This is a genomic window from Nocardia sp. NPDC058114, from assembly GCF_042884695.1.
Lineage (GTDB): Bacteria > Actinomycetota > Actinomycetes > Mycobacteriales > Mycobacteriaceae > Nocardia.
In genome coordinates, this window is sequence record NZ_JBHVTK010000001.1 from 746,621 (window position 1) to 802,167 (window position 55,547).

Annotated in this window: 58 protein-coding genes (2 of these 58 running past the window's edge); 38 read left to right on the forward strand and 20 right to left on the reverse strand. The window is 68.7% G+C overall.

Features of this window, described 5'->3' with window-relative positions; translation table 11 throughout:
- The 5 genes from ACFVVI_RS03345 to ACFVVI_RS03365 all read right to left on the reverse strand — a co-directional run.
- Window positions 1-30: the 5' end (the start) of a hypothetical protein gene (locus ACFVVI_RS03345; RefSeq protein WP_387442853.1), read on the reverse strand. It extends 423 nt beyond the left edge of the window; 30 of the gene's 453 nt are visible here — the first part of the coding sequence; the start codon lies at window positions 28-30; its stop codon lies beyond the left edge, outside the window.
- 43 nt (window positions 31-73) lie between these two features.
- Window positions 74-697: an alpha-ketoglutarate-dependent dioxygenase AlkB gene (locus ACFVVI_RS03350; RefSeq protein ID WP_378989037.1), complete on the reverse strand. Its 624-nt coding sequence runs from the start codon at window positions 695-697 to the stop codon at window positions 74-76.
- Window positions 698-760: 63 nt separating this feature from the next.
- Window positions 761-1,198 carry a VOC family protein gene (locus tag ACFVVI_RS03355; protein ID WP_387442855.1) on the reverse strand — a complete coding sequence of 146 codons (438 nt, stop codon included), beginning with the start codon at window positions 1,196-1,198 and terminating at the stop codon, window positions 761-763.
- A gap of 132 nt (window positions 1,199-1,330) precedes the next feature.
- Entirely contained in the window at window positions 1,331-2,002 is a 672-nt protein-coding gene (locus ACFVVI_RS03360) for an HD domain-containing protein (protein ID WP_387442857.1), read from the reverse strand.
- 94 nt (window positions 2,003-2,096) lie between these two features.
- Complete coding sequence (locus tag ACFVVI_RS03365; protein ID WP_387442859.1) at window positions 2,097-3,062, reverse strand: zinc-binding alcohol dehydrogenase family protein; 966 nt, start codon at window positions 3,060-3,062, stop codon at window positions 2,097-2,099.
- A gap of 99 nt (window positions 3,063-3,161) precedes the next feature.
- On the opposite strand from ACFVVI_RS03365, the gene ACFVVI_RS03370 reads away from it, so the two are divergent.
- Window positions 3,162-3,737 carry a TetR/AcrR family transcriptional regulator gene (locus tag ACFVVI_RS03370; protein ID WP_387442861.1) on the forward strand — a complete coding sequence of 192 codons (576 nt, stop codon included), beginning with the start codon at window positions 3,162-3,164 and terminating at the stop codon, window positions 3,735-3,737.
- An 18-nt stretch (window positions 3,738-3,755) separates the two neighbouring features.
- On the opposite strand, the gene ACFVVI_RS03375 is transcribed toward ACFVVI_RS03370, so the two are convergent.
- Complete coding sequence (locus ACFVVI_RS03375) at window positions 3,756-4,841, reverse strand: sensor histidine kinase (RefSeq protein ID WP_387442864.1); 1,086 nt, start codon at window positions 4,839-4,841, stop codon at window positions 3,756-3,758.
- 10 nt (window positions 4,842-4,851) lie between these two features.
- Window positions 4,852-5,526: a response regulator transcription factor gene (locus tag ACFVVI_RS03380; RefSeq protein WP_387442866.1), complete on the reverse strand. Its 675-nt coding sequence runs from the start codon at window positions 5,524-5,526 to the stop codon at window positions 4,852-4,854.
- Between the two features lie 90 nt (window positions 5,527-5,616).
- Between ACFVVI_RS03380 and ACFVVI_RS03385 the strand changes: the two genes are divergently transcribed.
- From ACFVVI_RS03385 to ACFVVI_RS03405, 5 genes are all read left to right on the forward strand, one after another.
- Complete coding sequence (locus ACFVVI_RS03385; protein ID WP_387442868.1) at window positions 5,617-6,210, forward strand: M15 family metallopeptidase; 594 nt, start codon at window positions 5,617-5,619, stop codon at window positions 6,208-6,210.
- Entirely contained in the window at window positions 6,207-7,544 is a 1,338-nt protein-coding gene (locus ACFVVI_RS03390; protein ID WP_387442870.1) for a DoxX family protein, read from the forward strand. The genes ACFVVI_RS03385 and ACFVVI_RS03390 overlap by 4 nt, the downstream gene beginning before the upstream one ends.
- Before the next feature lie 135 nt (window positions 7,545-7,679).
- On the forward strand, window positions 7,680-9,212 hold the full coding sequence (locus tag ACFVVI_RS03395) for an FAD-dependent monooxygenase (RefSeq protein ID WP_387442872.1): 1,533 nt from the start codon (window positions 7,680-7,682) through the stop codon (window positions 9,210-9,212).
- 150 nt (window positions 9,213-9,362) lie between these two features.
- On the forward strand, window positions 9,363-10,274 hold the full coding sequence (locus ACFVVI_RS03400) for a DMT family transporter (RefSeq protein WP_387442874.1): 912 nt from the start codon (window positions 9,363-9,365) through the stop codon (window positions 10,272-10,274).
- A 127-nt stretch (window positions 10,275-10,401) separates the two neighbouring features.
- Window positions 10,402-11,337, forward strand: a complete 936-nt coding sequence (locus tag ACFVVI_RS03405) for a MerR family transcriptional regulator (RefSeq protein ID WP_387442876.1) — start codon at window positions 10,402-10,404, stop codon at window positions 11,335-11,337.
- Between the two features lie 81 nt (window positions 11,338-11,418).
- On the opposite strand, the gene ACFVVI_RS03410 is transcribed toward ACFVVI_RS03405, so the two are convergent.
- The 3 genes from ACFVVI_RS03410 to ACFVVI_RS03420 all read right to left on the reverse strand — a co-directional run bounded on the left by ACFVVI_RS03410 (window position 11,419) and on the right by ACFVVI_RS03420 (window position 13,111).
- A complete protein-coding gene (locus ACFVVI_RS03410) occupies window positions 11,419-11,709 on the reverse strand; it encodes a hypothetical protein (RefSeq protein ID WP_378989054.1) in 291 nt (96 codons plus the stop codon).
- Between the two features lie 157 nt (window positions 11,710-11,866).
- Window positions 11,867-12,490, reverse strand: coding sequence for a GNAT family N-acetyltransferase (locus ACFVVI_RS03415; protein WP_387442880.1), 624 nt, complete (start codon window positions 12,488-12,490; stop codon window positions 11,867-11,869).
- Window positions 12,491-12,553: 63 nt separating this feature from the next.
- Window positions 12,554-13,111 (reverse strand): TetR/AcrR family transcriptional regulator, encoded by a 558-nt coding sequence (locus ACFVVI_RS03420; RefSeq protein WP_387442882.1) that lies wholly within the window; start codon window positions 13,109-13,111, stop codon window positions 12,554-12,556.
- A gap of 99 nt (window positions 13,112-13,210) precedes the next feature.
- On the opposite strand from ACFVVI_RS03420, the gene ACFVVI_RS03425 reads away from it, so the two are divergent.
- The 8 genes from ACFVVI_RS03425 to pyrF all read left to right on the forward strand — a co-directional run bounded on the left by ACFVVI_RS03425 (window position 13,211) and on the right by pyrF (window position 23,058).
- On the forward strand, window positions 13,211-14,059 hold the full coding sequence (locus ACFVVI_RS03425; RefSeq protein ID WP_387442884.1) for an SAM-dependent methyltransferase: 849 nt from the start codon (window positions 13,211-13,213) through the stop codon (window positions 14,057-14,059).
- 308 nt (window positions 14,060-14,367) lie between these two features.
- Window positions 14,368-15,000: a bifunctional pyr operon transcriptional regulator/uracil phosphoribosyltransferase PyrR gene (gene pyrR, locus ACFVVI_RS03430; RefSeq protein ID WP_378989058.1), complete on the forward strand. Its 633-nt coding sequence runs from the start codon at window positions 14,368-14,370 to the stop codon at window positions 14,998-15,000.
- Window positions 14,997-15,950, forward strand: a complete 954-nt coding sequence (locus ACFVVI_RS03435) for an aspartate carbamoyltransferase catalytic subunit (RefSeq protein WP_266290507.1) — start codon at window positions 14,997-14,999, stop codon at window positions 15,948-15,950. Before pyrR ends, ACFVVI_RS03435 begins: the two co-directional genes overlap by 4 nt.
- Window positions 15,947-17,245, forward strand: coding sequence for a dihydroorotase (locus tag ACFVVI_RS03440; protein ID WP_379314659.1), 1,299 nt, complete (start codon window positions 15,947-15,949; stop codon window positions 17,243-17,245). Before ACFVVI_RS03435 ends, ACFVVI_RS03440 begins: the two co-directional genes overlap by 4 nt.
- 12 nt (window positions 17,246-17,257) lie before the next feature.
- Entirely contained in the window at window positions 17,258-17,761 is a 504-nt protein-coding gene (locus ACFVVI_RS03445) for a transporter (protein WP_358062764.1), read from the forward strand.
- On the forward strand, window positions 17,758-18,873 hold the full coding sequence (carA, locus tag ACFVVI_RS03450) for a glutamine-hydrolyzing carbamoyl-phosphate synthase small subunit (RefSeq protein WP_378989060.1): 1,116 nt from the start codon (window positions 17,758-17,760) through the stop codon (window positions 18,871-18,873). The genes ACFVVI_RS03445 and carA overlap by 4 nt, the downstream gene beginning before the upstream one ends.
- On the forward strand, window positions 18,873-22,235 hold the full coding sequence (carB, locus tag ACFVVI_RS03455) for a carbamoyl-phosphate synthase large subunit (RefSeq protein ID WP_387442891.1): 3,363 nt from the start codon (window positions 18,873-18,875) through the stop codon (window positions 22,233-22,235). Before carA ends, carB begins: the two co-directional genes overlap by 1 nt.
- A gap of 1 nt (window position 22,236) precedes the next feature.
- On the forward strand, window positions 22,237-23,058 hold the full coding sequence (pyrF, locus tag ACFVVI_RS03460; protein ID WP_378989062.1) for an orotidine-5'-phosphate decarboxylase: 822 nt from the start codon (window positions 22,237-22,239) through the stop codon (window positions 23,056-23,058).
- Between the two features lie 82 nt (window positions 23,059-23,140).
- Here the strand turns inward: pyrF and ACFVVI_RS03465 are convergent, their stop codons facing one another.
- Window positions 23,141-24,244 carry a serine hydrolase domain-containing protein gene (locus tag ACFVVI_RS03465; protein WP_387442893.1) on the reverse strand — a complete coding sequence of 368 codons (1,104 nt, stop codon included), beginning with the start codon at window positions 24,242-24,244 and terminating at the stop codon, window positions 23,141-23,143.
- 156 nt (window positions 24,245-24,400) lie between these two features.
- On the opposite strand from ACFVVI_RS03465, the gene ACFVVI_RS03470 reads away from it, so the two are divergent.
- From ACFVVI_RS03470 to ACFVVI_RS03480, 3 genes are all read left to right on the forward strand, one after another.
- Window positions 24,401-25,051, forward strand: coding sequence for a DedA family protein (locus tag ACFVVI_RS03470; protein WP_378989064.1), 651 nt, complete (start codon window positions 24,401-24,403; stop codon window positions 25,049-25,051).
- Window positions 25,052-25,157: 106 nt separating this feature from the next.
- Window positions 25,158-26,282, forward strand: a complete 1,125-nt coding sequence (locus tag ACFVVI_RS03475) for a sensor histidine kinase (RefSeq protein ID WP_387442895.1) — start codon at window positions 25,158-25,160, stop codon at window positions 26,280-26,282.
- Window positions 26,273-26,929: a response regulator gene (locus ACFVVI_RS03480; RefSeq protein ID WP_387442897.1), complete on the forward strand. Its 657-nt coding sequence runs from the start codon at window positions 26,273-26,275 to the stop codon at window positions 26,927-26,929. Before ACFVVI_RS03475 ends, ACFVVI_RS03480 begins: the two co-directional genes overlap by 10 nt.
- Window positions 26,930-26,933: 4 nt before the next feature.
- Here ACFVVI_RS03480 and ACFVVI_RS03485 read toward each other — a convergent pair whose 3' ends face one another.
- A complete protein-coding gene (locus ACFVVI_RS03485) occupies window positions 26,934-27,278 on the reverse strand; it encodes a DUF6463 family protein (RefSeq protein ID WP_387442899.1) in 345 nt (114 codons plus the stop codon).
- A 30-nt stretch (window positions 27,279-27,308) separates the two neighbouring features.
- On the opposite strand from ACFVVI_RS03485, the gene ACFVVI_RS03490 reads away from it, so the two are divergent.
- From ACFVVI_RS03490 to ACFVVI_RS03520, 7 genes are all read left to right on the forward strand, one after another.
- On the forward strand, window positions 27,309-27,899 hold the full coding sequence (locus tag ACFVVI_RS03490; protein WP_387442901.1) for a TetR/AcrR family transcriptional regulator: 591 nt from the start codon (window positions 27,309-27,311) through the stop codon (window positions 27,897-27,899).
- Window positions 27,900-28,247: 348 nt separating this feature from the next.
- Window positions 28,248-28,568, forward strand: a complete 321-nt coding sequence (gene mihF, locus ACFVVI_RS03495; RefSeq protein WP_056815410.1) for an integration host factor, actinobacterial type — start codon at window positions 28,248-28,250, stop codon at window positions 28,566-28,568.
- A gap of 6 nt (window positions 28,569-28,574) precedes the next feature.
- The gene (gene gmk, locus ACFVVI_RS03500) at window positions 28,575-29,159 is read left to right on the forward strand and encodes a guanylate kinase (RefSeq protein ID WP_378989069.1); all 585 of its coding nucleotides are present in this window, start codon (window positions 28,575-28,577) and stop codon (window positions 29,157-29,159) included.
- 27 nt (window positions 29,160-29,186) lie between these two features.
- Window positions 29,187-29,465 carry a DNA-directed RNA polymerase subunit omega gene (gene rpoZ, locus ACFVVI_RS03505; RefSeq protein WP_056810542.1) on the forward strand — a complete coding sequence of 93 codons (279 nt, stop codon included), beginning with the start codon at window positions 29,187-29,189 and terminating at the stop codon, window positions 29,463-29,465.
- A 28-nt stretch (window positions 29,466-29,493) separates the two neighbouring features.
- A complete protein-coding gene (gene coaBC / locus ACFVVI_RS03510; RefSeq protein ID WP_378627030.1) occupies window positions 29,494-30,711 on the forward strand; it encodes a bifunctional phosphopantothenoylcysteine decarboxylase/phosphopantothenate--cysteine ligase CoaBC in 1,218 nt (405 codons plus the stop codon).
- Between the two features lie 215 nt (window positions 30,712-30,926).
- On the forward strand, window positions 30,927-32,138 hold the full coding sequence (metK, locus tag ACFVVI_RS03515; RefSeq protein WP_101467096.1) for a methionine adenosyltransferase: 1,212 nt from the start codon (window positions 30,927-30,929) through the stop codon (window positions 32,136-32,138).
- Window positions 32,139-32,200: 62 nt separating this feature from the next.
- Window positions 32,201-34,471: a primosomal protein N' gene (locus ACFVVI_RS03520; RefSeq protein ID WP_387442904.1), complete on the forward strand. Its 2,271-nt coding sequence runs from the start codon at window positions 32,201-32,203 to the stop codon at window positions 34,469-34,471.
- Between the two features lie 20 nt (window positions 34,472-34,491).
- Here ACFVVI_RS03520 and ACFVVI_RS03525 read toward each other — a convergent pair whose 3' ends face one another.
- Window positions 34,492-35,337, reverse strand: coding sequence for an SDR family oxidoreductase (locus ACFVVI_RS03525; protein ID WP_387442907.1), 846 nt, complete (start codon window positions 35,335-35,337; stop codon window positions 34,492-34,494).
- Between the two features lie 81 nt (window positions 35,338-35,418).
- Here ACFVVI_RS03525 and ACFVVI_RS03530 point away from each other — a divergent pair, with 81 nt between their 5' ends.
- The gene (locus ACFVVI_RS03530; protein WP_387442910.1) at window positions 35,419-36,012 is read left to right on the forward strand and encodes a TetR/AcrR family transcriptional regulator; all 594 of its coding nucleotides are present in this window, start codon (window positions 35,419-35,421) and stop codon (window positions 36,010-36,012) included.
- Between the two features lie 54 nt (window positions 36,013-36,066).
- Here ACFVVI_RS03530 and ACFVVI_RS03535 read toward each other — a convergent pair whose 3' ends face one another.
- A complete protein-coding gene (locus ACFVVI_RS03535) occupies window positions 36,067-36,459 on the reverse strand; it encodes a nuclear transport factor 2 family protein (protein ID WP_387442913.1) in 393 nt (130 codons plus the stop codon).
- 42 nt (window positions 36,460-36,501) lie between these two features.
- The gene (locus ACFVVI_RS03540; protein ID WP_387442916.1) at window positions 36,502-38,076 is read right to left on the reverse strand and encodes an HD domain-containing phosphohydrolase; all 1,575 of its coding nucleotides are present in this window, start codon (window positions 38,074-38,076) and stop codon (window positions 36,502-36,504) included.
- An 86-nt stretch (window positions 38,077-38,162) separates the two neighbouring features.
- On the opposite strand from ACFVVI_RS03540, the gene ACFVVI_RS03545 reads away from it, so the two are divergent.
- The 6 genes from ACFVVI_RS03545 (at window position 38,163) to ACFVVI_RS03570 (ending at window position 43,965) form a co-directional block, all read left to right on the forward strand.
- Complete coding sequence (locus ACFVVI_RS03545; protein ID WP_387442919.1) at window positions 38,163-38,828, forward strand: PadR family transcriptional regulator; 666 nt, start codon at window positions 38,163-38,165, stop codon at window positions 38,826-38,828.
- A 62-nt stretch (window positions 38,829-38,890) separates the two neighbouring features.
- Window positions 38,891-39,910, forward strand: coding sequence for an esterase/lipase family protein (locus ACFVVI_RS03550; RefSeq protein ID WP_387442922.1), 1,020 nt, complete (start codon window positions 38,891-38,893; stop codon window positions 39,908-39,910).
- A gap of 76 nt (window positions 39,911-39,986) precedes the next feature.
- Window positions 39,987-40,526, forward strand: a complete 540-nt coding sequence (gene def / locus ACFVVI_RS03555) for a peptide deformylase (RefSeq protein WP_387442925.1) — start codon at window positions 39,987-39,989, stop codon at window positions 40,524-40,526.
- Window positions 40,526-41,449, forward strand: a complete 924-nt coding sequence (gene fmt / locus ACFVVI_RS03560) for a methionyl-tRNA formyltransferase (RefSeq protein ID WP_378662499.1) — start codon at window positions 40,526-40,528, stop codon at window positions 41,447-41,449. The genes def and fmt overlap by 1 nt, the downstream gene beginning before the upstream one ends.
- Before the next feature lie 722 nt (window positions 41,450-42,171).
- Window positions 42,172-43,530, forward strand: coding sequence for an RsmB/NOP family class I SAM-dependent RNA methyltransferase (locus ACFVVI_RS03565; protein ID WP_387444445.1), 1,359 nt, complete (start codon window positions 42,172-42,174; stop codon window positions 43,528-43,530).
- Between the two features lie 93 nt (window positions 43,531-43,623).
- The gene (locus ACFVVI_RS03570; protein WP_387442929.1) at window positions 43,624-43,965 is read left to right on the forward strand and encodes an MmcQ/YjbR family DNA-binding protein; all 342 of its coding nucleotides are present in this window, start codon (window positions 43,624-43,626) and stop codon (window positions 43,963-43,965) included.
- Window positions 43,966-43,993: 28 nt separating this feature from the next.
- Here ACFVVI_RS03570 and ACFVVI_RS03575 read toward each other — a convergent pair whose 3' ends face one another.
- Window positions 43,994-44,902, reverse strand: a complete 909-nt coding sequence (locus ACFVVI_RS03575; protein WP_378989079.1) for an RNA polymerase sigma factor SigF — start codon at window positions 44,900-44,902, stop codon at window positions 43,994-43,996.
- Entirely contained in the window at window positions 44,902-45,270 is a 369-nt protein-coding gene (locus tag ACFVVI_RS03580; RefSeq protein WP_387442932.1) for an anti-sigma factor, read from the reverse strand. The genes ACFVVI_RS03575 and ACFVVI_RS03580 overlap by 1 nt, the downstream gene beginning before the upstream one ends.
- A 153-nt stretch (window positions 45,271-45,423) precedes the next feature.
- Between ACFVVI_RS03580 and rpe the strand changes: the two genes are divergently transcribed.
- Window positions 45,424-46,080: a ribulose-phosphate 3-epimerase gene (rpe, locus tag ACFVVI_RS03585; RefSeq protein WP_378628313.1), complete on the forward strand. Its 657-nt coding sequence runs from the start codon at window positions 45,424-45,426 to the stop codon at window positions 46,078-46,080.
- On the opposite strand, the gene ACFVVI_RS03590 is transcribed toward rpe, so the two are convergent.
- A complete protein-coding gene (locus ACFVVI_RS03590) occupies window positions 46,081-46,551 on the reverse strand; it encodes a hypothetical protein (RefSeq protein WP_378655995.1) in 471 nt (156 codons plus the stop codon).
- 549 nt (window positions 46,552-47,100) lie between these two features.
- Here ACFVVI_RS03590 and ACFVVI_RS03595 point away from each other — a divergent pair.
- The 4 genes from ACFVVI_RS03595 (at window position 47,101) to ACFVVI_RS03610 (ending at window position 50,167) form a co-directional block, all read left to right on the forward strand.
- Entirely contained in the window at window positions 47,101-47,724 is a 624-nt protein-coding gene (locus ACFVVI_RS03595) for a riboflavin synthase (protein ID WP_387442935.1), read from the forward strand.
- 208 nt (window positions 47,725-47,932) lie between these two features.
- Window positions 47,933-49,177 carry a bifunctional 3,4-dihydroxy-2-butanone-4-phosphate synthase/GTP cyclohydrolase II gene (locus ACFVVI_RS03600; RefSeq protein ID WP_378627050.1) on the forward strand — a complete coding sequence of 415 codons (1,245 nt, stop codon included), beginning with the start codon at window positions 47,933-47,935 and terminating at the stop codon, window positions 49,175-49,177.
- Window positions 49,178-49,202: 25 nt separating this feature from the next.
- A complete protein-coding gene (ribH, locus tag ACFVVI_RS03605; protein WP_378627052.1) occupies window positions 49,203-49,679 on the forward strand; it encodes a 6,7-dimethyl-8-ribityllumazine synthase in 477 nt (158 codons plus the stop codon).
- Window positions 49,676-50,167, forward strand: coding sequence for a PH domain-containing protein (locus tag ACFVVI_RS03610; RefSeq protein ID WP_378989082.1), 492 nt, complete (start codon window positions 49,676-49,678; stop codon window positions 50,165-50,167). The genes ribH and ACFVVI_RS03610 overlap by 4 nt, the downstream gene beginning before the upstream one ends.
- A 90-nt stretch (window positions 50,168-50,257) precedes the next feature.
- Here ACFVVI_RS03610 and ggt read toward each other — a convergent pair whose 3' ends face one another.
- Complete coding sequence (gene ggt / locus ACFVVI_RS03615) at window positions 50,258-52,210, reverse strand: gamma-glutamyltransferase (protein WP_387442939.1); 1,953 nt, start codon at window positions 52,208-52,210, stop codon at window positions 50,258-50,260.
- 166 nt (window positions 52,211-52,376) lie between these two features.
- Here ggt and ACFVVI_RS03620 point away from each other — a divergent pair, with 166 nt between their 5' ends.
- The gene (locus ACFVVI_RS03620; protein WP_379314852.1) at window positions 52,377-53,069 is read left to right on the forward strand and encodes an HAD family hydrolase; all 693 of its coding nucleotides are present in this window, start codon (window positions 52,377-52,379) and stop codon (window positions 53,067-53,069) included.
- Window positions 53,070-53,152: 83 nt separating this feature from the next.
- Here the strand turns inward: ACFVVI_RS03620 and ACFVVI_RS03625 are convergent, their stop codons facing one another.
- Window positions 53,153-53,566, reverse strand: a complete 414-nt coding sequence (locus tag ACFVVI_RS03625; protein WP_387442941.1) for a hypothetical protein — start codon at window positions 53,564-53,566, stop codon at window positions 53,153-53,155.
- Window positions 53,567-53,719: 153 nt separating this feature from the next.
- Between ACFVVI_RS03625 and uvrC the strand changes: the two genes are divergently transcribed.
- Window positions 53,720-55,547 carry the 5' portion of an excinuclease ABC subunit UvrC gene (uvrC, locus tag ACFVVI_RS03630; protein ID WP_387442943.1) on the forward strand. The gene runs 158 nt beyond the window's last position, so 1,828 of the gene's 1,986 nt are visible here — the first part of the coding sequence; it begins with the start codon at window positions 53,720-53,722; its stop codon lies beyond the right edge, outside the window.

Genomic DNA, 55,547 nt, shown 5'->3' on the forward strand with positions numbered 1-55,547 from the left:
CCGGTGACGATCGCAAACCGGCCATCGCAACGGAAAGTGTTTCGACGGAATCAGTCCGACGGACGTGGTCGGGTCACCGGACCCCGCGGGGGCGGAACTGGATGCTGATGCGGGGTCCGACGGGGCGTGCGGTCTTGGGGACCGCGTGTTCCCAGGTGCGCTGACATGCCCCGCCCATCACCAGGAGATCCCCGTGCCCGGCCGTGAACCGGACGCTCGCGCCACCGCCGCGCGGGCGCAGCAGCAGAGCGCGCGGCGCTCCGACCGAGACGATCGCGACCATCGTGTCGTGGGTGGCGCCGCGGCCGATCGTGTCGCCGTGCCAGGCGACGCTGTCCCGACCGTCGCGGTAGAAACACAGCCCGGCCGTGCGGAACGGTTCACCGAGTTCCGCCGCGTAATGCGCGGTCAAGGCCGCCCGCGCATCGACCAGGATGTGATCGGGGAGCGGGTCGTTCTCCCCGAAGAACGACACCAGCCGCGGCACGTCCACGACCCGGTCGTACATCGGCCTGCGTTCGGCGTGCCAGGGAACGCGTTCGGCCAGTCGATCGAACAGCCGGCTCGCGCCGCTCAGCCAGCCGGGCAGCACATCGACCCAGCTGGTCGCGTCGAGTGGGGTGCGCCGGATCGCCTCGATCGAACCCAGGGCAATCGCATCACCGTCGAACAGTGAACCTTGCAGGGGCAGCGACATGAGCCCCAGTCTACAACGTGTTCGAATGTATGTTCGATAGACGGCCTGTGGTGCGAGTGTCGCTCAGCGGAGTTCCTCGACCAGCCCGAGGACGACGCCGTCGGGACCGCGCACGTAGGCGTAGCGGCAGATGTCTTCGTAGCGGGCGAGCGTGCCCACGAGTTCGGCGCCGTGGGCGCGCAGGCGGTCGAGGACGTTCTCGACATCGTCGACGACGAATGTCAGGCGCGGGATGCCGGGGATGTTCACCGGCGCGTTCGGCGCGGCAAGGGTGGTCGTCGGCGAGCGGAACGTCGAGAGCTCGACCCGGCTGTGGCCATCGGGTGTCCGAACGACGGCCATGTCGGCTCGGACGCCCGTCAATCCGAGCAGGTCGTCTGCCCATTGGCCCCCGACTGTGGCTTCGCCCTCCAGCTCCAGGCCCAGTTCGACGAAGAACGCGACAGCAGCCGCGAGATCGTCGACCACGATGCCGACATGATCCATCCGGTGGACCGTCATGATGTTCTCCTCGGGTTCGTCCGGCTCGTTCTGGCCGGGTCGATCGATTTCGGACGCGCTGACGCTCGTCGTCTCGAGGCCCGTTCGGCTCTCGTAACCCTGGGACGGAGCCGCCCGGGCGCTCTCGACATCTCAGTCCTGCCAGCCGCTCGTGTCGAGAACCGTGTCCCACGTGTACGGCACCAATTCCGGATGCCGCAGCCGGAGGATCTCGCCCGGCAGCGAGCCCGGCGGTGCCTTGCGCGGATCGGCGACGGCTTGACGTTCGATGATGTCGGTGAGAGCTCGCGTGCCGCCGAGACGTGGATAGGAGGCGTGGACCAGGTCTGCGAATCCCGGGGGCAGATCGTCGGGGCCGCCGCCGACGTCGAGACCGATGCCGGTGACCGCGATCCAGATGGCGGCGGGTCGGCGACGGCGGTATACGGGTGAGTCGCTGAGGCCTGTCGTGTGTGCGGCGATGGCGTCCCAGATGATGTCGACGCGTTCGTCGTCGATGCCCTGCGCTTCGAGGAACTCGGCCGCGAAATCCGCGCCGTCGATCTCGAATCGCTGTGTGCCGACGGCACGTTCGGACAGGCCGATGTCGTGCAGCGCGCAGATGAGGTACATGAGCTCCTCGTCGTAGTCCGCGCCGGGCCGCAGGCCCTGCTCGGCGGCGTGGGCGCGCCCGAACAAGAACCCGCGAACGCTGTGATGGCATACCGATGTTTCGAGGGCCTCGTTGATCAGCCGGTGGGTCTCGATCGCGAGTGGGGTGGACGGTAGTGCCAGCGAGTCGACGCCGAATGTGGCCTGTGACATGAGGCTTGCTCCTATCGGTGTGCCCGGGTTGCGTGACGTCCACCAACCTTCAGGCTGGTTGAAGCATACCTCGAGTTTCAAGGAGGCTGAAGGTTCATGGCCGCAGGAGCACCGTGCCGAAAGCGGTCCTGTCCTCCAGCATTCGGTGTGCCCGCGCGGCGTCGGCGAGGGGGAGGATCGAGTCGATCGCGGGTGTCAGCAGGCCCTGTGCTGTTGCCGTGAGTGCCGCCGATCGCTGCCGGGCGACTTCGCCGAGCCAGGCGGTGCCCGCGCAGCCGGTGAGCGTGAGCCCGCGCAGGATCAGTTCGGTGACGCCCAGCTGTGCGGGAGCGCCGTCGAGCCAGCCGTAGCTGAGGATTCGGCCACGCAGGGGCGTGATCAGGTCGAGCAGCGGCGTCAGTGATGCGCCCCCGATGGAATCGAACACGACATCGACCGTGCCGTCCGTGAGGAGATCGGCCAGCTGATCCGCCCAGTCGGGCGCGGTGTGATCGAGCACCTCGTGCGCGCCGCGCTCGCGCGCGAGCCGAGCCTTCTGTTCCCCGCCCGCGGTGCCGATGACGTGCACGCCCGCGGCGGCGCACAGCTGGGTGAGGCAGCTGCCGACACCGGTAGCCGCCGCTTCGACCAGGACGGTCTCGCCCGCCGCGACACCCGCGGTCCGCATCAGCGCCAGTGCTACCGATCCCGGCATCAGTATCGCGGCGGCGTGCTCGACGGTCAGGTCGGCCGGGATCGTGGTCACCGAATCGGTCTCGGCGACAACAAGTTCGGCGTAGGCGCCGAAGCCGCGGGTCGACGCGACCACCCGGGCGCCCAGCAATGCCCGATCGACGCCCGTGCCGATATCGATCACCGTGCCCGCCGCCTGGAACCCGAAGACCTCGGGCAGCGGCGCGGGAAACGGAAACGCGCCGGCCCGAACCTTGGTCTCGGGGTAGAGCACCGGCACCACTTCGGCCCGGAGGACGACCTGTCCCTCGCCGGGGCGAGGTTCGCCGATCTCGCGCGCTACCAGAACGTCGGGTGCGCCGGTCTGGGTCATTACGATTGCCTGCATCAGAACTCCATAAGTTGACTGTCGGTCCAGATATCTCGAACGATATGGACCGTCGGTCAACTTGTCAACGGATCGGCGGGTGCCGAGAAAGCGGGTGCGATGACCGACCGACGTCCCACCGAACGCGCCGATGCCGCGCGCAACCGTCGAGCGATCCTCGATGCCACCGCCGCGCTGCTGGCCGAACACGGCGCGGCCGGGGTGACGATGGATCGGGTGGCCGCGGTGGCAGGTGTCGGAAAGGGGACCATCTTCCACCGGTTCGGCAGCCGCGCGGGCCTGCTCTACGAGCTCGTCGCCGAGGGCGCCGTCGCGTTGATGGCGGCGGTGTCGAGCGGCCCACCGCCGCTGGGACCGGGCGCGCCGGCGACCGACCGGCTACTCGCCTTCTTCGATGCGATGACGCGCATGGTCACCGACGACGTGGAGCTGATCGCGGCCTATCAGGCGATGCCGCCACATCCGCGCAGCGCCGAATTCCACACGTTCTGGGTGCAGCACATCGGCACGCTCCTGCACGAAGTCCGTCCCGATATCGACGCCGACACTGTGGGCGCGCTGTTGTTGTCGACAGTCGGCGGGGAACTCGCACAGCAACTGGCCAGGGCGGGCGAGGTCGACCGATTGCGATCGGCGGTAGCGGAAGTGGTGCGTTCGGTGCTGCGCGCTCCCTGAACGCCCGGGGCGGAGCCGTTACCGCCGTGCTGTCGGCGGAAGTGGCCGACGCGGAAGCCGCACGGTGACGCGGAGTCCGCCGGCCGGACGGGGATCGAGTGCGAGGGTTCCACCGTGTGCCGCGGTGATGCTGTCGACGATCGCCAGGCCGAGGCCGATGCCCGCGTGGTCGGTGCGAACGCGTTCGGTGCCGCGCTGAAACGGCTCGACCAGTGTGGAAACCACCAGGGGGTCGAGGACCGGGCCGGTGTTCTCGACGGTGAGCACCACGGTCTCGGGGCACAGTCCGGTCGTGACCCACACGATGCCGCGTGCGGGCAGGTTGTGCACGATCGCGTTGTGCACGAGGTTCGTCGTCAGCTGCAACAGCAGGGCGTGCGAACCGATGGTGGGCGTCACCTCGCCGGAGGTCTCCAGGCTCACGCCGTGTTCTTCGGCGAGGGCGAGCAGCGTTTCGGCGGCTTCTTCCGCGAGCAGGGAGAGGTCGACGTGTTCTCGGGTGAACGACCCTTGATCGGCGCGGCTGAGCAGGAGCAATGCCTCGGTGAGAGCGATCGCTCGGGTGTTGACGGCGTGCAGGCGGTCGACCAGTTCGCCGGTGTCGTGGGTGCGGTCGTCGCGGGCCACGTCGAGCAGGGTCTGGGTGATCGCCAGCGGCGTGCGCAGTTCGTGGGAGGCGTTGGCGGCGAATCGACGTTGTTCGGTGACGTGTGCTTCCAGCCGGGCGAGCATGATGTCGAAGGCGTCGGCGAGTTCGCGGAACTCGTCGCTGCGGCCCGGCAGCCGGATTCGGTGGGCGAGTGAGCCGTTCGCGGCGGTCCGGGTAGCGGCGGTGATACGGGTCAGCGGGGTGAGCATCCAACCGGCGAGGAACCATCCGCCCACCAGACCGATCGCCAGCAGGAAAGCCATCACAATGGTCACGAACGGCGCGAAGGACCGTAGCAGCATGCCGCGATCGATCCAGAAATCGCCGCCGCTGGTGTAGATCCACCCCTCGGGCAGGTACCACAGGTAGTAGACACCCACAGCGGCGATGAGCAGAGAACCCACGACCATGATGAAGCCTGCGTAGCTGAGGGTGAGTTTGAGGCGAACACTCAATCCGGGTGCCCTACCCACGCGCTCGCCCGTCGCTGATGCGATACCCGACACCGGCCACGGTGGTGATGACCCAGGGCTCGCCGAGCCGTTTGCGTAGCGCCGAGACGGTGATACGCACCGCGTTGGTGAACGGGTCCGCGTTCTCGTCCCACGCCCGCTCCAGGAGTTCCTCGGCGCTCACGACCCCGCCTTCGGCGGCGATGAGCACTTCGAGCACCGCGAACTGCTTGCGGGTCAGAGCGATGTAGCGGCCGTCGCGGTAGACCTCCCGGCGGAACGCGTCCAGCCGCAACCCGGCGATCTCGCGCACCGGTGGCCGGTTGTGCGCGCGCCTGCGATCGAGCGCTCTGAGCCGGAGGACCAGTTCGCGGAGTTCGAACGGCTTGGTGAGATAGTCGTCGGCACCGAGCCCGAAACCACTCGCCTTGTCGTCGAGCCGATCGGCGGCGGTGAGCATCAGGATCGGCAGACCGCTACCGGAGGCGACGATGTATTCGGCGATCTCGTCGCCGGAGGGACCCGGGATGTCGCGGTCCAGGACCGCGATGTCGTAGGTGTTGACACTCAGCAGTTCCAGTGCGGTGTCGCCGTCACCCGCGATGTCGCCGGCGATCGCGTCCAGGCGCAGGCCATCGCGGATGGCCTCCGCCAGATAGGGTTCGTCCTCGACGATCAGTACACGCATAGACGCTCGATTCTCCCAGCCCGGGGATATCGTCGGCGTATCCGAAACCGCATACGCGTCGGCAACACCATGCTGCCTTGACTGAGGGGCATGAACTACCGTGAACCGGCGATTCGCCGTCTCCGATCGACCGCCCTCGGCGCCGTTGTCATCGTCAGCGCGGCATCTGTCGGTGTCCTCGTTTACCAGTCGCTGCCGACCATGTCCTCGGTCGCACGATCCATCGACGCCTTTGTCGGCGGCCACGCCGGTCCGCCCGGCGCGACGCTCTTCGATGACGGGAATCCGTCCGTGGGCAACCTCGACTCCGATCTGCTCGCCGCCCTGCGCGCCGCCGCCGCCGACGCCGCGGACGACGGAGTCGAGCTCGTCGTCAACAGTGGCTGGCGGTCGCCGGAATACCAGGAACAACTGCTGCGCGAGGCAGTCTCGAAATACGGCTCGGAAACCGAAGCCGCTCGGTGGGTGGCAACCCCCTACACCTCCGCTCACGTAGCCGGCGAGGCGGTTGATATCGGGCCGACCGACGGCGCGGCATGGTTGGCCGCGCACGGCGCCGCCTATGGGTTGTGCCAGATCTACGCGAACGAACCCTGGCATTACGAACTTCGCTCCGACGCGGGGGAACTCGGCTGCCCGCCCCTGTACGCCGACCCGACCCACGACCCGAGGATGCAGCAGTGACCACGACAGTGTCTGCCCCCGTCGCCGCACGGGCCGGTCGGCCTGTGCTGACCCAGATCGTCCTCCGATTCTCCATCATCTACTTCGGCCTGCTCTGCCTGCTTCTCACCTATATCCCGTTCGCGCTGCTCGGCATCCTCGGCCGGTGGATTCGCGAATACCCGGGGCCGTGGAACATGCCCATCACCGATCCCGTCACCGGGCCGGTGGGTCGAGCGGTCTTCGGGGTCGACGCTCAGTTACACCAGGATTCCGGAGCGGGCGACCAGACCGCCGTCTGGGTACTGGTGTTCTGTCTGCTGGTCGTCGCGGCGACCGGCGCCGCGGTGTGGACAGCCGTCGACCGTCGTCCCGTACCCGCCCGCGCGCTCGCCTGGTTCTCGCTGTTCCTGCGGCTGGCTCTGGGCGGGCAGATGATCGGGTTCGGGTTCGCGAAACTGATCCCCACCCAGATGCCGGCCCCCGGACTGGCGCAGCTGTTGCGACCGTACGGCGAGATGAGCCCCGCCTCGGTGTTGTGGTTGCAGGTCGGCAGCTCGTATCCGTACGAGATGGCTCTCGGTGGGGTGGAAGTGGTGGCGGGGCTGCTGCTGTTCGTGTCCAGGACCGCAGTGCTCGGCGCCGCGTTGACGCTGGCGAGTACAGCGCAAATTCTGCTGCTGAACATGACGTTCGACATACCGGAGAAGCTGCTCGCCGCGCATCTGCTGCTGATCAGCGTGTTCCTGCTCGCGCCGTACCTGCGCCGGCTGACCGATGTCTTCGCGCGCGAACGCGCGTGCGCGCCGCTGACCCAGCCCGCGCTGTTCACCGACGCCAGGAAGAACCGCGTGGCGATCTGGGTGGTGGCGGCGCTGGGCCTGTGGGTCGCGTTGGGGAGCGGCTATGACCGCTGGGTGGTCTGGCACGAACAATCCGGTGCCGCGAGCCCCAAGTCCGCGCTGTACGGAATCTGGGAGGTGCGGGATTTCACCATCGACGGGCAGCCGATCCCGCCGCTGACCACCGACGAAACACGGTGGCAGCGACTGGTTTTCGATGACCCGCAGGAAGCCGCCTACCAGCGGATGAACGGCGAACTGGTACCCGCGCACGCCCACTTCCGCCCCGATGGACAAGTGGAGCTCACCTCGATGAACGCCATCGGCGCGGTCGACGCCGGACCACCGTTCGCGACACTGTCCTCCGAAAAACCCACCCCGGACCGACTGCTGCTGCGCGGAACACTGCACGACCGCCCGATCACGATCACCCTGGAACGCAAGGACCCCGACACCTTCACCTTGCGCAGCCGCGGATTCCACTGGGTCCAGGACTATGTGTACTTCCGCTGACAACCACCTGACGGTGACCCGCTGACTCGTTGCCCCTTCTAACTTATAGCTCACCCCGGGGCTTGCGGCAAGGCCCCGGTGGTGCTGCAGAATCGCTGGGCAATGCAGGGACCAGCCGTATTCGGGAGTGACGAGATGCAAGAGATGACCACCGACGTGATCGTTGTCGGCGCTGGGCCTGCCGGATTGATGCTCGCCGGGGAACTGGGCCGGGCCGGGGTGCGGCCGTTGGTGCTCGAACGTCGTGAACGGCCGGGCACCGCGCAGAAGGCCAGCGGTCTCGGTGGGCGAATTCTGGATGTGCTGCGCTATCGGGGCCTGCTCGACCGAATGACGGCGGTCAGCGGTGACGCGAGTCCGAAGCCGATCTTCCCCTTCGGCGGGGTGTACCTGGACTTCACCGGTCTCGACGAAACTCCGTTGCACGCCATGGCGATTCCGCAGGCGCGGGTCGAGGAACTGCTCGCCGAGGACGCTGTCGACCTCGGCGCCGAGATCCGGCGCGGACACGAAGTGGTCGCGGTGACCCAGGACGACGAGGCGGTGATCGCGGAAGTGAACGGGCCGGACGGACCGTACCGGGTGCGGGCCCGCTACCTGGTCGGCTGCGACGGCGGCCGCAGTCGGATTCGCGAACTGGCCGGAATCGGGTTCCCCGGCAGCACCTATCCGGAGGTCAACCGGCTGGCCGTGGTCGCGGTGCACGAGTCGGTGACCGTGCTCGACGACGGCGGCCTCGAGGTGCCCGGTGTCGGACGGATCGATCCGGGATTCACCCGCACCGACACCGGGGTGTTCGCGCTGGGACGGGTCAGCTCCGAGGACCGCGTGATGTTCTTCCAGACCACCGAGAACGACGACGCCGAATACGACAACGACGAACCACTGACCATGGCCGAACTCGGCCACAGCGTCCGGCGTGTGCTGGGCGCGGAGGTTGCGCTCGGTGTGCCGACTCGCTTGTCGCGCTACCAGTTCCAGGACCGACAGGCCGAGAACTACCGTGTGGGCCGGGTTTTCCTGGCGGGGGACGCGGCCCACCTGCTGCCCGCGACCGGCGCCGCGATGAATCTCGGCATGACCGATTCGGTGAACCTGGCCTGGAAGCTGGCCGCGGACATCCACGGTTGGGCACCGGCCGACCTGCTCGACACCTACCACGACGAACGTCACTTCGCCGGTGGTCGCGCGCTGCTGCAGACCCGCGCCCAGGCGGCACTTCGCCAGGGTCAGGACCCTGCCGCCGAGGCGCTGCGCGCGGTATTCCAGGAACTGCTCTCCGACGAACCCGCGTTGCGCCGTATGGGAGCCCTCGTCGCGGGCACCGATCTGCGCTACCCGACGCCCGGAGCCCCTTCGCTCACCGGAACTTTCGCTCCTGATCTGAGCCTGCACACCGACCAGGGCACCACCACCGTCGCCGAGATCATGCGCGGCGCGCGACCGGTCTTCCTCGACCTGGCCGACCGTGCCGACCTGCGTGAGATCGCCGGGGAGTGGGCGCCGCGCGTCGACATCCACGCGGCCAAGACCGGCGATCGTCTCGCCGACGCACTCCTGATCCGCCCCGACGGTCACATCGCCTGGGTGGCAACGATCGACGAGTCGTCGGACACCGCCGCAGCTGATCTGCGCGCGGCACTGACCAGGTGGTTCGGCGTCCGGTAACCGCGCGAACGCGAGACTCCGCAGCTGCCGGCGTCGACGTTCCGGCAGCCACGGGACGCACTGTCACCGGTAGTGCGAACCGGTCCTCGATCATTCGATCCCGGGCCGGTTCGCGTTGAAATCCGTGCCCTTGTGTGGATTACTCCTGGGATGAATGCGATCTCGACAACCGACCGGGCGGCGACGCGCGCGCTACCCGGCTGGTCGGTGCCGATGGTGTTCATCATCGCGGCGACCTCGCAATATGTGGGTGCGGCACTCGGCGTCTTCCTGTTCGACACCACCGAGCCGTCCACTGTCGCCTGGTTGCGGGCCGCGGCGGCGGGGGTCGCGTTGCTGGCCTGGCGGCGGCCGTGGCGGACCCGCTGGACACGGCGGGGCATCGCGACGGCGGCGGGCTTCGGCATCGTCACCGTGTCGATGAACATCGTGTTCTACGAGGCCATCGCGCGTATCCCGCTCGGCACCGCCGTGGCCATCGAATTCCTCGGTCCGGTCGCCGTCGCGACGCTCGGGTCGCGGCGGGCGCGCGACCTGCTCGCCGTGGCGCTAGTGGCGGTCGGTGTGGTGTTGCTGGCCGGCGTGCAGTTCGACGTCGAGCCGGTCGGGGTGGGGTTCGCTCTCGCCTCGGCGGTCCTGGGGGCGGCGTACATCCTGGTCGGCAAGCGCGTCGCCGACACCGGTGAAGGCCAGGATTCTCTCGCTGTCGGGATGGCGGCCGCGGCGGTGCTACTGGCGCCGTTCGTGCTGATTCCGCAGCTGATGATCGATGCCGCGGTATTCGCCGACCCGCGGACCTGGCTGCTCGGTCTCGGTGTCGGCGTGCTGTCGAGTGCGGTGCCCTACGCGCTGGACCAGGTGGTGCTGACCGCGGTGGGACGCGCCCGATTCGCCTTGCTGCTCGCGTTGCTCCCGGCGACCGCGACCGTCGTGGGCGCGATCGCCCTCGCGCAACGCCCCACCCTGCTCGAACTCGCGGGCATCGCACTGGTCATGCTGGCATTGACGATCAGCGCCCTGCCCGCCCGCCAGACCACGCCGGAACCGCCCGCACCGCTGTGACCGTCCGTCCGGATCATGCGCGAGACGCCCGCTCCGGCGATGGCGCTGTGAGAGGCCGAGCGGCGCCGCTGATTCCGCGCAGGGAGGATTTGCCTCTCCCCCGAGGGGAGACGGCACGCTGAGATCCATGGACGACGACACGCTCCGCACGATCGGTGAAGTGGCCGCGCGTACCGCGCTCACGGTCAAGACCATCCGCTTCTACGCCGACCGCGACATCGTGGCGCCGACCGTACTCAGCCCGGCCGGCCACCGCCTCTACGACTCCGCCGCGATCGCGCGACTGGAACTCGTGCGCACCCTTCGCGCACTCGGCATGGATCTGAGCACCGTGCGCGCTGTGCTCGATCGCGAATCCTCTATGGCAGAGGTCGCCGCCACTCACGCGGACGCGCTCGACGTCGAGATCCGGACCCTGCGGGTGCGCCGGGCCGTGTTGCGAGCGGTGGCCGTCCGGGACTCCAGCCAACGAGAGATGGACCTCATGCACCGACTCGCCGCCCTGTCCGCTGCCGAAAGGCACCGCCTCATCGAGGATTTCGTCGACGACACCTTCGGCCGCTACGCCGCCAACCCCGCCATGGCGGAGCTGGTCCGGGCAAGCGTGCCCGACCTCCCCGACGACCCGACCCCCGATCAGCTGGCAGCCTGGATGGAACTGGCGGAACTGGTGCAGGACACCGACTTCCGTGACGCCGTCCGCCGGATGGCCGACTACCAGGCCCGCGAACGCGCCGCAGGCGACACCACCGGCCTGCACCACGACCTCACCGAAGCCGTCCGCACACTCGTCGGTGGCGCCATCGCCGCGGGCATGCCCCCACAACCCCCGGCCGCGACCCCCATCCTCGATGCCCTCACCGCCCGCTACGCCACCACCTTCGACCGCTCTGACGACACCGCACTCCGCCGGTGGATCCTCGAACGACTCGATGTAGCCGACGACCCACGCGTACAACGCTATTGGCGGCTACTCGGCACCGTGAACGCCTGGCCCGACCAACCCGACCTGGCCCCGATCTTCACCTGGTTCGCCCAAGCCCTGCGCGCCCACATGGCCTGAGCCGCAGGTCCTGACCTGGAACGAGGCACAGGCACCGGCTCGAGCGGCGTGGTTCGGCGACTACTCGCCCCGTGTGGCGTGTCAGTTTCCCTGAGCCAGGTAGTTGTAGATTTCGTGGACTTCGATGGTGGGCTGGTTGGGCATGCCGACTTCCATGCCGATGGGGCCGAGGGTGGATTCGGCGAAGCTCTGGAATTGCTCGGGGGTTTCCCACACGTCGGTGACGTGGAATCCGGTGTCGGTCTTCCTGACCAGATGGAACAGGAGGCCGGGGCCGCCGGAGCCGCCGTGCACGAAGCCCATCTTCCCGAGGGCCTGGTCGTACTGTTCGAGTGTCGCGCCGGTGAATTCGAGTTCGACGGCAACCGCCATGACGGTCATCTCCTTGCGCGGTCGAGCGGGGTTGGAGTGACTTCGGGCCCGGTCCGACGAGCGGGGGGCCACGATCGAACACCGCGATCCGGCGCTCCGATCGGATCACGATCGCGCTGGACGGCGGTGTGCACCCGCCGTCGCGATGTGGTGCGCGTCACAGTCTAGTCCGGGGGTCGTCGAGCGACAAGCGATCTCCTCGGCCCGCCCGAGGACCCTCGATGGTCGACCAGACCATGCCGATGCCGGAGTCGGCGGGCGCTGTGCGCGGGCGTGGGGCAGTGCTGACCAGCTCGTATCCGAGCCGTCGGGGAACAGCCGCACTGCGGACATTGGCCGCGTCGCAATGGATTTCGACGCGACCGATGTGGGGGAGGGCGAGCGCGGCGGTGGTCAGAGCATGGGCGGCGCGCGTGATGATTCCCCGTCCGGTGTGGGCGGTATGGCACCAGTAACCGATCTCCAGTGCGGCTGGGTCGATCCTGTCGTGGAGTCCGATGCCACCGGCCACCTCGCCGCTCGCGGTGAAGATTCCGTAGAGGTAGCCGCCGTCGGGTGTCGGCCAGTGTGCGGACGAGATCTGCAGGGAACGGCGTTGCCCGGCGAGCGTCGGCGGCTCCCCGGCCCACGACATCCACGGGCGCAGGTGTGCGTGCGAGGCGCTCAGCGCGGTGAACTGGCGGGTCAGGTCACTGGGGCGCCACCGGCGCAGCAGCAGATCGCCCAGATCGATCCGCTGCGGGGGAGTCGATCCGGGCTGAGCGCTGGTGCTGATGGTCATGATCGATGATCGCGGACGCAGGTGCTCGCGGGCAACGCGTTTCCGGCGCTCGACGATGTGCGTTCAGTGGATCCTGGCGAGGATGTCGATCGCGATATCTGTTGCCGCGGTGTGCATCTGGTCGTCGGTCAGATCGAGATCGCCCATCATCGACAGGCTCCAGCTGATGGCGAGCAGCGCTTGCCGTGCGTGGTAGATGTCCAGCGCAGCACCGTCGGGCGCGGTCATGAGGTCGGCGAGCACGCGGAACTGGTAGCGCAGGCCCGCGCCGAAACCGAGGTCGCGGAACGCGGGCTGGTTCTCGTGCCAGAACCGCACCATGTCACGGCCGAGACTGTGCAGCAGCGCGCTGTAGCGGCGCAGGATCTGCTCGGCCCGCTCGGAACCCGGCGGTGCCTGTTCGGCCCAGGTGACGATGTCGTCGATGCCACGGCGCAGATCGTCGGAGAGGCTGACGACGATGTCTTCCTTGGTCCGGAAGTGGTAGTACAGCGCGGCTTTGGTGACGCCGAGCCGCTCGGCGATCTCGCGCAGCGAGGTCTTCTCGTACCCGCGCTCGGAGAACAGTTCCATCGCCACCGCGCGAATGCGTTCCCTGGTGTCGCTACGACGTCCGTCCACGGGGCTTTCCTTTGCTTGACGACCGGCTAGGGGGAGCCTACCGTCGGATCATGACCGAGATTACTAGCCGGTCGGCAAGTTAGTTTGAAGGAGGGGCAGATGACACACGTGAACGCACCTACCGCGGGGGTGGCGCTGACAGCGATCGGCGTCGCGCTGATCCGCGAGCAGGAGTCGCGCAGGCCGGATCGGCTCTACGCCGACCCGCTCGCTACGGCGTTCGTCGACGCGGCGCGACGTGACTTCACCCGCACCGGGGCAGGCGCCGCGAAATGGGAGCGAGTCGAGGCCGTGGCCGAACAGTTCTTCGCGGGAAGATCCGTCGGGGTTCGCCTGGTCGACGACCGGGTGGCCGAGGCCGTCGCCGCCGGATGCAGGCAGATCGTTCTGCTCGGCGCCGGTCTGGACACCCGCGCGTTCCGGATGGGTCTGCCCGCCGACGTCACCGTCTACGAACTGGACCTGCCCGAGTTGTTCGCCTTCAAGGAGCCGGTACTGCGCGCACTGCACGCCACGCCGACCACGCAACGACACGTCCTACCGATCGACCTGCGCACCGACTGGGCTGTTCCGCTGCGCGAGCGGGGATTTCGGCCCGAGCTGCCGACTCACTGGATCGACGAGGGCGCGCTCCCGTACCTCCCACCCGGGGATCATCTCCGCACGGTGGCGACGCTGACGACACTGTCCGCGCCCGGCAGCCACTTCGGTCTCAGCCGGTTCGCGGTCGACCCCGAGGCTGCGCCCTATGCCGAATTGCGTCGCCTCGTCGCCGGTGACGACGCCGGTATGCCACCGCCGGACGCCGGGCGCCCGGGGGAGCAGTGGCTGCTCGAGCACGGCTGGCACACGCGGTTCCGCGCTTGGGACGACATGATCGTTCCCCTCGGCAGAGACGTGGCGGTGAACGACCCGGAGGTCGGCGTCGTGCTCGCCGAGCGGGTGTGACGGAAGGCAAACCATGTCGCGTCGAGGCGGCGGCGGTTGCCGAGGTCGTTCCGGCGACGTGAACGCGATCACCGACCGCTCGCCTCGGGGCGGTCGCCCCAGGTCTGCGTGGGGGTGAAACATGCGCGCTCGCTGCACTTTCGGCGTGCCTGTGAGCACCGACACGGCAGCGGTCACCCTCTTGTGCTCCGTGGTCGCGCTCACAGGTGGGCCTACCTGGTCAAAGGCACCTCGCGGCGCTGATAGGCTGACGGGCGAGTTAGGCATCCTTTAACGGACCGTCCGGTGAGGCGGGGAAGGAGGTCGGCATGGCTGTGCCCGAACGGGCGGCCAAAACCGGCGCGGGCGAAACATCGCAGCGGCACACCCCGGAGTGGGTGGCGGCCGGACGCGAGCTGTTGTCGCCATCGGACGTCACCAGGACCGTAGCGCGCATCGCGCATCAGATCATCGAGAAGACCGCCTTGGATTCCGGCGACGCCGACGCACCGCGGGTGGTTCTCATGGGAATCCCGACGCGCGGCACCACCCTGGCCAATCGGCTGGCGGACAAGATCGAGGAATTCTCCGGTGTGCGCCCCGCCCTCGGCTCCCTCGACATCACGCTGTACCGCGACGACCTGCGCAGTCGCCCGCACCGCCCGCTCGAACGCACCTCGGTGCCCGACGGCGGCATCGAGAACTCCCTGGTCGTCCTCGTCGACGACGTGCTGTTCTCCGGCCGCACGGTCCGCTCCGCCCTCGACGGCCTGCGCGACCTCGGCCGCCCCCGCGCCGTGCAACTGGCCGTGCTCATCGACCGCGGCCACCGCGAACTGCCGATCCGCGCCGACTACGTGGGCAAGAACGTGCCGACCTCGCGCGCCGAGGACATCTCGGTGCTGATGGTCGAGCACGACGGTCGTGACGGTGTGTATCTGCATCAGGAAGGTCAAGAGTGAAGCATTTGCTGACGGTCGCCGACCTGGATCGCGGCGCCGCCACCGAACTCCTCGACGAAGCTGAGCGCTTCGAACAGGCGCTGCTGGGCCGCGAGGTGAAGAAGCTGCCGACCCTGCGCGGACGCACCGTGATGACGGTGTTCTACGAGAACTCCACCCGCACCCGCGTGTCCTTCGAGGTCGCGGGCAAGTGGATGAGCGCCGACGTGATCAATGTGAGTGCGTCGAGTTCCTCTGTCTCCAAAGGTGAATCGCTGCGCGACACCGCCCTCACCCTGCACGCGGCGGGCGCCGACGCGCTGATCGTGCGGCACCCGGCGTCGGGTGCCGCGCACCAGATCGCGCGCTGGATGGAGCAGTGGGCGCGCGAGGAGAACCGCGCCGCCCCGTCGATCATCAACGCGGGCGACGGCACCCACCAGCACCCCACTCAGGCCCTGCTCGACGCACTCACCCTGCGCCAGCGCCTCGGCGACATCGAGGGCAAGCGGATCGTGCTGGTCGGCGACATCCTGCACAGCCGGGTCGCCCGCTCGAACGTCTCCCTGCTCAACACCCTCGGTGCCGAAGTGGTCCTGGTGGCGCCGCGCACGCTGCTGCCGGTCGGCGTGGAGGCCTGGCCCTGCCGGGTCTCGTCCTCGCTGGACGCGGAACTGCCCGGCGCCGACGCGGTGATGATGCTGCGGGTGCAGGCGGAGCGGATGAACGGCGGGTTCTTCCCGTCGGCCCGCGAATATTCGATCAACTACGGACTGTCCGAGCGCAGGCTCGCGCTGCTCGGCGACGACGCGGTGGTACTGCATCCCGGCCCGATGCTGCGCGGCATGGAAATCGCTTCGGCGGTCGCGGATTCGCCGAAATCTGCTGTGCTGCAGCAGGTCTCGAACGGAGTGCACATGCGGATGGCCGTGTTGTTCCGGCTGCTCGTGGGTCAGGAGGAAACGGTATGAGTGAGCTGCTGATCAAGAACGTCAAGCCCTACGGCGAAGGCGACCCCGTCGACGTCCTGGTGCGCGGCACCCTCATCGCCGACATCGGCACGGGCCTCACGGCGTCCGACGGCGCCGAGGTGATCGAGGGCAACGGCCAGATCCTGCTGCCCGGCTTCGTCGACCTGCACACGCACCTGCGCGAACCCGGCCGCGAAGACACCGAGACCATCGAAACCGGTTCCGCCGCCGCCGCACTGGGCGGTTACACCGCGGTGTTCGCGATGGCCAACACCAGCCCGGTCGCCGACTCGGTGGTCATCACCGACCACGTGTGGCGTCGCGGCCAGGAAGTCGGTCTCGTCGACGTGTTCCCGGTCGGTGCCGTGACGGTCGGCCTGCAGGGTAAGCAGCTGGCCGAGATGGGTACCATGGCCGCCGGTATCGGCCAGGTCCGGATGTTCTCCGACGACGGCCACTGCGTCGACGACCCGCTGATCATGCGCCGTGCCCTCGAATACGCGAACTCGCTGGGCGTGCTCATCGCCCAGCATGCCGAGGAACCGCGCCTGACCAAGAACGCCATCGCGCACGAAGGCCCCAACGCCGCGCGCCTCGGACTGCACGGCTGGCCGCGCGCCGCCGAGGAGTCGATCGTCGCACGTGACGCACTGCTGGCCCGCGACGCGAACGCCCGCGTGCACATCTGCCACGCCTCCACCGCGGGCACCGTCGAACTGGTGAAATGGGCCAAGTCCCAGGGCATCTCGATCACTGCGGAGGTCACCCCGCACCACCTGCTGCTCGACGACTCGCGCCTGGAAACCTATGACGCGGTCAACAAGGTGAACCCGCCGCTGCGCGAATCCACCGACGTGGCGGCCCTGCGCCAGGCACTGGCCGACGGCATCATCGACTGCGTCGCCACCGACCACGCCCCGCACGCCGAGCAGGACAAGTGCTGCGAATTCGCGGCCGCCCGCCCCGGCATGCTCGGGCTGGAGACGGCGCTGTCGATCATCGTGCAGACGATGGTCGAGCCCGGCCTGCTCGACTGGCGCGGCGTCGCGAAGGTGATGAGCGAGAAGCCCGCCGCGATCGTCGGCCTCGACGACCACGGCCGCCCGATCGCGGTCGGCGAGCCCGCCAACCTCACGCTGATCGACCCCGACGCCGAGTGGACGGTGCGCGGCGCCGAGCTGGCGAGTATCTCGAACAACACACCGTTCGAGGACATGACGTTCCCGGCCGAGGTCACAGCCACTGTGCTGCGCGGCCGGGTAACTGCCCGCGAGGGCAAGGCGGTCGGGATCTAGGGAGGCCAGGACGTGGAAAGAACGCTGTGGGTAGTCGGGCTGCTGGCATTTTTCATTGTGTGCCTGTGGCTGATGTACCGGGCTTGGCAGAAGAAGGCCACGCGACAGCAGGCACGCATCGGCGAACTGCCGACGGTGCCGGCCGAACTGGGCGCACAACTACTGGAACCGACCACCGGCATGTACCTGGGCAGCACCATCGCGCCCAGCTGGCAGGACCGGATCGCGGTCGGTGACCTGGGATTCCGGGCGACCGCCGAACTGACGCGGTTCGAACGCGGGATTCTGCTCGAACGCGACGGCGCCACGGTGATCTGGATTCCGCAGGAATCGGTGACAGCCGTGCGTACCGAGCGCGGACACGCGGGCAAAGTGATGACGGAGAATGGTGTGCTGGTAATTCGCTGGACACTGCCGACCGGAACCGAGATCGATACCGGATTCCGGGGCGACGACAAGACGGTGTACCCGGCATGGACTGCGGATACCAGGGTGACGACGGGAGACGATGAATGAGCACAGTGAAGGCAGCCTTGGTGCTCGAGGACGGCCGCGTATTCCGCGGTACCGCCTTCGGCGCCGAGGGACAGACACTCGGTGAGGCCGTGTTCTGCACGGCGATGACCGGGTACCAGGAAACCCTGACCGATCCCAGCTACGCCCGCCAGATCGTGGTGGCCACGGCCCCGCAGATCGGCAACACCGGCTGGAACGACGAGGACGACGAGTCCGCCAAGATCTGGGTCGCCGGCTACGCCGTGCGCGACCCCTCGCGGGTCTCCTCCAACTGGCGCGCCACCGGCACGCTGACCGACGAGCTCGACCGCCAGGACGTGGTCGGCATCGCGGGCATCGACACCCGCGCGGTGGTCCGCCACCTGCGCAGCCGCGGTTCGATGAAGGCGGGCATCTTCTCCGGCGCGGCACTGGCCAACGACGAGGAACTTCTCGCCCGGGTGAACGGCCAGGCCTCGATGCTGGGCGCCGATCTCGCCGAAGAGGTCAGCACCGACGCGATGTACACGATCGAACCGATCGGTGACCACAAGTTCACCGTCGTCGCGGTCGACCTGGGCATCAAGACCAACACCCCGCGCATGTTCGCCGAGCGCGGCGTGCGCACCCACGTGGTGCCGTCGAACACCTCTCTCGACGACATTCTCGCGCTGAACCCCAACGGTGTCTTCCTGTCGAACGGCCCCGGCGACCCGGCCACCCAGGTCGGCGCGATCGCGCTCACCCAGGGTGTCCTGGAACGCGGGATCCCGCTGTTCGGCATCTGCTTCGGCAACCAGATCCTGGGCCGGGCACTGGGCCGCAGCACCTACAAGATGAAGTTCGGCCACCGTGGCATCAACATCCCGGTGATCGAAGAGGGCACGGGCCGCGTGTCCATCACCGCCCAGAACCACGGCTTCGCCCTCGAGGGCGAGCGCGGCGAGGTGTTCGACACCCCGTTCGGCAAGGCCGAGGTCTCCCACATCTGCGCCAACGACGGCACCGTCGAAGGGGTCCGGCTGATCGACGGCCGCGCCTTCTCGGTGCAGTACCACCCCGAGGCCGCCGCAGGCCCGCACGACGCCGCATACCTGTTCGACCGTTTCGCCGGTCTCATGGAAGGAGCCTGATGCCTCGCCGCGAGGATCTGAAGCACATCCTGGTGATCGGCTCTGGCCCGATCGTGATCGGCCAGGCGTGCGAATTCGACTACTCCGGTACCCAGGCGTGCCGGGTGCTGCGGTCCGAGGGACTGCGCGTGTCGCTGGTGAACTCCAACCCGGCGACCATCATGACCGACCCGGAATTCGCCGACGCCACCTACGTCGAGCCGATCACCCCGGAGTTCGTCGAGAAGGTCATCGAGAAGGAACGCCCCGACGCCATCCTGGCCACCCTCGGTGGGCAGACCGCGCTCAACACTGCGGTCGCGCTGCACGAGAACGGTGTGCTGCAGAAGTACAACGTCGAGCTGATCGGCGCCGACTTCGACGCCATCCAGCGCGGTGAGGACCGGCAGAAGTTCAAGGACATTGTCGCCAAGGTCGGCGGCGAGAGTGCCCGCAGCGCCGTCTGTTACACCATGGACGAAGTCCGCGAGACCGTCGCCGATCTCGGTTACCCCGTGGTCGTGCGTCCCTCGTTCACCATGGGTGGGCTCGGCTCGGGCATGGCCTACAACGAGGAAGACCTCGACCGCATCGCCGGTGGCGGCCTGTCCGCCTCGCCGACCGCGAACGTCCTGATCGAGGAGTCCATCCTCGGCTGGAAGGAGTTCGAACTCGAGCTCATGCGTGACCGCAACGACAATGTGGTCATCGTCTGCTCGATCGAGAACGTCGACCCGATGGGCGTGCACACCGGTGACTCGGTCACCGTCGCCCCCGCGATGACCCTCACCGACCGCGAGTACCAGAAGATGCGCGATCTCGGCATCGCGATCCTGCGCGAGGTCGGCGTCGACACCGGCGGCTGCAACATCCAGTTCGCGGTGGATCCCGCAGACGGTCGCCTGATCGTCATCGAGATGAACCCCCGCGTCTCGCGCTCCTCGGCGCTGGCGTCGAAGGCCACCGGCTTCCCGATCGCCAAGATCGCCGCCAAGCTGGCCATCGGCTACACCCTCGACGAGATCGTCAACGACATCACCGGCGAGACCCCGGCCTCTTTCGAGCCGACCCTGGACTACGTCGTCGTGAAGGCGCCGCGGTTCGCGTTCGAGAAGTTCCCCGGCGCCGACGCCACGCTGACCACCACCATGAAGTCGGTGGGCGAGGCGATGTCGATGGGCCGCAACTTCTCCGAGGCCCTCGGCAAGGTGCTGCGCTCGCTCGAGACCAAAGCCGCCAGCTTCTGGACCACCGACGACGGCCAGTGGGCCCCGGCCGATCCCAGCGATCCGGCCTCGGTGCGCGAGGCGATCGAAGCCATCCTCGCCGACCTCCGTGTGCCGACCGAAGGTCGCATCTACCAGGTCGAACGCGCACTGCGCTACGGCGCGAGCGTCGCGGAGGTCGCGCTGGCCTCCGGTGTGGACCCGTGGTTCGTCGCCGAGGTGCTCGGCCTGGTCGAGCTGCGGACCGAAGTCCTCGACGCGCCCGTCCTCGACGAGGATCTGCTGCGCCGCGCCAAGCACTACGGCCTGTCCGACCGTCAGCTCGCCGCCCTGCGGCCCGAGCTGGCCGGTGAGTCGGGTGTGCGCTCGCTGCGGCATCGTCTGGCGGTGCGCCCGGTCTACAAGACCGTCGACACCTGCGCCGCGGAGTTCGAGGCCAAGACCCCGTACCACTACAGCACCTACGAGCTGGATCCCGGTGCGGAGTCCGAGGTGGCGCCGCAGCGTGAGCGCGAGAAGGTCATCATCCTGGGCTCGGGCCCGAACCGCATCGGTCAGGGCATCGAGTTCGACTACTCGTGTGTGCACGCGGCACAGACCTTGTCGGCCGCCGGGTACGAGACCGTGATGGTCAACTGCAACCCCGAGACCGTCTCCACCGACTACGACACCGCCGATCGCCTCTACTTCGAGCCGCTCACCTTCGAGGACGTCCTCGAGGTGTACAACGCCGAAGCCGAGTCGGGCACCGTCGCCGGTGTGATCGTGCAGCTCGGCGGCCAGACTCCGCTGGGTCTGGCGCAGCGGCTCACCGACGCCGGTGTGCCGGTGGTCGGTACCTCCGCGGCCGCGATCGACCTGGCCGAGGACCGTGGCGAATTCGGTGACGTGCTCGTCGCCGCCGGACTGCCCGCGCCCAAGTACGGCACCGCCACCACGGTGGCCCAGGCCAAGAAGATCGCAGGCGAGATCGGCTACCCGGTGCTGGTCCGCCCGTCCTACGTGCTGGGCGGGCGCGGCATGGAGATCGTCTACGACGAGCAGTCCCTCGAGGGCTACATCTCCCGCGCCACCGAGCTCAACCCGGATCACCCGGTGCTGGTCGACCGCTTCCTCGAAGACGCCATCGAGATCGACGTCGACGCGCTGTGCGACGGCGACGAGGTCTACCTCGGCGGCGTGATGGAACACATCGAGGAAGCCGGTATCCACTCCGGTGACTCCGCCTGCGCGCTGCCCCCGATCACCTTGGGCCGCAGCGACATCGAGGCCGTGCGCCGCTCCACCATCGCGCTGGCCAAGGGCATCGGCGTCAAGGGCCTGCTCAATGTGCAGTACGCCCTCAAGGACGACGTGCTCTACGTCCTGGAAGCCAATCCCCGGGCGAGCCGCACGGTTCCGTTCGTCTCCAAGGCCACCGCGGTTCCGCTGGCCAAGGCGTGCGCGCGCGTGATGCTCGGCGCCACCATCGCCGACCTGCGCAAGGAAGGCATGCTGCCGCCCGAGGGCGACGGCGGTCACGTGCCCCTGGACGCGCCGGTCGCGGTGAAGGAAGCCGTGCTGCCCTTCCACCGGTTCCGTCGCGCCGACGGCTCCGGCATCGACTCGCTGCTCTCGCCGGAGATGAAGTCCACCGGTGAGGTCATGGGCATCGACGCCGACTTCGGCACCGCCTTCGCCAAGAGCCAGGCCGCCGCCTACGGCTCGCTGCCGACCGAGGGCACCGTGTTCGTCTCGATCGCCAACCGCGACAAGCGCGCCATGGTGTTCCCGATCAAGCGCCTGCACGACCTGGGCTTCCGCATCCTCGCCACCGAGGGCACCGCGGAAACCCTGCGCCGCAACGGCATTCCGTGCGAACAGGCACGCAAGCACTCGGATCCGGAATCCACCGATCCGGCCACCGGCATGCCGGAGGCCTCGATCGTGGAGCAGATCCGCGACGGCGAGATCGACGTCGTGTTCAACACCCCCTACGGCAACTCGGGCCCCCGCGTGGACGGCTACGAGATCCGCACCGCCGCGGTGGGCGCGAACATCCCGTGCATCACCACCGTGCAGGGCGCTGCCGCGGCGGTGCAGGGCATCGAGGCCGGTATCAACGGTGGCATCGGGGTGCGCTCGCTGCAGGAACTGCACTCGAAACTGCGTGGCTGACATGAGCTTCGGTCACCGGTTGCAGCACGCCATGCGGCAGTTCGGACCCGTGTGCGTCGGCATCGACCCCCACCCCGCGCTGCTGCGGGCGTGGGGGCTCACCGAAGACGTCGACGGGCTCGAGGCGTTCGCCGAGATCTGTGTCGAGGCATTCGACGGGCGCGTCGCCCTGGTGAAGCCACAGGTCGCGTTCTTCGAAACCTACGGTTCCGGCGGCATCGCGGTGCTCGAGCGCACCATCTCGGTGCTGCGGGCGTCGGGCACCTTGGTGCTGGCCGATGCCAAGCGCGGCGACATCGGCTCCACCATGGACGCCTACGCCCATGCCTGGCTCGGCGACGGCCCGCTGGGTTCGGACGCCGTGACGGTCTCGCCCTACCTCGGGTTCGGCTCCCTCGATCCGGCGCTGAGCCTGGCGAAGGACAATCACCGTGGGGTCTTCGTGCTCTCGGCGACCTCGAATCCCGAAGGGGCGCAACTGCAGCGGATCACCGCCGCGGACGGGCGCACCATCGCGCAGACGATGGTCGACGAGGCCGCGGCTCGCAATGCCGGGTCCGGTTTCGGTTCCGTCGGCGTGGTCGTGGGTGCGACGCTCACCGAGGCGCCCGACCTGTCGGCCCTCAACGGCCCGATCCTGATGCCCGGTGTCGGCGCGCAGGGCGGGGGAGCGGACTCCATCCGCGCCCTGGTCACCGAGGCGAACTTCGCCGCCGCCGTCCCCGCGGTGTCGCGCGAGGTGCTCAACGCGGGCCCGTCGGTGACGGCGCTGTGCGACAAGACGGCACAGCTGCAAGAGGAGTTCGCCTTCCTGCAGCGCTGATGAACGCCATGGCGGGCCGGGGTAGCGACACGCTGCCCCGGCCTCGTCGTTGTCGCGCCCCACTGCCCAGGGGAGAACTCCGTCAGGCGAGGCAGTAGGTGGCGGTGACCGTGGTGAACAGCGACAGCGCGTCCGACGACGCCGCCGAGCCGAGAACCATCGTCAGCGACCGGCCGCCGGTCGAGCGGAACGCGTACGAGACGTAGCCGAGCAGTTCACCGCCGTGTCCCCACAGGTCGGCGCCACACGGAGGCTCGAAACGCTGCAGGCCGAGGCCGTAGTGGAAACCCATGCCCATCGGGACCGTCTCCCGCATCCGGTCCCACGACGCGGGGCTCAGCAGGCGCCCACCGAGCAGTGCGGCGAAGAACGCGTCGAGATCGGCTGTGGTGGAGATCATTTCACCCGCGGCCCAGTCCAGCGAGGGGTTCATCTCGGTCACATCCACGCGCCCGACACTGTCGATGTCGCGGTGCGCGGTGAGGGCGGGCGAGGGGACGCGCGGGTCGTCGCCGGGCACGGTGGTGGCGGTCAACCGCAGCGGCGTGAGGACACGGTCGCGGATCTCGTCGCCGTAGCGGTGCCCGGTCACGTGCTCGATCAGCAGGCCGAGCGCGATGTAGTTGGTGTTCGAGTACCGGAAGCGGGCGCCCGGTGCGAAATACGGGTCGTGACGCATCGCGGTGGCGAGCAGATCGCGCGGCGCGTGCGCGCGGAAGCGGTCGTCACCGCGCCACCGGTTCGTCGACAGGCCCGATTCCTTCATGTAGTCGTAGAGCCCGCTGGTGTGATTCATCAACTGCCGCACCGTGATCCGGTCACCGCCCGGAATCGGCTCCGGCAGCTGCCCGGCGATCGGGCCGTCGAGCTCGACTCTGCCCTCGTCGACCAGTTGCAGCACCACGGTGGCGACGAAGGTCTTGGTGATGCTGCCGATCCGGAACCTGCTGTGCGGTCCCGGCGTACTCGTCTGCCCGGCGGCGCTGCCCTCGTGGTGCCATTCGCGCTGCCGCTCGCCGTCGGAAACCCGCACCACCACGTCGGTGTCGTTCCAGCGCGCCGTGGCCTCGACCATATCCCCGACGACCCGCCACCGTGCCGTCACGAGGACGAGAGCGGCCACCAACGTGGCCGTCACAACGGTGCCCACAACGACCACGGTGGCCCGAAAGAGTTTCTGTCGCATAGCTTTCGACGCTAAGTGGCTACTCGGACCGTATCGATGGTGCAGGCCCCGCGACGACGGGTGCGGAAAACCCCACCCGGCGACTGCGGTCGTACCGCGTCGACCGGGTGGTTGACGCTACTGATCACCGCGCCGGGGCTCCCTAGCGTCGAAAACATGGATACGACAGGGAATTCGACCGAACTGACCGGCATCGCGGGCTGGGCCGTCCAGCTGATGGAACAGCTCGGCGGCTTCGGCGCCGGCCTCGCGATCGCACTCGAGAACCTCTTCCCCCCGCTGCCCAGCGAGGTGATCCTGCCGCTGGCCGGCTTCACCGCCAGTCGCGGCCGGTTCAGCATCGCTGAGGTCTTGCTGTGGACCACCCTCGGCTCGGTCGTCGGCGCGCTCGCCCTCTACGGCCTCGGCGCCGCCCTCGGCCGCGACCGCCTGCGCCGCATCGTCGACCGGCTACCCCTGGTCCGCCTGTCCGACCTGGACCGCACCGAGGACTGGTTCGCCCGACACGGCGACAAGGCGGTCTTCTGCGGCCGGATGATCCCGATCTTCCGCAGCCTGATCTCGATACCCGCCGGTGTCGAACGCATGCCGCTCGGTCGCTTCACGCTGCTGACCACGGCGGGCAGCCTGCTGTGGAACGCGGTCTTCGTGTTCGCGGGCTACTTCCTCGGCGAGAACTGGCACGTCGTCGAGACCTACGCCGGCATCGTGCAGAAGGCCGTGATCGCCGCCGTGCTCGTGGCCGCGGCCGTCTTCGTCGTCCGGCGCGTGCGGCAGCGGCAGGTACAGCCGAGCACCGGCCGATGAGCGTCACGGCGTGGGCTGACCGCGCGTCCGGAGTGGTTGCCGGTCGGACATCGACGGGGGCGGGGCCCGGATGGCCGGAGTGGGCGCGGCACGCGAGAATTGGCCGATGAGCACCTCTGCGGCGCGATCCGCACGCGTCGCCGCCGCGGTCGCGGGATATCTGCTCGGCGTGCTCACCGTGCCTCTCGATCTGCTCGGCGTGCTTGCCGCGCCGATCTCGCCGGGCCTCACCGACCGGATCGCTCAGGTCGAGCAGCGGCGCCTCACCCGGTTGCTCGACGTGCGGTCGAGTGGTGTTCCGAGCGGGACGCGGGCGGCGGGGTATCTGGCGGTCCGCGCGCTCGTCGGGGTGCTCGGCGCGCTGGTGCTGGCGCTGTCGGTGCTGGGCGTCGTGGTCGCGGTGGCCGTGGTCTACGGCGCTGCCACCGGCGCCGCGGTACCGATCATCGACGCGACCGAACCGGGACAGGTCACCTGGGCGACGGTCACCGTGCTGGTTCTTCCCGGCGCGGTGCTCTGCTTCCTCGCCGTCCAGGGTCTGCTCGGGGTGGTGCGCGCCGAGGCCTGGTGCCTGCGCCGGAGCACGCGCCCGGGACAGCACGAACTGACCCAGCGGGTCGCCCAGCTCACCACCACTCGCGCCGAGATGGTCGAAGTGATCGACGACGAACGGCGCCGGATCGAGCGCGATCTGCACGACGGTGTGCAGCAGCGGGTGGTCGCGTTGTCGATCCTGCTCGGCCGGATGGACCGGGCGGCCGACGAGGACGGGCGCGCCGACCTGCGCCGGCGTGCGATCGCCGAAACCGGGCACATCCTCGACGAACTGCGCGAGGTCTCCTGGCGGATCTACCCGGCCATGCTCGCCCGCGACGGCCTGCGCGCCGCCCTCGAAGCCCTCGCCGACCGCACCCCGATTCCGACTCGCCTGACCGTCGACCTCGACGAACGCGCACCCCGCCCGGTCGAGTCGGCCTGCTACTTCACCGCCAGTGAGGCGATCACCAACGCCATCAAGCATTCCGGCGCCACGGCCGTCGAGGTCGGCGTACAGCGGGTGGGATCGATCGTGCGCCTGCGGGTACACGACGACGGACAGGGCGGCGCCGACCCCACCGGACACGGCCTGACCGGCATCGCCACCCGAGTCACCGCGCTGGACGGCACCATGACGGTGGCCAGCCCGCCCGGCGGCCCGACGATCATCACCGTGGAGGTTCCGTGCGGATAACCCTGGCCGAGGACTCCGCGCTGCTGCGCGAGAGCATGGCCCAGCTGCTCACCGCGGAGGGACACGAGATCGTGGACTCCGTCGGCACCGGGACCGAACTGCTCGCCGCCGTGCGAGTGCGCCCGCCCGATCTGGTCATCGCCGACGTGCGGATGCCGCCCGACCACGTCGACGAGGGGATCAGAGCGGCCCTGGAAATCCGTCGCGACCAGCCGGGCGTCGCCGTCCTGGTGCTGTCGCAGTACGTCGAGCGCAGGCACGCGGCGGAGTTCCTCACCGGCACCGGCGGCATCGGCTACCTGCTCAAGGACCGGGTCGCCGCGATCGGTTCGTTCCTCGACGCCGTCGAGCGGGTGGGTGCGGGCGGCACAGCCTTCGACCCGGAGGTGGTGCGTCAGCTCCTGCTGCACAATCGTGCCGACTCGCCACTGCACCGGCTCACCGAGCGCGAACGCGAGGTGCTCGAACTCATGGCGCAGGGTCTGAGCAACGCGGCGATCTGCGGACAGCTCTACGTCACCCGCAGCGCCGTCGAGAAACACATCAACGCGATCTTCACCAAGCTGGATCTGCCGGTCGGTGAGGCACACAACCGGCGGGTCCTCGCCATCCTGCAACACCTGCGGGCGGGTGCGGCGCAGGGCTGACCGCTCAGGCCGTGGCCCGCGCGTTCCTGGCCCGCCACCAGCCGAAGACGCCGGCACCGAGCGGCAGCAGCACCGTGATGAACCCCGACAGCGGCATGAACGCGAGACCGAACACCGTCGCGACGCCGAGCACGAGCAGCACCGTGCCGGGCACGTACCCCAGCGCGCGCTCCAGCGCGATCATCGCGAGGCCGAAACCGATGCTGACCACGCCGAACTCGGTGAACCAGAAGGTGAGCTCGACGTCCTGATCGCCGGCGGCGAACACCGCGACGCCGAGCGCGGTGTGCACCGTGCCGATGAATGTCAGGAGGGCTCCGGCGAGGGGAGATCTTGTTCTTGAATACATATTCATAAACTGTGCCACTAGGCTGATCCGGTGGCAAGACCCCGCCTTTTCACCGATGAACAGGTGCTCGACGCGGCGCGCGACCTGCTCGCCGATCCCGCGATCACCCGGCCCGCCATCACGGCGATCACCAGGGCCGCCGGCGTGCACGCCGGGTCGATCTATGTGCGTTTCGCCTCACGTGACGAACTGCTCGCCCGCCTGTGGCTGCGGTCGATCCGCCGATTCCACGAGGGCTTCATCACGGCACTGACCGGCCCCGCGCCGCTGCTGGCCGCGGCCACGTTTCTGCCGCGCTATTGTCGCGCGCACCCGACCGAGGCGCGGGCGATGAAGATGTTTCATCGCGACGAACTGCTCGAGGTCGGCGCCGAGGATCTGCGGGCAGCGATTGCCGGTGTCAACGACGAGATGAACGCCGCGCTGCTGACGGCCGTGGTGACCGAATTCGGGGTCGCCGACGACCGCTCGCTGGCCATCGCGGCCGCCGCGGTGAAGGCGATTCCGTACGGTCTGGTCCGTGATTACATCGCCCGTGCCGCCCCGATTCCGGACTGGATCGACGACGTCGTAGCGACCGCATCGGGTGCGGTTCTCGACCAGTTTCGGACCCGATCGTGACGACACGCTGTGCGAAATCGGGCGACACGCGGGCTTTTTCAGGAAACCCGCTGGTCGCGCGCCACCGGGTTTGCCGGGGCGGCACCCGGCACTCACGCTACCCGGTGGCTATCATCGCCCATATCGGTATAACCGCAGGTGAGGATGCATTTCAGCGATTCGACTGTACGATCGAGACGTGGGAATCTGCCGTCACCGCATCGGGTCCGCGCGCGCCATACGGCATGCGTAATCCTGCCCTGACCTGGGGGTCGGGTTCGCAATCGGCGCGCACCGTGGGTACGGTCGCACAGACCGTCCGGGTAACCGGCGGTAGATCTGGCAATGAACGATGAGACGGAGGAACCCGTGGCCCTTCCCCAGCTGACTGATGAGCAGCGCGCCGCTGCTCTGGAGAAGGCGGCTGCCGCTCGCCGCGCTCGGGCAGAGCTCAAGGAGCGCCTGAAGCGCGGTGGAACGAACCTGAAGCAGGTCCTCACCGATGCCGAGTCCGATGAGATTCTCGGCAAGATGAAGGTTTCTGCGCTGCTCGAGGCTCTGCCGAAGGTGGGCAAGGTCAAGGCGGCGGAGATCATGACCGAGCTGGAGATCGCGCCTACGCGTCGTCTCCGTGGTCTCGGTGCCCGGCAGCGCGCAGCGCTGCTCACCCGCTTCGACTTCGACGCCTAAAGTCTGGTGGACAAAAACACGCGGAAGGGCCGGCTGGTAGTACTGGTCGGCCCCTCGGCCGTGGGTAAGTCCACGGTCGTTCGGTGCGTGCGGGAACGCCTGCCCGAACTGGTTTTCAGTGTGTCGGCCACCACCAGGGACCCCCGTCCCGGCGAGGTCGACGGTCTCGATTACCGCTTCGTTTCCCGAGTCGAGTTCGACGCCATGATCGCGGCGGACGAACTGCTCGAATGGGCAGACATCCATGGGGGGCTGCAGCGATCGGGCACCCCCGCCGCCCCGGTGCGCGAAGCGCTGGCGAGCGGACTTTCAGTACTGATCGAAGTCGACCTGGCCGGTGCACGGTCGGTCCGGCAGGCGATGCCGGAAGCACTGCTGGTGTTTCTCGCGCCGCCCAGCTGGGAAGAACTGGTCTCGCGGTTGCGTTCGCGCGGCACCGAGACGCCCGAGGTGATCGAGCGCAGGCTCGCGACGGCTCGGGTCGAATTGGCGGCCTGTGACGAGTTCGACACGGTCATCGTGAACAGCGAGGTAACGACCGCGTGTGAGCAGTTGGTATCGTTGTTCGTTAGCACAAATTCGAGTTCTTGACCCACTAACCCGCAGGAGTCACCCCTAGTGAGCACGGACATCACCGCAGTACCCGCGTACGACACTCCGATCGGCCTCACCAACCCCCCGATCGACGAGCTGCTCGAGCGCACGTCCTCCAAGTACGCCCTGGTGATCTACGCGGCCAAGCGCGCCCGTCAGATCAACGATTACTACAACCAGCTCGGTGACGGCATCCTCGAGTACGTCGGCCCGCTCGTCGAGCCGGGTCTGCAGGAGAAGCCGCTGTCGGTCGCCATGCGCGAAATCCACTCCGACCTGCTCGAACACACCGAGGGCGAGTGACAATCTCTAGTCCGGAGGCGTAAAGACCATGCGGATCGTCGTCGGGGTCGGCGGGGGCATCGCCGCCTACAAGGCGTGTGCCCTCGTTCGCCGTTTCACCGAGACCGGACACCAGGTGCGGGTGATTCCCACCGAGTCGGCTCTCCAGTTCATCGGTAAGGCGACCTTCGAGGCGCTGTCCGGTCAGCCGGTGCACACCACGGTGTTCGCCGACGTGCCCGAGGTGCCGCATGTCCGGATCGGCCAAGAGGCCGATCTCGTCGTCATCGCCCCCGCCACCGCGGATCTGATGGCACGCGCCGCGCAGGGGCGTGCCGACGATCTGCTCACCGCCACCTTGCTGACGGCTCGATGTCCGGTGCTGTTCGCGCCCGCGATGCACACCGAGATGTGGGAGCATCCGGCGACGGTGGCCAATGTCGCGACGCTGCGCGCGCACGGCGCCAACGTGATGGAACCCGCGTCGGGCCGGCTCACCGGCACCGATACGGGTCCGGGACGGCTGCCCGAGCCGGAGGAGATCTTCGGTCTGGCCTCGCTGCTGCTCGAACGTGCCGACGCGCTGCCGCGCGACCTGACCGGTCGCCGCGTGGTGATCACCGCCGGTGGCACGAGGGAACCCCTCGACCCGGTGCGCTTCCTCGGCAACCGCAGCTCCGGTAAGCAGGGCTACGCCCTGGCCCGGGTCGCGGCTCAGCGCGGTGCCCAGGTGACGCTGATCGCGGGCAACACGATCGAGCTGGCACCGCCCGCCGCGGTCGAACTCGTCCACATCACCACCGCCGACCAGCTCAAGACCGCGGTCGACAAGCACGCGCTCGGCGCCGACGCGGTGATCATGGCGGCCGCGGTCGCCGATTTCCGTCCGACCCACGTGGCCGCGGCGAAGATCAAGAAGGGTGCCGACGAACCCGATGTGATCCCGCTGACCAAGAACGAGGACATTCTCGCCGGCTTGGTCGACGCCCGCACCGAGGGACGGCTCGCCGGTACCGCGATCGTGGGCTTCGCCGCCGAGACCGGTGACGACAACGGTGACGTGCTCACCCACGCTCGCGCGAAACTGGCCCGCAAGGGCTGCGATCTGCTCGTGGTCAACGCGGTCGGCGAGGGCAAGGCGTTCGAGGTCGACACCAACGACGGCTGGTTGCTCGGTGCCGACGGCACCGAGGCTGCTCTCGATCACGGTTCGAAGGCGCTGCTGGCCAGCCGGGTGCTCGACGCGCTGGTTCCGCTGCTGCGCTGACCGGGGAGTTCGCGTTGATTTCGCGCGAAAACGGTTGCGCGGCAACGCGGGTCGTGCAGTCTACCGCCCGTGCGGGTGTTCGCGGCGTGGCTTGGTACTTACTCGCCACCATGTCGGTGGTTTGGAATAGTCTTGATGAGAAGGGTTGCGCGGTAACACCGAGAAGTTACCGTCACAAGCCGAACGAGTAACCCGTTGAGGGAGAGGGAATAACTGTGCGTACGACAGGCAGTCGGCTTTTCACCAGTGAGTCCGTGACCGAGGGGCATCCGGACAAGATCTGTGACGCGATCAGCGATTCCATCCTCGACGCCTTGCTCGCGGAGGACCCGAGCAGCCGGGTCGCGGTGGAAACCATGGTCACCACCGGGCAGGTCCATGTCGCGGGCGAGGTCACCACCTCCGCTTACGCAGACATTCCGCGGATCGTGCGCGAGAAGGTCCTCGAGATCGGATACGACTCCTCCGCAAAGGGATTCGACGGCAACTCCTGCGGGGTCAACATCGCGATCGGTGCCCAGTCGCCCGATATCGCCCAGGGTGTCGACACCTCGCACGAGGCGCGCGTCGGCGGTTCCGACGACGCGATCGAGCGCCAGGGCGCCGGCGACCAGGGCCTGATGTTCGGCTACGCAACGACCGACACGCCCGAGCTGATGCCGCTGCCGATCGCGCTCGCGCACCGGCTCTCGCGCAAGCTCACCGAGGTCCGCAAGTCGGGCGTGCTGCCCTACCTGCGTCCCGACGGCAAGACCCAGGTCACCATCGAATACGACGGCGACCGCCCGGTTCGCCTCGACACGGTGGTCATCTCCACCCAGCACGCCGCCGATATCGACCTGGACAACCTCCTGGCACCCGATATCCGCGAGAAGGTCGTCGACGCCGTCATCGGCGACCTGAACCTGCCCAGCCTCGACACCTCCGACATCCGCCTGCTGGTGAACCCCACCGGCAAGTTCGTCCTCGGCGGCCCGATGGGTGACGCGGGCCTGACCGGCCGCAAGATCATCGTCGACACCTACGGCGGCATGGCCCGCCACGGTGGCGGCGCGTTCTCCGGCAAGGATCCGTCGAAGGTCGACCGCTCGGCCGCCTACGCCATGCGCTGGGTCGCCAAGAACGTCGTGGCCGCCGGTCTGGCGGACCGTGTCGAGGTGCAGGTCGCGTACGCGATCGGCAAGTCGGCCCCGGTCGGTCTGTTCGTCGAGACCTTCGGCACCGAGAAGGTCGACCCGACCCGCATCTCCACCGCCATCTCCGAGGTCTTCGACCTGCGTCCGGGCGCGATCATCCGCGATCTCGACCTGCTGCGCCCGATCTACGCGCCGACCGCCGCCTACGGGCACTTCGGCCGCACCGATGTCGACCTGCCCTGGGAGCACACGGACCGCGCCGACAAGCTGCGCGCGGCCGTCGGCCTGTAATACCCACGGACCGCGTGTCAGCGGGCGAAACATCGACAGCAGCGGGACACCCCATCGCGAGGGTGCTCCCGCTGCTTTCGCCTGCCCACCTCGACCGCGACTTCGACTACCTCGTCCCTGCTGAACTGGACGAGATCGCGCAGCCCGGCGTGCGCGTGCGTGTGCGTTTCGCAGGCCGCCTCGTCGACGGATATCTGCTCGAACGTCTCCCGCGCAGCGATCACACCGGCAAGATGATGCCGCTCGAACGAGTGGTCTCCGCCGAACGCGTCCTCACCCCGGAAATTCTGCGCCTGGCCACCGCCGTCGCCGCCCGCTACGCGGGAACTCGCGCTGATGTCCTGCGTCTTGCCATCCCTCCGCGCCACGCCCGTACCGAAACCGGCGGGGCGAAGAAGCCCGATGCCGTGAAGAAGTCGACGCGTTCGGCGGCTGGCGTTGTCGATATCGCCGACGATCCGACGTCGTCGCCGGAAGACCCGGCCCTCGCCGATGAGCAAGGTGCGGGCGCCGTGGCCGACTCGGCACCGGAAGCTGTTGATGGTGAGCATCTTTCGCGCTCGACTGACGCGGACAGTGCCACCGGTGTGGACGGCTCCACCGGTGCGGGCGGCTTGGCGGCGGGTTCGGGAGGCGTCGGCGATTCGGTCGCGGAATTCGGCGGGGCGGCGGGCGACAAGGCAGCGAAGGTCCAGGTCGAGCAGACGTCGAGCGCCGCGGCGGAAGTGCGCAGCGAGGTCGACGCGTCGGCCTGGGGCCGGTATGCGCACGGCATGGGGTTCGTCGGCGCGCTGGCACAGGGTAAGGGTGTGCGGGCGGCGTGGCAGGCGTTGCCGGGGGAGGACTGGGCGGCCCGGCTGGCGGAGTTGGCGGCGACGGTGGTGGCCGCTGGTCGCAGTGCGGTGTTGATGGTGCCCGATCAGCGCGACCTCGATCGACTTCTCGCCGAATGTGTTGCGCTGGTGGGTGATTCGGCTGTCGGACTGTCGGCGGGGCTGGGCCCCGCGGCGCGGTATCGGCGGTGGCTGGCGGTGTTGCGGGGGCAGGCGCGGATCGTGGTGGGGACTCGGGCGGCGGTTTTCGCGCCCGCGAGCGATCTCGGGCTGATCGCCCTCTGGGACGACGGTGACGACACCTACGCCGAACCCCGTTCGCCGTATCCGCATGCTCGCGAAGTGGCGATGCTCCGGGCGCACGAGACGGGGGCCGCGTTCGTCGCGGCCGGTTTCGCGCGGACCGCGGAGATCCAGGCGGTGGTCGAAACCGGTTGGGCCCATGACCTTCTCGCCGAACGTCAGGTGCTGCGTGAGGTGACGCCCCGGATCAGTGCGCCGGGCGACAGTGACTACGCCCTGGAGCGCGACGCGCTGGCCCGCTCGGTGCGGATGCCCGGTGTCGCGTTCGCGGCCGCGCGCTCCGCGATCAAGGAGAACGTCGCGGTGCTGGTCCAGGTGCCGCGGCGAGGTTATGTTCCATCGCTGGCCTGTGCGAAATGTCGTACCCCCGCGCGCTGCCGGCACTGCAACGGACCGTTGGCGCTACCGCACTCGGGCAATGGTGAAGCGGCGAGTCCACAGTGCAAGTGGTGCGGCATCACCGAAGCCGCGTTCCGCTGCCAGGCCTGCGGTGCGCGAGCGCTGCGGGCCACGGTGATCGGCGCGGCGCGCACCGCCGAAGAGCTCGGGCGTGCGTTCTCGGGCGTCCCGATTCGTGCTTCGGGCGGTGGGGAAGTGCTCGACACGGTCGAACCCGGCGCCCAGGTGGTCGTCGCCACCGTCGGTGCGGAACCCCTCGTTCGCGGTGGCTACGGCGTCGCGCTGTTGCTCGACGGCTGGGCGCTGCTCGGTCGCGCCGACCTGCGCGCGAGCGAGGACACCCTGCGCCGGTGGATGGGTGCGGCCGCCCTGGTCCGCCCCCGTGGCCAGGTCATCGTCATGGCCGAGCCGTCCCTCGCCACCGTCCAGGCGCTGGTCCGGTGGGATCCTGTCAACCATGCCGCCGCTGAACTGGAGGCTCGCGCGGAGGTCGGCTTTCCGCCTGCGGTCCGGCTCGCCGCCATCGACGGCACCACCGCCTCGATCGCGGAATTGCTCGACGCCACCACGCTTCCCGACGGTACCGAGATCCTCGGCCCGGTACCGCTGCCGCCGACGGCCCGTAAACCGTTCTCCGGCGGCGATTCTCCCGCCGAGGTCGAACGGATGCTGCTGCGGGTGGCCCGCTCGGACGGCGCTCCCTTGGCGCGCGCCCTCACCGCGGCCCAAGCCGTCCGCAGTTCGCACCGCTCCGACGCGCCCTTGCGCGTGCAGATCGACCCGGTCGATATCGGCTGACGAGGGTCCCCGCGGTCCGATCAGGCGTACATCGCCCGATGGCGCCTCGCCCACTGCGCGTAGGTGGTGGCCGGTCGACCGAGTACATCCTCGATATCAGTGCTGACCTGCTGTTCTTCCGCTGTGGGCATGCCGAGGATGGTGAGTGTGTGGTCGGCGACCGGCTCGGGCATGAAGCGCAACATGTTCTGCTTGGCCTCGTCCACGGTGAGTTCGAGGAAGGTGATCGGGGCGTCGATCGCGTCGGCCACCGCCGCGGCTTGGTCGCGTGGGGTGATCACGGCGGGTCCGGTGAGGGTGTAGGCGCGGCCGTGGTGGCCGTCTTCACGCAGTGCCACGGCGGCGACGGCGGCGATGTCGGCGGGGTCTACCGCCGGCAGGCCGATATCGCCGAACGGTGCGGGGATGACTCGCTGGGTGCGCACCGGTTCGATCCACGCGAAGGTGTTGGAGAAGAACGCGCCGGGGCGCAGGGCCGTCCACTCCAGGCCGGATTCGGCGAGGGCCTGTTCGAACGCGATGGTTCGTGCGTAGCCGTCGGACTGTGGGCGGGTGACCGCGCCCTGCGAGGAGACGAAGACGACCCGGCGGATGCCGGCGTCCGCGGCGGTTTTCAGCAGCAGGGCCGGCTCGGGGCCGGTCATCAGTTGCTCGCCGGTGATCAGCAGGAACAGCGCGTCGGCGCCCTGTAGCGCGGGGGAGAGGCTGTCGAGATCGCCCAGGTCGGCGACCGTGTGCTCGACACCTGTCGGCAGGTCGACGGGGCGGGTGCCGCGGGATACCGCCCTGACCTGTGCTCCCGCGTCGACGAGTAGTCCGACCAGGGTGCTGCCGATATTACCGGTTGCTCCGGTGACGACGATCATCTGAATCCTTAGTTAGTTAGCTGACTGACTTGCTGGACACGAATGTATCCCACCGGCCGCGCTCTGTCTATAGTTAGTTGTATGACTAAATCGGACGCGCAGCTCAGCCCGAAGATCGGGAAGCGGGAACGCCTGGTGCAAGCGGCGATGCGCGTGTTCTACGAGCAGGGCATCGAGAAGACGACGATCGCCGATATCGCGCGCGAGGCCGACGTGCCGGTCGGCAACGTCTACTACTACTTCAAGACCAAGGACCAGTTCATCGCCGCGGTCATCGAGTTGCACGCGCAGGTGCTGTCCGGCGTCGTCACCGAACTCGCCGAACTGCCGGGACCCGCCGAGAAGCTGAAGGCCATGGTGCGCAGCTGGGTCGAACAACGTGAGATGGCGGCGCGTTTCGGCTGTCCGACCGGTTCGCTCGCCGCCGAACTCGACAAGCGCGAAGACGCCTTCGGGGGGCAGCCCGCACGCGTGATCGGGCTGCTCGTGGAGTGGGCACGCGAACAGTTCGCCGCCCTCGGTCGCGCCGACGCCGACGAGCTCGCCGTTGCCTTCGTGGCCGCGTACCAGGGGATCTCGTTGCTGACCAACACCTTCCGTGACCCACAACTGATGGTCACCGAAGGTGCCCGGCTGGAACGATGGATCGACGAGCTGGCGCAGGAGTCCGGATAGCACCTGCGCCGGCTCGGGGTCGTTCGTCGGCGCGGTTCCGCCCGTGGCCGGAGGTCAATCGGTGGGCTGCCAACCCGAGCACAGCAGGTCGATGGTGGTGATCGCGTTATCGGTGGTGGTCAGGAAAACGCGCTGGTCGGCGACACGAGTCGTACCGTTGGCCGGGCGCATGCGGACCAGCCAGTGCATCGCGAGCTTGTCGCCGATGTGTTCGCGGCCGGAGTCGACGACGGCGAAGTCGTCGGGACCGCCGAACCAGCCGCGGAAGCGCGCGATCGCCGGATCGGGACCCACCGCGGTGAAGGGGCCGGGTGGGATCAGACCGCGCAGCATGACCTCGGGAGCGAGGTAGGACGCCATCGCGGCGAAGTCGCGCCGGATCAGCGCGGCGAGAAATCGGTCGGCGACCGAGGAGGTCGTCTGCGGGGTGTGGGTCGAAGTAGTCATGGGAAAAGTCTGCGACCTGCGCCGATGTCGAACATCGGGTGATCACCCGATCTTTGCCGATTGATCCTCGTCGGGCAGTAGGCCGTGGCGCATCGCGAACACCGCGGCCGAACCACGGCTGTGGACACCGATTTTTGTGTAGATGTGCTCGACGTGGCTGCCCGCCGTGCGTGGGCTGATGCCGAGGGCGTGGGCGATCTCTCGGGTCGATCGGCCGCGCACCAGCAGGGCGAGGACGTCGAGCTCGCGGGCGGTGAGCCCGGCGATCTGCGCGCGCTTGCGTGGTCGTCGGCCCTGGGCCGCGGCCAGTACGGCGGCAACGGCGTCGCCGTCGAGTCGCCCCGCTGTCACCTCGGCGCGCAGAATCCTGGCTCGCTCGTCCGGCTCGATGGCGGGTCGGTGCGGTCGCTGCTCACCGAGTGCGCGAAACATCTGGGCGGCGGCCAGAATTCGCGCGGTGGGCGGCAGCATCGAGCCGGTGAGCCCGCGCGGATAGCCGGACCCGTCCAGCCGTTCGTACACCATCGAAGCCGGTCCGCCGAGCGCGGCCAGGTGCGGGCTGCGCGCCAGCACTCGCTCGGTCAGATACGGAACCATCCGCACCCGTTCGCGTTCGGAGGCGGTCAGCGGACCCAGTTTGTTCCAGATGCCCGTCGAGACACCGATGGTGCCGAGGCGACACACCAGGGCTGCCCGCCGCACGGTCACCGCCTGGTCGGCGGGCAGGCCGTACTCGCGGGCCGCGGCGGCGGCCAAGTCGGCCACGGCCCGCGAATGACCGAGGAACCAGGTTGCTTTCGCGTCGGCGTAGTCGGCGAAGACGGTGAGGACGTCGGTGAGTTCGTCGTCCGCGATCGGCCGGTCGAGCGCCGCGCAGCCGTCGATCACCTGCTGCCAGGCGTCGACCCGGTCGAGTCCGTCCAGCAACGCGCCGTCGCCCCGGGCGCACAGGTCCACCAGTTCGGGATCGAACTCGGTGCCACTGCGCGACAGCAGCATTCGGACCGCCGCGTCGACACCGCCCACCCGGGTATGGACCTCGGCGTCGTCGGCGATGTGCACGACACGCATCACCGGAATGATCGCCTCGCCCCGCAATCCGCCGGGTACGCCGTGGCCGTCCCAGCGTTCGAAGGCTTGCGGCAGCGCTGCCCGGACGGCGTCCGGCAGGCCGAGGCGGTCGGCGATATCGGCCGCGGTGCGGCAGTGGGTGAGGAACGAGTCCATCGTGTCGCGCACCCCGCCCGCGAGGAACCGGCCGGTCATCGAGATCCGCCGCAGCGAGGACCCGCCTTCGGCGAGGTGCCCGAGCAGGAAGGCCATCATCGGCAACCCGGTTTTGTCGATGTTGTAGCTGTCGGCCCGGATCCGCAGGTCGTCACCGAACCAGCGCGCCATCTCGGGGGAGTCGGCGACGCAGCCGACCCACGCCAGCAGCGAGACGTAATACACCGCGGCGCGATCGGCCTCGGACAACCCCGCGGCCTCGGCGAGCCGGACAGCGAGAACGGTCTGGCGCAGGACATGTTCCTGCGGCTGGCCGAGCCCGAGGTCGGTGGCCAGTGACAGCGAGGCGACGAGTTCGGCGAGCCGAAGAGGTCGGGACGGGTCCGTCACGAATTCAGATTACTCCTTGCGCTCGATGCATTGCCGATATATCGTCGATAGTGTCAAGAACAACGAGAGAGCCTGAGGAGGCTGTCATGCAGAACCAAGAACAACGAGAATTCGGACACTTCCGGCGCGGTCGCGGACCGGGCCCCCGGGAATTCGGTCCCGACCGCCAGCAGTTCCGCCACGGCGGGCGCCACGGCCACGGCCCCGACTTCGGCCCAGGTTTCGGACCGGGCTTCGGCCCTGGTTTCGGTCGCGGTCGCGGCCGCGGCGGGCGTGGCAGGCGCGGTGACGTGCGGGCCGCGGTGCTGCTGCTGCTCGTCGAGCGCCCGATGCACGGCTACGAACTGATCCAGCAGATCCGCGACCGCAGCGACGATGTCTGGCGCCCCAGTCCGGGGTCCATCTACCCGGCATTGGCCCAGCTCGAGGACGAGGGTCTGGTGCTCATCGAAAAGGTGGCCGGTCGTAAGACCGCCCAGCTCACCGACGAGGGCAAGGCCTATGTCGAGGCCCATCGTGAGGATCTCGGCGACCCGTGGGCCGAGGTCAAGCAGGATGTCGGCGCCCAGGCGCTGGACCTGCGCGGACTGGTCGGACAGGTGATGGGCGCGGTCGGTCAGGTGGCCCAGGTCGGCACGGCACAGCAGGCGGCGAAGGCGGCCGAGGTGCTCGCCGAGACTCGCCGGGCGCTGTATCGAATCCTCGCCGAGGACGATGTCGCCTCCGAGGGCGATACAACCCCCGAGAAGTGAGGGCGTCGTGACCGCCCTGCCCGGCGTGCGGTTGTCGGTCCCATGGAGTAAATGTTTGGGGTATGGAACAACTGGGAACGTTGTGGGGTTGGGGAACATCACGATTGCGCGGCGCGGTGTCGGTCACGGCACTCGCCTGCGCGGCGGTGATCGGTGTGTCCTTCGCACCGATCGCCGCCGCTGAACCGGCGGGCTATCGGCCCGCCGTCATTCCGATGCAAGCGGGTCCGGCGCAGTCCGATCACCTGGACGCCGCCCATTACATCAAGGCCCACCCGAACTCGGTTCCGGTGGGGCTCAACAACTTCGGGTGTACGCCCACCGCCGAGCACCCGCGGCCGATCGTGTTGGTACACGGCACCGACTCGAGTGCGTACTCCGACTGGGCGGGAATCGGGCCGCAGCTGGTGTCGGCCGGCTACTGCGTCTTCGCGCTGAACTACGGCGGAGCGCCGGGCGCCGACACCTACGGCACCGAGGACATGCGCATCAGTTTCGCCCAGCTCGCCCAGTTCGTCGACGATGTCCTCGTCGCGACCAAGGCGACCAAGGTCGATCTGGTCGGGTTCTCGCAGGGGGCGAACGTCAGTCGGTTCTATGTCAACAAGCTCGGGGGCGCGCCGAAGGTCGGGACCTGGGTCGGCTTGGCCTCACCCAGTTACGGCGGGGTCATGTACGGACTGGTCCCGGTGGGGCAGGCCGTTCCCGGCATGATGGATGTCTTCGCGAGGGTCACCTCGACCGCTGCGGTCCAACAGGCCCAGGGCGAACCACTCATGGTGGAGCTCAACGCGGGCGGCGACACCGTGGCCGGTGTCCGGTACGTCACCGTCGGCAGCCGGGTCGACGAGATGATCCAGCCGTTCTCGAACATCGCGCTGCGCGGTGCGGGCGCCGAGAATCTCGTCCTGCAGGACCTGTGCGCCGACGACCTGACCGGGCACTTCCACCTGGTCTACGACCCCTTCGTGCAGCAGTTGCTCCAGCGCGTCCTCGACCCGGCCCGGGCACCCGCACCGGTCTGCGCGCCCGTCCCGCTCGGCACCGGCATCCCCGAGGTGATCATCGCGGGCAACTCCTGACAGCCGGGCTGGACGGAAGTACCTCGCGGGGTCACTAGACTGGGACGACCGCAATTCGTCCTCCCCGGGAGCCGCCGTGACCATTCAGCCCGTTCGCCTGTTCGGCGACCCGATCCTGCGTTCTCGTGCCGACGCGGTCACCGAGTTCGGTCCCGACCTCGCCACGTTGGTCGCCGATCTCACCGAGACCATGCACGACGACGGTGGGGTCGGGATGGCCGCGCCGCAGATCGGTGTCGGGCTGCGGGTGTTCGTCTACGACACCGGCGATGCCGCGGGGCATGTGGTGAATCCGGAGTGGTCGGCCGTCGGGGCCGACGAACAGGTCGGTCCCGAGGGCTGCCTGTCGATCCCCGGCGTGCGGTACGACGTGCGCCGGGCGGCGCGCGTGCGGGTCAGCGGGGTCGACGTCACCGGTGCGCCGGTCGAATTCGAAGCCGACGGTCTGCTCGCGCGCTGCGTACAGCACGAGTACGACCACCTCGATGGCGTGCTGTTCGTCAACCGGCTCGAACCGGCCGACCGCAAGGACGCGATGCGTACCATCCGCGAATCCGACTGGTTCCGTGGCGGGATCACCGTGCGCGAATCCAGCGGCGTCGGCGGTGGCCGCTGATGCGCGTAGTTTTCGCGGGCACGCCCGAGCCCGCTGTGCCGTCGTTGCGCCGGTTGATCGAGAGCGAAGGCCACGAGGTCGTGGCGGTCGTCACGCGGCCCGACGCGGTCGCGGGCCGTGGTCGCAAGCTCCTGCGCTCGCCGGTCGGGCAGCTCGCCGACGAACACGGCATTCCGGTGTTCACGCCACGCAAGCCGTCCGAGCCCGAGTTCGTCGCCGCGCTCACCGAGCTCGCACCGGACTGCTGCCCGGTCGTCGCCTACGGTGCGCTGCTGCCCCAGCAGGTGCTCGACATCCCCGCCCACGGCTGGATCAACCTGCACTTCTCGCTGCTGCCCGCCTGGCGCGGGGCGGCTCCCGTGCAGGCGGCCATCGACGCCGGTGATGACATGACCGGCGCATCGACGTTCCTGATCGAAGCAGGCCTCGATACGGGCCCGGTGTACGGGGTGATGACCGAGAAGATCGGGCTCACCGACACCGCGGGCGAACTGCTGGCCCGGCTCGCCGAAGCGGGTGCCGTGTTGCTCGAGAAAACCCTGGACGGCGTGGAAGACGGTTCGCTGCAAGCGATTCCGCAATCCCATGACGGCGTGACCTACGCACCGAAGGTGACCGTGGAAGCCGGGCGGATCGGGTTCGACGAACCCGCGCTCGCCATCCACCGCCACATTCGCGCCGTCACCCCGGCGCCCGGCGCGTGGACCGAGGTGAACGGGCTGCGCCTCAAACTCGGCCCGGTGGAAATGGTGGAGGAAACCTTGCCCGAACGCGAGATCGAGGTGCGCAAATCCGGCGTCTTCGTCGGAACATCGACCACAGCGGTCCGCCTGGGTCAGGTCCAGCCGCCCGGCAAGAAGATGATGAACGCCCTGGACTGGGCGCGTGGCGCCCGCCTCGCGCCCGGCACGGTGATCGGATGAGTGCCTCGGACCGCCGCCGTCGCCGTGAAGCCGACGCCGCGAAGGGCGTGAGCCCCCGCGAGGATCGCAAACCCACCGGAAAGTCTGGCGAGCCGCGCGGCGGTAGCCCCCGCGACGAGCGCAAGATCACCGGCAAGAACGTCGACGGCGGCTGGGCCGCCCGCGCCGCGAAGGGCACCACCACCCCGCGCGCGGACGGCGACCGCTGGACGGATCGCTCCGACCGCCCCCGCCGCGACGACCGCGCCGGGGGCGCCCGATCCGGCGCGCCCCGCCGTGCCGACGACCGCCCCGGTTTCGCTCGCGGCGCGCAGGGTCGCGACGCGGGCAATCGACGCGTCGACGCTCCGCGCTCCGGCGCGCCCCGCCGCGAAGACGACCGCCCCGGTTTCGGTCGCGGCGCGAGTGACCGGGCGCAAGGACGTGACGCGGGCGCTCGACGCGACGACGCCCCGCGTTCCGAGGCACCTCGTCGTGCCGACGACCGCCCTGGCTTCGGCGGCGCGAACGAGCAGGCTCAGGGCCGTGACTCGGCGGACCAGCGCGGTGACCGTGGCAACGCGGCACGTTCCGGTGCGGGACGGTCCGACCGTGGCGCGTCACGTCCCGATCGTGGTGCGCGCGTAGGAGACTCGCGTGGCCGTGGTGCGGGCAACCGGGATGCTGGTGCGCCGGCGGGCAAAGCGCCCGCTCAGCGTCGTCCCGAGCGTCCCGATCCCAGTGTGCCCAGTCCACGCAAGCGCCGCGGCGAGCCCGTGGACCCCGCGCGCGAAGTCGCCCTCGATGTGCTGCGGGCCGTGCGTGAGCGCGACGCCTATGCCAACCTCGCGCTGCCGAAACTGTTGCGCGAGCGCAAGATCAGCGGGCGCGACGCCGCGTTCGCGACCGAGCTCACCTACGGCGCCAGCCGTTCGCAGGGGCAGCTCGACGCGGTGATCTCGGCATGCGCGGGCCGCCCGGTCGACGAGATCGACGGCCCCATCCTCGACATCCTGCGCCTCGGCGTCTACCAGCTGCTGCGGACCCGTACCAGCGCGCACGCCGCCGTCGACACCTCCGTCGACCTGGCCAGTGCCGAATTCGGCCAGGGCCGTGCCGGTTTCGTCAACGCGGTGTTGCGGCGAGCGGGGGAGAAGACCGCCGAGGAGTGGATCGCCGAGCTGGCCCCCGCCGACCCGGTCGGCAAACTGGCCTTCGAGCACGCGCATCCGAAATGGATCGCCCAGTCCTTCGCCGACGCGCTCGGCGCGCAGGCGGGTGAGCTGGACGCACTCCTGAAAGCCGATGACGAACGCCCGGTCGTGCACCTGGTCGCCCGGCCCGGCGAGATCACCTCGGAAGAGCTGGCGCTGGTCACCGGCGGTGAGGAGGGCCGCTGGTCCCCGTACGCGGTGTATCTCGACGGCGGCGATCCCGGTCTGCTGGAACCGGTCCGTGACGGCATCGCCTCCGTCCAGGACGAGGGCAGCCAGCTGGTCGCGCTCGCTCTCACGCGTGCGCCGCTGGAGGGCCCCGACAAGGGTCGCTGGCTCGATCTCTGCGCAGGTCCCGGCGGTAAGGCGGCCTTGCTCGGCGCGCTCGCCGCGATCGACCTGTTCACGGTCGACGCTGTCGAACCGGCCGAGCACCGTGCCGAACTGGTTCGCAAATCCACCCGGAATCTGCCCGTCACCGTGCATGTCGCGGACGGTCGCGACAGTGGCCTGACCCCCGGCTACGACCGCGTCCTCGTCGACGCGCCGTGCACGGGCCTCGGCGCCCTGCGTCGCCGCCCCGAGGCGCGCTGGCGCCGCACTCCGGCCGACGTGGCGGAGCTGGTGACACTGCAGCGTGAACTCCTCACCGCCGCATGGGATCTGGTGCGCCCTGGTGGTGTCGTCGTGTATTCGACCTGCTCACCGCACCTCGCCGAAACAGTGTCGGTGGTCGCCGATTTCGTCCGCCGCAGCGGCGCCGAGGAACTCGACAGCCGCGAGTTCCTGCCCGGTGTCACCGATCTCGGTGACGGCCCCTCCGCGCAGCTGTGGCCGCATCGCCACGGCACCGACGCCATGTTCCTGGCGACGTTGCGCAAGAAGTAGCCGCGACAGTACGACGGCGCCGTCCCCCGCAACGGGGGCGGCGCCGTTCCATTCGTCCAAGCGAGGAGCGAGCGCCGAGCGGAGAATCGGCGTATGGCGATGACATGGGATCAGGTGGTCGCGATGGCGACGGCACTACCGGGTGTGGCGGAAGGCACCTGGTGGCGCAGTCCCGGCCTGAATGTCGGCGGCAAGAGCTTCGCTCGACTGCGTGACGAGGCCGAAGGCGGCCTCGTGCTGCTCTGTGAGCCCACGGAGGAAGCGCTGCTGGCTTCCGGCGACCCAGCTTTCTACACGACCCCGCACTATGACGGGTACCCGTACATCCTCATCGACCTCGACGTGGTCGACCCACAGCAGCTCGCCGAGCTACTCGACAGTGCCTGGTGGCTGCGCGCACCCGCGAAGCTGCGGCGCGCGAGGCAGGGTGCATAGGAGAGGACGCCGTTGTCCTGTCCCCGAGTCAGTCCCGTTCGGACAATTCGCGCAGGCGCGCCAGGGTTTTCGCGAGAATCCGGGACACGTGCATCTGCGAGATCCCCAGCTGCGACGCGATCTGTGTCTGCGTCATCGACTCGAAGAATCGCATGGTCAGGATGCGGCGCTCCCGTTCGGGCAGGCCCGCCAGCAGTGGCCGCACCGCGATGTACTCCTCGACCCGGTCGAACTGCGACTCTTCCTCGCCGAGCGTGTCGAGCAGCGACGCGTCGCTGTCGCGCCCGATCGAGGCCGCGTCGATCGACGTCGGCTGATAGGCATTGCCCGCGATGACGGCCTGGGTGACCTCGTCGGGGTCGACATCGAGTTCGGCGGCGATCTCCTTGGCGGTGGGGGAGCGGCCCAGTCGCTGCGAGAGCTGATCCACGGCCGCGCCGATCCGCAGGTGGGTTTCCTTGACGCGCCGCGGGACTCGCATCGCCCAGGTGTTGTCCCGGAAGTATCGCCGGACCTCGCCCATGATCGTCGGCACCGCGAAGGACAGGAAGTTCGAGCCACGGCTCAGGTCGAACCGGTCCACCGCGTGCACCAGACCGACGCGCGCCACCTGCGACAGATCGTCGAACGGCTCGCCGCGCCCGCTGAATTTGCGGGCGATGTGATCGGCCAGCGGAATGCAGCGGTTGATCAGCGCATCGCGCGCGACCGCGTGCGCGACACTGCCCGGCTCGGTCGCCGCGAGACGCTCGAACAGGGCGCTGACGTCGTCGTACCCCGACACCGGTTCCGGAGTTTCGGTCTCCTCCTCGATACTGTCCTGCTCGAGGGCTTCCTTGTCCGGTTCCGCGGCGTTCTCCGATTCCGCGGCAGGGGAGTCGGTTTTGTCGGGTTCGCTGAGATCGTGCTGGTCGGGCTGGTTGTCCTCGCCGTGCACTATGCCTTCCCCCGGACCCTGCGGAATCGGACCGTCGTCGGGTACCCGGACAGGCCTGCGTCGAAATCCTGCTGTTCGGCGATGACCTCGTCGCAGAGCGTGCGCAGCACATGCCACCCGAAGCTGCGCTGATCCGGCATGCCCTGCGCCGCAGCGACACCGTCGACGCGCACCTGGAGTTCGAAGTCACCGACGAGGAATTCGCAGGTGAGCAGCGTATCCGGGCCCGCGATCGCGATGATCGTCGAGCACACCTCATCCACGGCCAGGCGCACGTCGGCTACCTCGTCGAGGGTGAAATCACTGAGTAGCACCAGTGTTTCGGCCAGTCCGCGCACGATTGGCAGCTGCGTCAGCTGTGCTGCCACACGAATCTCCACCGGGGCGCCGAAAGGCCCATGTTCCGCCGAAAAATTGGTCACCCTGAGAAGGCTACCCATATCCCGGCAGGGCAATCACCATCGCCGTCGCTACACTGGCGCGCTGTGTCCACTCCGACGTTCTCCCGTCCGTCCCAGCCGATGATCGCCCCGTCAATCCTGTCCGCGGACTTCGCGAATCTGGCCGCCGAGGCCGCCGCGGTCGAAGGATGCGATTGGCTTCACGTCGACGTCATGGACGGGCACTTCGTACCGAACCTCACGCTGGGTCTGCCGATCGTGCAGAGCCTGCTGAAGGCGACCGATATCCCGTTCGATTGCCACCTGATGATCGACGATCCGGGCCGCTGGGCCCCGAGCTACGCAGAGGCGGGCGCCTACAACGTCACCATCCACGCCGAAGCGACCGATGATCCGATCGCGGTGGCGCGCGATATCCGCGCCGCGGGCGGCCGGGCCGGGCTGTCGGTGAAGCCGAACACCCCGATCGAGCCGTACCTGGAAATCCTGCGCGAATTCGACACCCTGCTGGTGATGAGCGTGGAACCCGGTTTCGGCGGGCAGTCGTTCATCCCCGGCGTGCTGGAGAAGGCTCGGATCGTGCGCAATCTGGTCGATTCGGGCGAACTGCACCTGGTCGTCGAAATCGACGGCGGCATCAACGACGACACCATCGAGCAGGCGGCCGCCGCCGGCATCGATTGCTTCGTGGCCGGGTCGGCCGTCTACAACACGGCCGACCCGGGCGCTGCCGTGCAGAAGCTGCGCAACCTGGCCACCTCGGCCTGGCTGCCGTAACTACAGGGCGCGGAGCTTGCGGGTGCCCAGCGCCCGCGCCGCGTCGATGACGGCCTGCACCGGCGGCCGCTGGTCGCCGGACTCGGGTTCCTGCACCCAGGTGCGGTAGCCGGTGCGCTCGTCGTCGGGGGAGGGCAGCACGATCTGGCTGCCCGCGCAGGCGACGGTCGCGTACAGGCGGAACAGTTCGGCCGACGCCGTCGCGGTGACGGAGTCCGGGCGGCAGGGGCCGGTGAGGAACGTCCAGCGCCGCGCGCGGGGATGATCGACCACCGGACCCGCGATCGCGGCCTCGCGCAGTCGGGCCTGGACGCGCTCGCCCAGATCGCCGGGCATGGTGACCGCGCCGTAGTGCGCGCCGATCTGGAGCAGAATGCGGCGGGAATCGAAATCGATCTTGGCCGGTAGGTGCAGTTCTCGCCGATAACGCACGCAGCGCATTTCCAGCGTCGAATCGATCAATGTGCTCACGCGGCACCCCCACATATAGCGAACCTGTTGTGACCCACAGTGTTGTCTTCCTGGAGTGGTGGACTATCCCTGGGGCGAACTCCCGGTAGCCGCTGTGCTCCGGGCGATGATGTCGGGAGAACCTGCAGTTCCAGGGCCCGACATCTGGCTGAACAGCAGGAATCGTTGACGTAACAATATTGCGTCAGCGGCGCGGCGGGCGCAAGCATTACACTCACCGTGTTTCCAGTTCGTAGTGGCGGGTAATACCAGGCTAAGGCAGCCTGATGAATGCCGGGGATCGGTTCGCCGAAAATTGGATTGAACGCCGACCGCCGTATTGATTAACGGCGGCGTTGCGTCATGTCGATACACGGTTGCGACCCCAACGATGCGCTATCGATCGCTTTCGGTGATCAAGGGCTGCGCGCGGTCGGGTTCGGCCCCCGACCCGGGCTCACGGGCCGCGCTACTAGGCTGTGCGACGAGCTGGGTGGCCTCGCGGGAATAGCGGCCACTCACCTGCTGTTGGGCCCAACGGGTACGGATGACGCGACAAGGGAGTCAGGCATGTTCACAGGGATCGTCGAGGAGCTCGGCGAGATCGTGGCCACCGAGGCGCTGACCGACGCCGCCCGGTTGACGATCCGCGGCAAGCTGGTGACTTCCGATGCCGGGCACGGCGATTCGATCGCTGTCAACGGCGTCTGCCTCACCGTCGTCGACGTGATCGACGGCGACAGCTTCACCGTCGACGTCATGGACGAGACGTTGAAGCGCTCGAGCATCGGCGGCTTGGCCCCCGGATCGCCGGTCAACCTCGAGCGCGCGGCCGCATTGAACAGCCGCCTCGGCGGCCACCTCGTGCAGGGCCACGTCGACGGCACCGGCGCCGTGCTGCGGCGCACCCCGTCGGAGAACTGGGAGGTCGTACGGATCTCGCTGCCGGATTCCATCGCGCGCTATGTGGTGGAGAAGGGCTCGATCACCGTCGACGGCGTTTCCCTCACCGTCTCCGCGCTCGGCATCGACGACGAGCCGAACGCCGACGGATCCCGTGACTGGTTCGAGGTCTCCCTGATCCCGACCACCCTCGCCCTGACCGTCCTCGGCACCGCCCCCGTCGGCGCCACCGTGAACCTCGAGGTGGACGTCATCGCCAAGTACGTGGAGCGCCTCGCCCAGCGAGGCTGACACCGATCGGCGCCGGGCCTCACCGAACACCCCGAGGCCACGCCGTAATGTAGGAAGTCATTGCCATCCCCCAGGGCAGTTTCTCGGCCGCCTCGATCTGGACCGACCAGAGGGTGCGACGAAGGAGTGCCCGCCGGGAGGGAAGATCGAGGCCCACCGGGCCGAGAAACCCGCGGCCCCGGCCGCCAAATATACGGAGCAAGCAGACGTGACCAGGTTGGACAGCATCGAGCGCGCGGTCGCCGATATCGCGGCCGGCAAGGCTGTTGTCGTCATCGACGACGAGGACCGGGAGAACGAAGGCGATCTCATCTTCGCGGCCGAGAAGGCCACCCCGGAGCTGGTCGCGTTCATGATCCGCTACACCTCCGGCTACATCTGCGTGCCGTTGACCGCCGACGACTGCGACCGGCTCGGCCTGCCGCCGGCTTACGCGATGAACCAGGACAAGCACGGCACCGCCTACACCGTCTCGGTGGATGCGCGCGAGGGCATCACCACCGGCATCTCCGGCGCCGACCGGGCCGTCACCATGCGCCTGCTGGCCAGCGCGCAGGCCAAGGCCGACGAGTTCACCCGCCCCGGCCATGTGGTGCCGCTGCGCGCCAAGGACGGCGGCGTGCTGCGCAGGCCCGGCCACACCGAGGCCGCGGTCGATCTGGCCCGGATGGCCGGGTTGCGTCCCGCGGGCGTGATCTGCGAGATCGTCAGCCAGAAGGACGACGGGCACATGGCCCGTACCGACGAGCTGCGCGTATTCGCCGACGAGCACAACCTGGCGATGATCTCGATCGCCGACATGATCGCCTGGCGGCGCAAGCACGAGAAGCATGTCGTGCGGGTGGCCGAGGCCCGTATTCCGACCGCTCACGGCGATTTCAAGGCCGTGGGCTACCAGAGCATCTTCGACGATGCCGAGCACGTCGCGCTGGTGCGCGGCGACATCGGTGACGGCGAGGACGTACTGGTGCGGGTGCACTCGGAATGCCTGACCGGTGATGTCTTCGGCTCGCTGCGCTGCGATTGCGGCCCGCAGCTCGACGCGGCACTGGAGATGGTCGATCAGGAGGGGCGCGGCGTCGTCCTCTACATGCGCGGGCACGAGGGCCGTGGCATCGGCCTGATGCACAAGCTGCAGGCCTACCAGTTGCAGGACACCGGTCGCGACACCGTCGACGCCAACCTCGATCTCGGTCTGCCCGCCGACGCCCGTGACTACGGCACCGGCGCGCAGATCCTGGTCGATCTCGGCATCCGCTCGATGCGCCTGCTCACCAACAATCCGGCCAAGCGGGTCGGCCTCGACGGCTACGGTCTCGCGATCACCGAGCGCGTCCCGATGCCGTTGCGCGCTAATGCCGAGAACCTGCACTATCTGCGCACCAAGCGGGATCGGATGGGCCACGACCTGGTCGGCCTCGACGATCTCGACCTCGGCGAAACCGCGCAGTGATCATTTCGTACGAAAGGCGGCAACGATGAGCGGTACAGGTGTCCCGAGCTTCGCGCTGGCGCAGGCCAAAGACGTCAAACTCGGCATCGTCGCCTCGCGGTGGCACACCGAGATCTGCGACACCCTCGTGGCGAATGCCGAACGGGTAGCCAAGGAAGCCGGCGTCGAACATGTGACCGTGGTGCGCTGCGCCGGTGCGATGGAGCTGCCGGTCGTCGCGCAGGAGCTGGCGCGCACGCACGACGCCGTGGTGGCTCTGGGCGTCGTGATCCGTGGTGGCACACCGCATTTCGAGTACGTGTGCGATGCGGTGACGGCCGGACTGACCCGGGTGTCGCTCGATGCGGCCACCCCCGTCACCAACGGTGTGCTCACGACGAACGACGAGGAGCAGGCGCGCGATCGGGCCGGGCTGCCCGGTTCGGCGGAGGACAAGGGCGAACAGGCCTGCGCCGCCGCTCTCGACGCCGCGCTCACCTTGCGCGCACTGCGATCGGTGTGACCGTGCCGGTGGTGCGGACCTGGCGTCGTAGCGCTCCCCAGCCCGACGCGGGCTGGGAGTTCCAGGTGCGTCCGCGCCGGGCGACCCGCACCGCCATCGTGGTCGCGATCGTCATCCTCGTCGCGTTCACCGCGGGTGGGCTACTGCTGCGCACCGGGTCGACCGGCGTGAACTTCCGGGTCGCCGATCAGGTCGCGATGATCCTGATCGGGGTGGTCGGGGCGGGCGCGGTACTGATGCTCACCCGTCCACGGGTGCGCGCGGGCAGCCAGGGTGTCGGGGTGCGCAATATCCTGGGCGAGCAGGTGTACCCGTGGGCCTACATCCGTGGCGTGTCCTTCCCGGACCGCAAGGCATGGGCCCGCCTCGAACTGGCCGACGACGATTACGTCCCGATGCTGGCGATCCGTTCCAACGACAAGACCCACGCCGCCGACGCCATCGAGCGCGTCCGCGAACTCGGCGCCCGCTACGCCCCGCGGGACTGACTTCGCTGAGCGGTTAGCACCTGGAGCCGACTGATTGCCGGCAACGCTGCTGTCTGTGCGCCACCGAGTCGTGACGCACAGACCAGCGCATCAGCGGGTATCGCCGAGGACCGCTCCCTCGCGGCGCGGATCCGCACCGCCGATCCAGCCGTCCTTGCCGTTGTGCTGCAGGGCGCTGAGCCCGCTGGACTGCGGTGCCACCGACACCTGATGGCCCATTGCCCGCAGCTTCTCGACCAGGGGATCGTGGTCGCCGTTGTCGGTCGCATTGATATCCGGGTGCTCACCGCCGACGCCGGTGACCGGCGTATTGCCCGCGCCGAACGACACCCCGGAGACCGCCTGTTGCGGGTCGAGACCCCAATCCAGCACATTGACCAGCGTTTTCACGACGAACTGGATGATCACCGAACCACCGGGTGAACCCGTGACGAGCTTCAGTTCGCCACGGTCGCCCCGATCGTCACGATCGAACACCAGGGTCGGGGCCATCGAACTGCGTGGGCGCTTGTTGGGCTGGAGGCGGTTGGCCACGGGTGTCCCGTCGGGGTCGACAGGGTCGGCGGCGAAGTCGGTGAGCTGATTGTTGAGCACGAATCCGTCGACGAGATGGAAAGACCCGAACGCCGATTCGACCGTCGTGGTCATGGCGGCGGCGTTGCCGTACTTGTCGATGACGGAGATGTGGCTGGTCCCGTGTTCGGGCGGCTGTGGACCGTTGCCGAGGGGGACCGGCCCGAGGTTGCCGGGCTTGGCGGTACCCATGCTGCGCTGCGGGTCGATCAGCGTCGACCGTTCCTTGAGGTACTGCGGGTGCACGAGCGAGAGCGCCGAATTACCCGGCAGCGGAACGAAATCCGGGTCGGCGACGTACTTGTTGCGATCGGCGTAGGCCAGTCGCTCCGCTTCGGAGATCAGGTGCACTGCCTGCGCGTCGGGCCGCCCGCCGTTGGCGTCGAGCTCCTGTGGGCGCAGCGCGGGGAGATCGAAATTGGCGAGAATGCCCAGCGTCGCCGCGACGGTGCTGCCGCCCGAGGACGGCGCGGGCATGCCGCACAGTTCGTACTTGCGGTACCCGGTGCACAGCGCCGTGCGCTTCTTCGCCTCGTAATTCGCCAGGTCGGTGGTGGTCAGCGCGCTGGGGGTACGGCCGCCCGCCGTGCTGCCCGCCGCCTCGACGATGTCCTGGGCGATGGCGCCGCTGTAGAAGGCCTTCGCGCCGTCGGTCGCGATCGCCGAGAGCGTTTTCGCCAGCGCCGGATTGGTGAGGAGGGTGCCCGACTTCTTGGGCGAGCCATCGGCTTCGAGGAAATAGCCACGCGCGGCCTCGTCGGCGGCCAGGTCTTTCGCGGATTCGGCGATCTGGCCTGCCAGCCGCGGACTGATCTCGAAACCGTTGTCGGACAAGCTGATCGCGGGATCGAACAGTTCCTTCCAGGCGCTCATCCCGTGTTCGGAATGGGCGAGTTCGAGCATCCGCAGCACTCCGGGCACGCCGATGGAGCGACCGCTGGCCCGGGTATTCGGTGCGGGTTCGGTGCGGTCGGTGTCGCTGACCCAGCGCAGATAGTTCTCGGTCGCCGCGGCAGGAGCGGTCTCGCGGCCGTCGTAGGTGTCGACCGTGCGCGACTTCGCGTCGTAGTGCACCAGGAAGGCGCCGCCGCCGATGCCGGAAGCCTGTGGCTCGACCAGACCGAGTACTGCCTGTGCGGTGACCAGGGCGTCGGCCGCGGTGCCACCCGCCCGCAGTACCCGGCACGCGGCCTCGGTGGCGATCGGGTTGGCGGTCGACACCGCGTAGGTGCTGGTGCGCACCGCCGTCATATCCGAGCGATAGCCCGACGCGATCTCAGGGTTGGTGCTGAGATTCTGCGAGGTCGGCGCCCCGGTGCCGGTGGCGGGCGCCGCGGACACAGGAGTGCCGTTGGGCGTGCTCTTGCATTCCGCGGCCGTTTTCTCGTCTGTCGAACATCCGGCCAGTACCCCCACCGCGAGCACTGCGGCCGTCGTGGCCCCGATCCACGTCCGTCGCCTTGGCGTCATCCAGCCAGGGTAACCCGGCGGTACGACGCGATTCGATCTTTTTCCGCCGGGGGCTCGCCGTGTGCCCCTGTCCAGCCGCGACGGCCGGATGGCCGGCACACGAATCCTGGGTTACCCGGCCGATTTCCGCCGGGCGCACTGTCTTCGTCTCGCTACCCTGGCTGCCATGGACATCGACGCGGTGCTGTTCGACTTCTCCGGCACGGTCTTCCGCCTGGAGGACGACCGGACCTGGGCTCACGAACTGGTCGGGGACGACGGGACGCCGTTCGACGTGGCGGCGAAAGCCGAAGTGATGCGCCGGATGACCGCGCCGGTCGAACAATTCATGACCTTCGACGCGGTGGGCCAACACGCCTGGGACAACCGCGATCTCGACCCCGCCCTGCACCGGTATGCCTACCTGGAGGTGCTGCGCGGCTCCGATGTTCCCGAGGCCCAGGCGATCCGGCTCTACGAACGCCTCACCGACCCGCTCGCCTGGACCCCCTATCCCGACACGGGCACCGTCCTGGAATCGCTTGCTGCCCAGGGAATCCCGATCGGTATCGTCAGCAATATCGCCTACGACATCCGCCCCGCCTTCGCGAAACACGGCTGGACCGACCTCATCGGCTCGATGACGCTGTCCTTCGAGATAGGTGCCATCAAACCGAACCCGCAGATCTTCCGCGACGCCACCGACCGCCTCGGCGTCACCCCCGACCGCGTCCTCATGATCGGCGACAGCGCCGAGGCAGACGGCGGCGCCACCACCCTCGGCGCCCGCTTCGCCCTCGTCGACCCGCTACCCACCCCCGACCGCCCGCGCGCGCTCATCGACGCCCTCGCCGAACACGGCATCCGAACCGCCGACTGACCGCCTGTGGCCGGATCGCCGGCAGACAGTCCCGCCCGACGCCGGCGGATGCGCGCGGTCGGGCGACCCCGCCGAGGCGCAGGTCAGCGTTGGCGGGTGAACCAGGTCCGGGCAGAGGGCCGAAGGAGCATCGCCGCGACCGCGCCGTTGGCGACGACGCCGACCACCCCCGGCGGCAGCCCGGTGAGAATGCCCGTCGACGACACCAGGCACGCCAGCACCGCGACCCCGATCGCCGCCTTGCGCACCAGATCACCGCCGTGCCGGAACAGCAGCACCAGCGGAACCAGCGCGAAGGACGGCAGATACCCGGCGAGCAGCGCGCCGAGCGAGCCGCCCAGCGCCACCGTGATCGCGATCAGCACGACACCGACGGCGGTGGCGACCGCGGCGATCAGCCGCGCTCCGCGCACCGTCCCCGGCATGACTCCGTGCGGGGACACCTCGTCGTCGTACAGGTCGTCACCGGTTTGCGGCGGGGCGGCGGCATTGCTCATCGGACGTCCTTTCGGGCACATAATCCGAGCCCTCACGCTACACAGGCAGTCGCACAGCTCACCCCGGCGACCTCGCTCGTCCGTGTAGGGCTGCTGCGCCGGTTGATACCTCGGCAGTGCGGACCTGTCGGGGCCCCTCGCTAGGCTGGATGGGTGGCAGATCCCGCGACGTACCGGCCGGCGCCGGGCACGATTCCCGTCGAACCCGGTGTGTACAAGTTCCGGGACGTGCACGGGCGGGTCATCTATGTGGGTAAGGCGAAGAGTCTGCGCAGTCGGCTGAACTCCTACTTCGCCGATGTGTACTCGTTGCATCCGCGCACCAAGCAGATGGTCACCACGGCGGCCGCTGTCGAGTGGACGGTGGTGTCCACCGAGGTGGAGGCGCTGCAGCTCGAGTACAACTGGATCAAGGAATTCGATCCGCGATTCAACGTCCGATACCGCGACGACAAGACCTATCCGGTGCTCGCGGTGACCCTCAACGAGGAGTATCCGCGACTGTTCGTCTACCGGGGCGCGCGCAAGAAGGGCGTGCGCTACTTCGGTCCTTACGCGCACGCCTGGGCGATTCGCGAGACCCTCGACCTGTTGCTGCGGGTGTTCCCGGCGCGAACCTGCTCCAACGGAGTTTTCAAGCGGCACAGCCAGATCGGGCGTCCGTGCCTGCTCGGCTATATCGACAAGTGTTCCGCGCCGTGCGTGGGCCGGGTCAGCGCCGACGAGCACCGCCAGATCGTCGAGGACTTCTGCGACTTCCTGTCCGGCAAGACCGACAAGATGGTGCGCGCACTCGAACGCCGCATGCACGAGGCCGCCGAAGACCTCGACTTCGAGAACGCCGCCCGCTTGCGCGACGACGTGCAGGCACTGCGCCGCGCCCTCGAAAAGCAGGCCGTGGTGCTCGGCACCGGCACCGACGCCGATGTGATCGCCTTCGCCACCGACGAACTGGAAGCCGCGGTCCAGATCTTTCACGTTCGCGACGGACGCGTCCGCGGCCAGCGCGGCTGGGTCGTCGACAAATCCGGTGACGCGCTCGATGTCGCGGAATCGGGAACCGAGATGGCTGCCCTGGTGGAACAGTTCCTCACCCAGTTCTACGGCGAGCAGGCGGCCATGGCGGACCAGAACGGTGACGCCGCCATCGTCGTCCCACGGGAAGTGCTGGTCCCCGAACTGCCCGCCGACGCCGAGGAGATCGGGGAGTGGCTCAGCAAGATGCGCGGCTCCGCGGTCTCGCTGCGCATCCCGCAGCGCGGCGACAAGAAGGCTCTCGCCGAGACGGTGCAGCGCAACGCCGCCGAGGCGCTGGCTCAGCACAAGCTCCGCCGGGCCGGTGACCTCACGTCGAGATCGCAAGCGCTGCAAGACATTCAGGACGCACTCGAACTCGACAGCGCCCCGCTGCGGATCGAATGCGTCGACATCAGCCACGTGCAGGGCACCGACGTCGTCGCCTCGCTGGTGGTCTTCGAAGACGGCCTGGCCCGCAAGTCCGACTACCGCCACTACGCGATCAAGGAAGCCGCGGGCGACGGCCGCTCCGACGATGTCGGCAGCATCGCCGAGGTGACCCGCCGCCGCTTCGCCCGGCTGGCCCGCGACCGCGAACAACCCGTGGAGATCGAACCCGACGAGGTCGACGAACCCGCCTCACGCCCCGGCATCGACCCCACCACCGGCCGACCGCGCCGCTTCGCCTACCCGCCCAACCTCTACGTCGTCGACGGCGGCGCACCCCAGGTCGCCGCCGCCGCCGAGGTCCTCGACGAACTCGGCATCACCGATGTCGCGGTGATCGGTCTGGCCAAACGCCTCGAAGAGGTCTGGGTGCCCGGCGAAGCAGACCCGGTGATCATGCCGCGCAACAGCGAGGCGCTGTTCCTGCTGCAACGCGTGCGCGATGAAGCCCACCGCTTCGCCATCACCTTCCACCGCAGCAAACGCTCACGCCGGATGACGGCGTCGGCGTTGGATT

What these genes read in the sequence shown, in the direction of transcription:
- carB (WP_387442891.1), top strand. Translation starts at nt 18,873, where the DNA reads ATGCCTCGCCGCGAGGATCTGAAGCACATCCTGGTGATCGGCTCTGGC.
- ggt (WP_387442939.1), bottom strand. Translation starts at nt 52,210, where the DNA reads ATGACGCCAAGGCGACGGACGTGGATCGGGGCCACGACGGCCGCAGTG.
- ACFVVI_RS03425 (WP_387442884.1), top strand. Translation starts at nt 13,211, where the DNA reads ATGACACACGTGAACGCACCTACCGCGGGGGTGGCGCTGACAGCGATC.
- ACFVVI_RS03625 (WP_387442941.1), bottom strand. Translation starts at nt 53,566, where the DNA reads ATGAGCAATGCCGCCGCCCCGCCGCAAACCGGTGACGACCTGTACGAC.
- ACFVVI_RS03525 (WP_387442907.1), bottom strand. Translation starts at nt 35,337, where the DNA reads ATGATCGTCGTCACCGGAGCAACCGGTAATATCGGCAGCACCCTGGTC.
- ACFVVI_RS03370 (WP_387442861.1), top strand. Translation starts at nt 3,162, where the DNA reads ATGACCGACCGACGTCCCACCGAACGCGCCGATGCCGCGCGCAACCGT.
- ACFVVI_RS03385 (WP_387442868.1), top strand. Translation starts at nt 5,617, where the DNA reads ATGAACTACCGTGAACCGGCGATTCGCCGTCTCCGATCGACCGCCCTC.
- ACFVVI_RS03545 (WP_387442919.1), top strand. Translation starts at nt 38,163, where the DNA reads ATGCAGAACCAAGAACAACGAGAATTCGGACACTTCCGGCGCGGTCGC.
- ACFVVI_RS03415 (WP_387442880.1), bottom strand. Translation starts at nt 12,490, where the DNA reads ATGACCATCAGCACCAGCGCTCAGCCCGGATCGACTCCCCCGCAGCGG.
- ACFVVI_RS03620 (WP_379314852.1), top strand. Translation starts at nt 52,377, where the DNA reads ATGGACATCGACGCGGTGCTGTTCGACTTCTCCGGCACGGTCTTCCGC.
- ACFVVI_RS03475 (WP_387442895.1), top strand. Translation starts at nt 25,158, where the DNA reads ATGAGCACCTCTGCGGCGCGATCCGCACGCGTCGCCGCCGCGGTCGCG.
- ACFVVI_RS03485 (WP_387442899.1), bottom strand. Translation starts at nt 27,278, where the DNA reads ATGTATTCAAGAACAAGATCTCCCCTCGCCGGAGCCCTCCTGACATTC.
- ACFVVI_RS03470 (WP_378989064.1), top strand. Translation starts at nt 24,401, where the DNA reads ATGGATACGACAGGGAATTCGACCGAACTGACCGGCATCGCGGGCTGG.
- ACFVVI_RS03360 (WP_387442857.1), bottom strand. Translation starts at nt 2,002, where the DNA reads ATGTCACAGGCCACATTCGGCGTCGACTCGCTGGCACTACCGTCCACC.
- rpe (WP_378628313.1), top strand. Translation starts at nt 45,424, where the DNA reads ATGATCGCCCCGTCAATCCTGTCCGCGGACTTCGCGAATCTGGCCGCC.
- ACFVVI_RS03395 (WP_387442872.1), top strand. Translation starts at nt 7,680, where the DNA reads ATGCAAGAGATGACCACCGACGTGATCGTTGTCGGCGCTGGGCCTGCC.
- ACFVVI_RS03570 (WP_387442929.1), top strand. Translation starts at nt 43,624, where the DNA reads ATGGCGATGACATGGGATCAGGTGGTCGCGATGGCGACGGCACTACCG.
- carA (WP_378989060.1), top strand. Translation starts at nt 17,758, where the DNA reads ATGAGCACAGTGAAGGCAGCCTTGGTGCTCGAGGACGGCCGCGTATTC.
- ACFVVI_RS03400 (WP_387442874.1), top strand. Translation starts at nt 9,363, where the DNA reads ATGAATGCGATCTCGACAACCGACCGGGCGGCGACGCGCGCGCTACCC.
- pyrF (WP_378989062.1), top strand. Translation starts at nt 22,237, where the DNA reads ATGAGCTTCGGTCACCGGTTGCAGCACGCCATGCGGCAGTTCGGACCC.
- ACFVVI_RS03365 (WP_387442859.1), bottom strand. Translation starts at nt 3,062, where the DNA reads ATGCAGGCAATCGTAATGACCCAGACCGGCGCACCCGACGTTCTGGTA.
- ACFVVI_RS03535 (WP_387442913.1), bottom strand. Translation starts at nt 36,459, where the DNA reads ATGACTACTTCGACCCACACCCCGCAGACGACCTCCTCGGTCGCCGAC.
- ACFVVI_RS03440 (WP_379314659.1), top strand. Translation starts at nt 15,947, where the DNA reads ATGAGTGAGCTGCTGATCAAGAACGTCAAGCCCTACGGCGAAGGCGAC.
- pyrR (WP_378989058.1), top strand. Translation starts at nt 14,368, where the DNA reads ATGGCTGTGCCCGAACGGGCGGCCAAAACCGGCGCGGGCGAAACATCG.
- ACFVVI_RS03410 (WP_378989054.1), bottom strand. Translation starts at nt 11,709, where the DNA reads ATGGCGGTTGCCGTCGAACTCGAATTCACCGGCGCGACACTCGAACAG.
- ACFVVI_RS03405 (WP_387442876.1), top strand. Translation starts at nt 10,402, where the DNA reads ATGGACGACGACACGCTCCGCACGATCGGTGAAGTGGCCGCGCGTACC.
- ACFVVI_RS03550 (WP_387442922.1), top strand. Translation starts at nt 38,891, where the DNA reads ATGGAACAACTGGGAACGTTGTGGGGTTGGGGAACATCACGATTGCGC.
- ACFVVI_RS03465 (WP_387442893.1), bottom strand. Translation starts at nt 24,244, where the DNA reads ATGCGACAGAAACTCTTTCGGGCCACCGTGGTCGTTGTGGGCACCGTT.
- fmt (WP_378662499.1), top strand. Translation starts at nt 40,526, where the DNA reads ATGCGCGTAGTTTTCGCGGGCACGCCCGAGCCCGCTGTGCCGTCGTTG.
- ACFVVI_RS03350 (WP_378989037.1), bottom strand. Translation starts at nt 697, where the DNA reads ATGTCGCTGCCCCTGCAAGGTTCACTGTTCGACGGTGATGCGATTGCC.
- ACFVVI_RS03380 (WP_387442866.1), bottom strand. Translation starts at nt 5,526, where the DNA reads ATGCGTGTACTGATCGTCGAGGACGAACCCTATCTGGCGGAGGCCATC.
- ribH (WP_378627052.1), top strand. Translation starts at nt 49,203, where the DNA reads ATGAGCGGTACAGGTGTCCCGAGCTTCGCGCTGGCGCAGGCCAAAGAC.
- ACFVVI_RS03595 (WP_387442935.1), top strand. Translation starts at nt 47,101, where the DNA reads ATGTTCACAGGGATCGTCGAGGAGCTCGGCGAGATCGTGGCCACCGAG.
- coaBC (WP_378627030.1), top strand. Translation starts at nt 29,494, where the DNA reads ATGCGGATCGTCGTCGGGGTCGGCGGGGGCATCGCCGCCTACAAGGCG.
- ACFVVI_RS03530 (WP_387442910.1), top strand. Translation starts at nt 35,419, where the DNA reads ATGACTAAATCGGACGCGCAGCTCAGCCCGAAGATCGGGAAGCGGGAA.
- ACFVVI_RS03355 (WP_387442855.1), bottom strand. Translation starts at nt 1,198, where the DNA reads ATGACGGTCCACCGGATGGATCATGTCGGCATCGTGGTCGACGATCTC.